Source organism: Brevundimonas huaxiensis (assembly GCF_014218725.1).
Classification (GTDB): Bacteria; Pseudomonadota; Alphaproteobacteria; order Caulobacterales; family Caulobacteraceae; genus Brevundimonas; species Brevundimonas huaxiensis.
This window is the reverse complement of record NZ_JABBJE010000003.1, coordinates 224,424-279,089: the sequence shown is the minus strand read 5'-3', so window position 1 is coordinate 279,089 and position 54,666 is coordinate 224,424. Positions and strand designations below refer to the sequence as shown.

57 protein-coding genes and 2 tRNA genes (2 of these 59 running past the window's edge) are annotated in these 54,666 nt (G+C 66.8%); 31 read left to right on the top strand and 28 right to left on the bottom strand.

The features are described from left to right. Positions 1-1,831: the 5' portion of a TonB-dependent receptor plug domain-containing protein gene (locus HF680_RS08710; protein WP_185224770.1), read on the bottom strand. It extends 1,043 nt beyond the left edge of the window; the window shows 1,831 of its 2,874 coding nt (coding positions 1-1,831); its start codon is at positions 1,829-1,831; the stop codon falls past the left edge of the window. 257 nt (positions 1,832-2,088) lie between these two features. Next, positions 2,089-2,235, bottom strand: coding sequence for a hypothetical protein (locus HF680_RS08705; RefSeq protein ID WP_185224769.1), 147 nt, complete (start codon positions 2,233-2,235; stop codon positions 2,089-2,091). Between the two features lie 65 nt (positions 2,236-2,300). Here HF680_RS08705 and HF680_RS08700 point away from each other — a divergent pair, with 65 nt between their 5' ends. Continuing rightward, positions 2,301-3,203: an MBL fold metallo-hydrolase gene (locus tag HF680_RS08700; protein WP_185224835.1), complete on the top strand. Its 903-nt coding sequence runs from the start codon at positions 2,301-2,303 to the stop codon at positions 3,201-3,203. Here the strand turns inward: HF680_RS08700 and HF680_RS08695 are convergent. After that, entirely contained in the window at positions 3,200-3,868 is a 669-nt protein-coding gene (locus HF680_RS08695) for a DUF1499 domain-containing protein (protein ID WP_185224768.1), read from the bottom strand. The genes HF680_RS08700 and HF680_RS08695 overlap by 4 nt on opposite strands. A gap of 31 nt (positions 3,869-3,899) precedes the next feature. Then, positions 3,900-5,528, bottom strand: coding sequence for a long-chain-fatty-acid--CoA ligase (locus HF680_RS08690; protein ID WP_185224767.1), 1,629 nt, complete (start codon positions 5,526-5,528; stop codon positions 3,900-3,902). A 170-nt stretch (positions 5,529-5,698) separates the two neighbouring features. On the opposite strand from HF680_RS08690, the gene udk reads away from it, so the two are divergent. After that, entirely contained in the window at positions 5,699-6,346 is a 648-nt protein-coding gene (udk, locus tag HF680_RS08685) for a uridine kinase (protein ID WP_039247924.1), read from the top strand. A 129-nt stretch (positions 6,347-6,475) separates the two neighbouring features. On the opposite strand, the gene HF680_RS08680 is transcribed toward udk, so the two are convergent. Beyond that, positions 6,476-7,258, bottom strand: a complete 783-nt coding sequence (locus HF680_RS08680; RefSeq protein ID WP_039247919.1) for a HisA/HisF-related TIM barrel protein — start codon at positions 7,256-7,258, stop codon at positions 6,476-6,478. 115 nt (positions 7,259-7,373) lie between these two features. On the opposite strand from HF680_RS08680, the gene HF680_RS08675 reads away from it, so the two are divergent. Continuing rightward, entirely contained in the window at positions 7,374-7,646 is a 273-nt protein-coding gene (locus HF680_RS08675; RefSeq protein ID WP_045811426.1) for a type II toxin-antitoxin system Phd/YefM family antitoxin, read from the top strand. Beyond that, positions 7,643-8,029 carry a type II toxin-antitoxin system VapC family toxin gene (locus HF680_RS08670; RefSeq protein ID WP_039247916.1) on the top strand — a complete coding sequence of 129 codons (387 nt, stop codon included), beginning with the start codon at positions 7,643-7,645 and terminating at the stop codon, positions 8,027-8,029. Before HF680_RS08675 ends, HF680_RS08670 begins: the two co-directional genes overlap by 4 nt. Here HF680_RS08670 and thiS read toward each other — a convergent pair whose 3' ends face one another. Next, a complete protein-coding gene (gene thiS, locus HF680_RS08665) occupies positions 8,030-8,236 on the bottom strand; it encodes a sulfur carrier protein ThiS (RefSeq protein ID WP_045811425.1) in 207 nt (68 codons plus the stop codon). It lies immediately after the preceding gene. A gap of 329 nt (positions 8,237-8,565) precedes the next feature. Between thiS and aroQ the strand changes: the two genes are divergently transcribed. The 5 genes from aroQ to lepB all read left to right on the top strand — a co-directional run bounded on the left by aroQ (position 8,566) and on the right by lepB (position 12,432). Further along, entirely contained in the window at positions 8,566-9,012 is a 447-nt protein-coding gene (gene aroQ, locus HF680_RS08660; protein ID WP_185224766.1) for a type II 3-dehydroquinate dehydratase, read from the top strand. 47 nt (positions 9,013-9,059) lie between these two features. Further along, positions 9,060-9,551 carry an acetyl-CoA carboxylase biotin carboxyl carrier protein gene (accB, locus tag HF680_RS08655; protein ID WP_185224765.1) on the top strand — a complete coding sequence of 164 codons (492 nt, stop codon included), beginning with the start codon at positions 9,060-9,062 and terminating at the stop codon, positions 9,549-9,551. Positions 9,552-9,560: 9 nt separating this feature from the next. Beyond that, a complete protein-coding gene (accC, locus tag HF680_RS08650; RefSeq protein ID WP_039247910.1) occupies positions 9,561-10,913 on the top strand; it encodes an acetyl-CoA carboxylase biotin carboxylase subunit in 1,353 nt (450 codons plus the stop codon). Beyond that, positions 10,883-11,590 (top strand): leucyl/phenylalanyl-tRNA--protein transferase, encoded by a 708-nt coding sequence (gene aat, locus HF680_RS08645; protein ID WP_205196156.1) that lies wholly within the window; start codon positions 10,883-10,885, stop codon positions 11,588-11,590. Before accC ends, aat begins: the two co-directional genes overlap by 31 nt. 77 nt (positions 11,591-11,667) lie before the next feature. Further along, positions 11,668-12,432 carry a signal peptidase I gene (gene lepB / locus HF680_RS08640; RefSeq protein WP_185224764.1) on the top strand — a complete coding sequence of 255 codons (765 nt, stop codon included), beginning with the start codon at positions 11,668-11,670 and terminating at the stop codon, positions 12,430-12,432. On the opposite strand, the gene HF680_RS08635 is transcribed toward lepB, so the two are convergent. The 3 genes from HF680_RS08635 to HF680_RS08625 are packed head-to-tail and all read right to left on the bottom strand — an operon-like array spanning position 12,429 to position 13,836. Beyond that, positions 12,429-12,767, bottom strand: a complete 339-nt coding sequence (locus HF680_RS08635; protein ID WP_185224763.1) for an EF-hand domain-containing protein — start codon at positions 12,765-12,767, stop codon at positions 12,429-12,431. The two genes, lepB and HF680_RS08635, sit on opposite strands and share 4 nt — an antisense overlap. Positions 12,768-12,793: 26 nt before the next feature. Then, positions 12,794-13,447, bottom strand: a complete 654-nt coding sequence (locus HF680_RS08630) for a DUF2155 domain-containing protein (protein WP_039247906.1) — start codon at positions 13,445-13,447, stop codon at positions 12,794-12,796. Next, positions 13,444-13,836 (bottom strand): NADH:ubiquinone oxidoreductase subunit NDUFA12, encoded by a 393-nt coding sequence (locus HF680_RS08625; RefSeq protein ID WP_039247905.1) that lies wholly within the window; start codon positions 13,834-13,836, stop codon positions 13,444-13,446. Before HF680_RS08625 ends, HF680_RS08630 begins: the two co-directional genes overlap by 4 nt. Positions 13,837-14,042: 206 nt before the next feature. On the opposite strand from HF680_RS08625, the gene HF680_RS08620 reads away from it, so the two are divergent. The 3 genes from HF680_RS08620 to HF680_RS08610 all read left to right on the top strand — a co-directional run bounded on the left by HF680_RS08620 (position 14,043) and on the right by HF680_RS08610 (position 18,107). Next, positions 14,043-16,589, top strand: coding sequence for a TSCPD domain-containing protein (locus HF680_RS08620; protein WP_185224762.1), 2,547 nt, complete (start codon positions 14,043-14,045; stop codon positions 16,587-16,589). A 57-nt stretch (positions 16,590-16,646) separates the two neighbouring features. Continuing rightward, complete coding sequence (locus HF680_RS08615; RefSeq protein ID WP_185224761.1) at positions 16,647-17,138, top strand: pentapeptide repeat-containing protein; 492 nt, start codon at positions 16,647-16,649, stop codon at positions 17,136-17,138. Between the two features lie 81 nt (positions 17,139-17,219). Continuing rightward, the gene (locus HF680_RS08610; RefSeq protein ID WP_185224760.1) at positions 17,220-18,107 is read left to right on the top strand and encodes a pentapeptide repeat-containing protein; all 888 of its coding nucleotides are present in this window, start codon (positions 17,220-17,222) and stop codon (positions 18,105-18,107) included. A gap of 262 nt (positions 18,108-18,369) precedes the next feature. On the opposite strand, the gene tuf is transcribed toward HF680_RS08610, so the two are convergent. From tuf to HF680_RS08595, 3 genes are all read right to left on the bottom strand, one after another. Beyond that, the gene (tuf, locus tag HF680_RS08605; RefSeq protein WP_017506879.1) at positions 18,370-19,560 is read right to left on the bottom strand and encodes an elongation factor Tu; all 1,191 of its coding nucleotides are present in this window, start codon (positions 19,558-19,560) and stop codon (positions 18,370-18,372) included. 65 nt (positions 19,561-19,625) lie between these two features. Next, positions 19,626-19,699 (bottom strand) — tRNA-Gly (locus tag HF680_RS08600). 81 nt (positions 19,700-19,780) lie between these two features. Then, positions 19,781-19,864 (bottom strand) — tRNA-Tyr (locus HF680_RS08595). A 149-nt stretch (positions 19,865-20,013) separates the two neighbouring features. Between HF680_RS08595 and rlmB the strand changes: the two genes are divergently transcribed. Genes rlmB through HF680_RS08580 form a run of 3 tightly spaced genes read left to right on the top strand, consistent with a single transcriptional unit; the run spans position 20,014 to position 22,071 of the window. After that, positions 20,014-20,898: a 23S rRNA (guanosine(2251)-2'-O)-methyltransferase RlmB gene (rlmB, locus tag HF680_RS08590; protein WP_185224759.1), complete on the top strand. Its 885-nt coding sequence runs from the start codon at positions 20,014-20,016 to the stop codon at positions 20,896-20,898. A 31-nt stretch (positions 20,899-20,929) separates the two neighbouring features. Further along, the gene (locus HF680_RS08585; RefSeq protein WP_039247631.1) at positions 20,930-21,736 is read left to right on the top strand and encodes a TerC family protein; all 807 of its coding nucleotides are present in this window, start codon (positions 20,930-20,932) and stop codon (positions 21,734-21,736) included. Further along, a complete protein-coding gene (locus HF680_RS08580; protein ID WP_185224758.1) occupies positions 21,733-22,071 on the top strand; it encodes a rhodanese-like domain-containing protein in 339 nt (112 codons plus the stop codon). The genes HF680_RS08585 and HF680_RS08580 overlap by 4 nt, the downstream gene beginning before the upstream one ends. On the opposite strand, the gene HF680_RS08575 is transcribed toward HF680_RS08580, so the two are convergent. The 4 genes from HF680_RS08575 to HF680_RS08560 form a co-directional block, all read right to left on the bottom strand. Beyond that, positions 22,072-22,785 carry a 2OG-Fe(II) oxygenase gene (locus tag HF680_RS08575; RefSeq protein ID WP_185224757.1) on the bottom strand — a complete coding sequence of 238 codons (714 nt, stop codon included), beginning with the start codon at positions 22,783-22,785 and terminating at the stop codon, positions 22,072-22,074. It lies immediately after the preceding gene. Between the two features lie 18 nt (positions 22,786-22,803). Next, positions 22,804-24,507 (bottom strand): methionine--tRNA ligase, encoded by a 1,704-nt coding sequence (gene metG / locus HF680_RS08570; protein WP_185224756.1) that lies wholly within the window; start codon positions 24,505-24,507, stop codon positions 22,804-22,806. A 54-nt stretch (positions 24,508-24,561) separates the two neighbouring features. Then, a complete protein-coding gene (locus tag HF680_RS08565; RefSeq protein ID WP_185224755.1) occupies positions 24,562-25,908 on the bottom strand; it encodes an MATE family efflux transporter in 1,347 nt (448 codons plus the stop codon). Positions 25,909-25,971: 63 nt separating this feature from the next. Continuing rightward, the gene (locus tag HF680_RS08560) at positions 25,972-26,370 is read right to left on the bottom strand and encodes a DUF1489 family protein (protein ID WP_185224754.1); all 399 of its coding nucleotides are present in this window, start codon (positions 26,368-26,370) and stop codon (positions 25,972-25,974) included. Positions 26,371-26,474: 104 nt separating this feature from the next. Here HF680_RS08560 and HF680_RS08555 point away from each other — a divergent pair, with 104 nt between their 5' ends. Next, a complete protein-coding gene (locus HF680_RS08555; protein WP_185224753.1) occupies positions 26,475-26,765 on the top strand; it encodes a putative quinol monooxygenase in 291 nt (96 codons plus the stop codon). On the opposite strand, the gene HF680_RS08550 is transcribed toward HF680_RS08555, so the two are convergent. Continuing rightward, the gene (locus tag HF680_RS08550) at positions 26,762-28,723 is read right to left on the bottom strand and encodes an acetyl/propionyl/methylcrotonyl-CoA carboxylase subunit alpha (RefSeq protein ID WP_185224752.1); all 1,962 of its coding nucleotides are present in this window, start codon (positions 28,721-28,723) and stop codon (positions 26,762-26,764) included. The two genes, HF680_RS08555 and HF680_RS08550, sit on opposite strands and share 4 nt — an antisense overlap. Positions 28,724-28,810: 87 nt before the next feature. On the opposite strand from HF680_RS08550, the gene HF680_RS08545 reads away from it, so the two are divergent. After that, positions 28,811-29,422, top strand: coding sequence for a TIGR02466 family protein (locus HF680_RS08545; RefSeq protein ID WP_185224751.1), 612 nt, complete (start codon positions 28,811-28,813; stop codon positions 29,420-29,422). A gap of 34 nt (positions 29,423-29,456) precedes the next feature. Here the strand turns inward: HF680_RS08545 and HF680_RS08540 are convergent, their stop codons facing one another. Then, positions 29,457-30,356, bottom strand: a complete 900-nt coding sequence (locus HF680_RS08540) for an enoyl-CoA hydratase-related protein (protein WP_112862220.1) — start codon at positions 30,354-30,356, stop codon at positions 29,457-29,459. A 143-nt stretch (positions 30,357-30,499) separates the two neighbouring features. Then, positions 30,500-32,092, bottom strand: coding sequence for a carboxyl transferase domain-containing protein (locus HF680_RS08535; RefSeq protein WP_045810549.1), 1,593 nt, complete (start codon positions 32,090-32,092; stop codon positions 30,500-30,502). A gap of 219 nt (positions 32,093-32,311) precedes the next feature. On the opposite strand from HF680_RS08535, the gene rpsF reads away from it, so the two are divergent. From rpsF to alr, 8 genes are all read left to right on the top strand, one after another. After that, complete coding sequence (gene rpsF / locus HF680_RS08530; protein ID WP_026108635.1) at positions 32,312-32,698, top strand: 30S ribosomal protein S6; 387 nt, start codon at positions 32,312-32,314, stop codon at positions 32,696-32,698. Positions 32,699-32,710: 12 nt separating this feature from the next. Further along, the gene (gene rpsR / locus HF680_RS08525) at positions 32,711-32,989 is read left to right on the top strand and encodes a 30S ribosomal protein S18 (protein WP_008259463.1); all 279 of its coding nucleotides are present in this window, start codon (positions 32,711-32,713) and stop codon (positions 32,987-32,989) included. Between the two features lies 1 nt (position 32,990). Further along, positions 32,991-33,575: a 50S ribosomal protein L9 gene (gene rplI / locus HF680_RS08520; RefSeq protein WP_017506581.1), complete on the top strand. Its 585-nt coding sequence runs from the start codon at positions 32,991-32,993 to the stop codon at positions 33,573-33,575. A gap of 332 nt (positions 33,576-33,907) precedes the next feature. Next, positions 33,908-36,364, top strand: coding sequence for a TonB-dependent receptor plug domain-containing protein (locus tag HF680_RS08515; RefSeq protein WP_185224750.1), 2,457 nt, complete (start codon positions 33,908-33,910; stop codon positions 36,362-36,364). Between the two features lie 341 nt (positions 36,365-36,705). Continuing rightward, positions 36,706-39,129, top strand: a complete 2,424-nt coding sequence (locus tag HF680_RS08510) for a TonB-dependent receptor plug domain-containing protein (protein WP_185224749.1) — start codon at positions 36,706-36,708, stop codon at positions 39,127-39,129. Between the two features lie 160 nt (positions 39,130-39,289). Further along, positions 39,290-39,655, top strand: a complete 366-nt coding sequence (locus HF680_RS08505) for a hypothetical protein (RefSeq protein ID WP_185224748.1) — start codon at positions 39,290-39,292, stop codon at positions 39,653-39,655. A gap of 111 nt (positions 39,656-39,766) precedes the next feature. Beyond that, a complete protein-coding gene (locus HF680_RS08500; protein WP_055754947.1) occupies positions 39,767-41,257 on the top strand; it encodes a replicative DNA helicase in 1,491 nt (496 codons plus the stop codon). A 38-nt stretch (positions 41,258-41,295) separates the two neighbouring features. Beyond that, the gene (alr, locus tag HF680_RS08495) at positions 41,296-42,342 is read left to right on the top strand and encodes an alanine racemase (RefSeq protein ID WP_185224747.1); all 1,047 of its coding nucleotides are present in this window, start codon (positions 41,296-41,298) and stop codon (positions 42,340-42,342) included. Here the strand turns inward: alr and HF680_RS08490 are convergent. After that, positions 42,336-42,983 carry a Yip1 family protein gene (locus tag HF680_RS08490; RefSeq protein ID WP_185224746.1) on the bottom strand — a complete coding sequence of 216 codons (648 nt, stop codon included), beginning with the start codon at positions 42,981-42,983 and terminating at the stop codon, positions 42,336-42,338. The genes alr and HF680_RS08490 overlap by 7 nt on opposite strands. Before the next feature lie 172 nt (positions 42,984-43,155). Between HF680_RS08490 and radA the strand changes: the two genes are divergently transcribed. The 4 genes from radA to HF680_RS08470 are packed head-to-tail and all read left to right on the top strand — an operon-like array spanning position 43,156 to position 47,498. Beyond that, positions 43,156-44,526, top strand: a complete 1,371-nt coding sequence (radA, locus tag HF680_RS08485) for a DNA repair protein RadA (protein ID WP_185224745.1) — start codon at positions 43,156-43,158, stop codon at positions 44,524-44,526. A 31-nt stretch (positions 44,527-44,557) separates the two neighbouring features. Next, complete coding sequence (locus HF680_RS08480) at positions 44,558-45,154, top strand: CvpA family protein (protein ID WP_185224744.1); 597 nt, start codon at positions 44,558-44,560, stop codon at positions 45,152-45,154. Positions 45,155-45,181: 27 nt separating this feature from the next. Further along, positions 45,182-46,687 carry an amidophosphoribosyltransferase gene (gene purF, locus HF680_RS08475; protein ID WP_185224743.1) on the top strand — a complete coding sequence of 502 codons (1,506 nt, stop codon included), beginning with the start codon at positions 45,182-45,184 and terminating at the stop codon, positions 46,685-46,687. 58 nt (positions 46,688-46,745) lie between these two features. Beyond that, positions 46,746-47,498 carry an SDR family NAD(P)-dependent oxidoreductase gene (locus HF680_RS08470; RefSeq protein WP_185224742.1) on the top strand — a complete coding sequence of 251 codons (753 nt, stop codon included), beginning with the start codon at positions 46,746-46,748 and terminating at the stop codon, positions 47,496-47,498. On the opposite strand, the gene HF680_RS08465 is transcribed toward HF680_RS08470, so the two are convergent. The 8 genes from HF680_RS08465 to HF680_RS08430 all read right to left on the bottom strand — a co-directional run bounded on the left by HF680_RS08465 (position 47,495) and on the right by HF680_RS08430 (position 54,229). Continuing rightward, a complete protein-coding gene (locus HF680_RS08465; RefSeq protein WP_185224741.1) occupies positions 47,495-47,980 on the bottom strand; it encodes an NUDIX hydrolase in 486 nt (161 codons plus the stop codon). The two genes, HF680_RS08470 and HF680_RS08465, sit on opposite strands and share 4 nt — an antisense overlap. A gap of 4 nt (positions 47,981-47,984) precedes the next feature. Further along, positions 47,985-49,604 carry a ribosome biogenesis GTPase Der gene (gene der / locus HF680_RS08460; protein WP_185224740.1) on the bottom strand — a complete coding sequence of 540 codons (1,620 nt, stop codon included), beginning with the start codon at positions 49,602-49,604 and terminating at the stop codon, positions 47,985-47,987. Between the two features lie 31 nt (positions 49,605-49,635). Beyond that, positions 49,636-51,018 carry a PQQ-binding-like beta-propeller repeat protein gene (locus HF680_RS08455; protein ID WP_185224739.1) on the bottom strand — a complete coding sequence of 461 codons (1,383 nt, stop codon included), beginning with the start codon at positions 51,016-51,018 and terminating at the stop codon, positions 49,636-49,638. A gap of 26 nt (positions 51,019-51,044) precedes the next feature. Beyond that, entirely contained in the window at positions 51,045-51,812 is a 768-nt protein-coding gene (locus HF680_RS08450; protein WP_205196155.1) for a tetratricopeptide repeat protein, read from the bottom strand. Between the two features lie 127 nt (positions 51,813-51,939). Next, entirely contained in the window at positions 51,940-52,776 is an 837-nt protein-coding gene (panB, locus tag HF680_RS08445) for a 3-methyl-2-oxobutanoate hydroxymethyltransferase (RefSeq protein ID WP_185224737.1), read from the bottom strand. A gap of 69 nt (positions 52,777-52,845) precedes the next feature. Beyond that, positions 52,846-53,262 (bottom strand): hypothetical protein, encoded by a 417-nt coding sequence (locus HF680_RS08440; protein WP_185224736.1) that lies wholly within the window; start codon positions 53,260-53,262, stop codon positions 52,846-52,848. Continuing rightward, the gene (locus HF680_RS08435; RefSeq protein ID WP_039245240.1) at positions 53,252-53,809 is read right to left on the bottom strand and encodes an RNA polymerase sigma factor; all 558 of its coding nucleotides are present in this window, start codon (positions 53,807-53,809) and stop codon (positions 53,252-53,254) included. Before HF680_RS08435 ends, HF680_RS08440 begins: the two co-directional genes overlap by 11 nt. A gap of 24 nt (positions 53,810-53,833) precedes the next feature. Then, complete coding sequence (locus HF680_RS08430) at positions 53,834-54,229, bottom strand: DUF6249 domain-containing protein (protein ID WP_039245241.1); 396 nt, start codon at positions 54,227-54,229, stop codon at positions 53,834-53,836. A 175-nt stretch (positions 54,230-54,404) separates the two neighbouring features. Between HF680_RS08430 and HF680_RS08425 the strand changes: the two genes are divergently transcribed. Both HF680_RS08425 and HF680_RS08420 read left to right on the top strand, forming a co-directional pair. Next, entirely contained in the window at positions 54,405-54,644 is a 240-nt protein-coding gene (locus HF680_RS08425) for a DUF2188 domain-containing protein (protein WP_017506104.1), read from the top strand. 7 nt (positions 54,645-54,651) lie between these two features. Further along, a protein-coding gene (locus HF680_RS08420; RefSeq protein WP_185224735.1) for an endonuclease/exonuclease/phosphatase family protein crosses the window boundary here: on the top strand, positions 54,652-54,666 show its 5' portion. It continues 795 nt past the right edge of the window; the window shows 15 of its 810 coding nt (coding positions 1-15); it begins with the start codon at positions 54,652-54,654; its stop codon lies off the right edge, out of view.

Sequence of the window (54,666 nt, the reverse complement as noted above, 5' to 3'; positions counted from 1 at the left end):
AGATGCCGCGGAAGCGCAGGCTATCGACGGGCTCCCACGAGCCGCCAGCCTTATAGGCGTAGATCTTGCCGACCGTGTCGTAGTCGGCCATGCGGGCGCCGACTTCCAGCTCCAGCGACTTGATGAACGGCACGTCGCGAACCAGCGGGATCACAGCTTCCGCATAGAGCTCTTTCGATTCCGTACGACCCGCGACAGGGCGCTCGGCGTTGAAGCCGAAGATGTCGCCCGAAGCCTTGGCGGCGTCCGGCGTGAAGCTCAGCTTGTCTTCACGATATTCGGCGCCGAAAGCGACAGACAGCGGACCGGCGGGCAGTTCGAAGGCGGTGCCGGTCACGTTGAAGGTCAGGTTCTGACGTTCAAAGATGCTGGTGTCGGCGAAGTTCAGGCGAATGAAGTTTGCGGCCTGCGGGGTGATGGTGCCGGCGCCGAACAGATTGACCGGAACACAGCCCGGGAAGAGTTGCAGCGAGGACGCGGCGCAGCTCGTCGCCGTACCGCCGGCGGCCAGCGCGGCGGCCAGTCGCGAACGAGACACATCATTTTCAATCGAGGTGCGCAGTTCGGTGCGGCCGTAGGCGTAAATGCCTTCAGCCTTCCAGTCGCCTCCCAGGTTGGCGCGAAGTCCGCCATTGAACTGAAGGACGTTGGTGTCGTGGCTTTCGACGCGGGCGCCGACTTCAGCCATACGGCGATCGAAGTTCAGCGGAGCCGTCGGATTGGGGCGCGAATTGGCGTAGGCCAGCAGCGCGGGGTAGTTTTGAACGAAGTAGTTGCCGTACGGGATGTTGATCCCGGTCGCCGGCGTCGGCGCCAGCTGAATGTTGTTGCGGGTGTTGGTGTAGAAGACTTCGGTGAACGCCGTGAAGGTGTCGTTGATGTCGTAATGACCCAACAGAACCGCATTGTAGCGTTCCGACGGCGACTGCAGCAGGTTGACCGGTGCGAAATCGTAACGATCGCTGGAAGCGCCCAGGCCAAAGTCGTTGTTGAACTGTCCGGGGACGCCAGCAGTACGGAACGAGCGGCGGCAAGGGGTCGGCGCCGTCGAGCAGCCGACGGCCGTGTAGTTGTTGGTGCCGAGGTTGTTCAGACCGCCGTAGATGCCGGTGCCGGAACCGCCTGCGTTGCTGCTGAGCGCCCAGGGACGATCCTCGTTCGGCAGGAAGCCGTCACGGTCGGCATAGCCCACGAAGCCGGTCACATTGCCGCGACCGTCAGCGATATTGGCGCCGAACAAGGCCGAGGCGTTGAACTGCTCGCCGTCGCCGAAGCCGGAGACGCCGTATTGAGTGTTGACCGCCAGACCTTCGAAGTTGTCCTTGAAGATGAAGTTGACGACGCCGGCCAGAGCGTCGGAGCCGTAGGTCGCCGAGGCGCCGCCACTGACGACTTCCACGCGCTCGATCAGCGCGGCAGGAATGCTGTTCAGGTCGACGGCGTTGGATTTGTCGTAGGGAACGAAGCGACGACCGTTCACCAGCACAAGGGTGCGGCTCGGGCCAAGGCCGCGCAGATCGACGGTCGCCGAACCGTTGGCCGGGTTGTTGGAGTTGGCCGACAGACCAGGCACGACCTGCGGAAGCTGGTTGAGGATTTGTTCAACGTTCACATCGCCCCGCGCCTGAATCTGCTCGGCGCTGACGGTGGCCACGGGGCTGTTTGCGACATAGTCCTGGCGCACGATCCGCGAGCCGGTCACGACGATTTCACCGACCTCGGTGGTGCCGTCCTGCGACTGAGCGAATGAAGGGCTAGCCGCCATAGCCAGTGCGACGCCGCCAATCATGGTGGTGGCCAGCAAGCTGCGGCGATATTTGACGTTATTCAAGGATAGCTCTCCCATGATCGATGTAGAGCCGCGACTGCAGCCCACCGAATCCATATCCGTGTGCCAGCCGAATAGCTGGTTGCGCGAGAGAGCATACCAACGCCTGAAGTAAGTCCAGCGCGAAGACGCATTCACGCCACAAGTGAGACGGACCTGTCACAGAGACGACACACCCGCTCTAGCAGGCACGAAAACGACCGAAGATGCGCTTCTCGCGCCTGCTTCGTTGTCGGCCTCTCCTAAGTGTCAGTATATATTCAACGTTGGATCATCACTCGCACCGCATAGGGTGCGGGCTCCGGCGTGCAGGAGGCGGCGATCAGTTGCACCGCAGCGAGACACAGGATCGCCACCGCGACGAACGGAAGCCGATTTGATACAGCGTTGGCGATCGAACGGGCCATTGGGGCGCTCCAGGCATGATTACCGAGACGTTAACGCAAGCTCTGCGCCAAACGCGGCCGTGACGATGATCCCTTTCGTAAGGGCGTTCGACTTCGCCTATGGGCGGCGCGATCAGGTGTCGCCATTGATCCAGCGGGTGATCGCCGACAATCCGGGGCCGTTCACCTTCACCGGGACGGGGACCTATATCGTCGGCCGATCGGATCCAGTGGCCGAGGTCGCGGTGATTGATCCGGGGCCGCTGGATCAGTCGCATCTGGCGGCGCTGATGGCGGCGGTCGAGGGGCGGCGCGTCAGCCATGTGCTGGTGACGCATACGCATCGGGATCATGCGCCGCTGGCCCGGCCGTTCGCCGACGCGACCGGAGCACGGATTTGGGCGGCCCGGCCTCCGGTGCGGGAAACGCATGCGTCGGGTGCGCTCGATGAAGATGACGATGCCGACTTCGCGCCCGACGTGGTGCTAACGGGCGGCGAGATGATCGAGGGCGACGGCTGGAGGATCGAGGCGATGTTCACGCCCGGCCATGCGTCGAATCACATGGCTTTCGCCTTGCGCGAAGAGAACGCGCTGTTTTGCGGCGATCATGTCATGGGCTGGTCGACGACGGTCGTGGCGCCGCCCGATGGGAACATGCGCCAGTATATGGCCAGTCTGGACGCGGTGATCGCACGCGACTTCGACGTGCTGTGGCCGACGCACGGGGCGCCGGTGACGCAGGTGCGGCCGTTTCTGGAGGCCTATCGCGCGCACCGGCTGGAGCGGGAGGCGCAAGTGCTTCAGCGGCTTGCGGCGGGGGATCGCACGATCGCCGAGATGGTCCCGGTTCTTTACGCCGCCGTCGATCAGCGGCTGTGGCCGGCGGCGTCGCTGTCGGTCCTGGCCCATCTGATCAAGCTGATCGAGGACGGCGCGGCGATCAGCGATGGCGCGCCCGACTTGTCGGCGCGGTTCCGTCTGGCTTAGCGTGCCGCTGCCAGGTTTTGGATGATCTTCGCGGCGAGGCGGCAGGTGGCGCCGCCGTCGGGACGGCTGCCGCGTGCGGCGACGCGGATGTCGGTGCGGCCGGGGCGGATCCGAACGACCGCGTCGGTGGCGAAGCCGAACCAGGCGCCGGCGTGCACGGCTTCAACCTGGAAGGTTTTGGCCCGGGTGACGATGAAGCCGGCGTCGACCAGCGCCGAGGTCGCCTGCTGGGCCAGAACCTGGGTCGGGATGGCGTCCACACCGTCACAGGTCTGCGGCGCGCCGCTGCGCACGCCGGCGGCGCGCGGCAGGCCGGGGGGCTCATTTAGATTGGTGCTGACGTCACGCGGGTGGGGCGTCGCATCCTGGCCCTGACGCAGCACGAAGCCGGCGACGGTCCCGCCCGCCAGGACCAGCGCCGCCAACGCATAGATCCCCCTGCCCTTCAGATCGCGCAGCGCCAGCACCGCCGCCGTCAGACCCGCCGCCAGGCCGACCCAGGCCAGGAGGCGCGCCACGGTCCAGGTCAGCAGGTCGTAGCCGATCGCCAGATCAAGCCCGCCGAACCGCGTCGCCGTAACGGCCGCCACGACCAGCACGAAGGGCGCCGCCGCAAGCGCCGTCAGCCAGGGCAGAATGGCGGGAACGGGCTTTCTGGTCGGCATTCAGGCTCCGGTTCTAGGGTCAGGCGCCAGATCAGGCAGCGGTCGGCAGACGATAGTCCTTCATCCGGTCGCGCAGAAGCTTCTTGTCGATCTTGCCGGTCGCGCCCAGCGGAATGTCGTCCACGGCGACCACATCGTCGGGCATCCACCATTTGGCGATCTTGCCGGTCAGGAAGTCCAGATGCTCCTGCTTGTCCAGCATCTCGTCGGGTTTCAGCTTCAGGATCAGCACGGGCCGTTCGTCCCATTTGGGGTGGGCCGCGCCGATGACGGCGGCGATCTCGACCTTGGGGTGACCCACGGCGATGTTCTCGATCTCGATGGAGCTGATCCACTCGCCGCCCGACTTGATCACGTCCTTGGCGCGGTCGGTGATCTGCATGAAGCCCAGGTCATCGACCGTGGCCACATCGCCGGTGTCGAAGAAGCCTTCGTCGTCCAGGATCGAGCCGTCTTCCTTGAAGTAGGCGCGGCTGATCGTCGGCCCCTTGACCATCAGACGACCGAAGGTGGCGCCGTCGTGAGGCAGTTCGGCGCCCGCCTCGTCCTTCAGCTTCAGCTCGACGCCCAGCGGCGGCACGCCCTGCTTCAGGCGGTATTTCATCTGCTCGTCATACGAGAGCTTCAGGATTTCGGGCGGCAGGTTGGCGATGGTGCCGATGGGCGAGGTCTCGGTCATGCCCCAGGCATGGGTGACCTCGACGCCGAAATCGTCCTGGAAGCCGCGGATCAGGCTTTCGGGGCAGGCCGAGCCGCCGATCAGTACGCGTTTCAGCGTCGAGAAGCCCAGACCGTTCTGTTTCATGTGGGCGAACAGCCCCTGCCAGACGGTCGGCACGGCGGCCGAGAAGGTGACGCCCTCCTGTTCGATCAGCTCATAGATCGACTGACCGTCCATCTTGGCGCCCGGCATCACCAGCTTGGTGCCGGCGGCGGGGCCTGCGAAGGCGATGCCCCAGGCGTTGGCGTGGAACATCGGCACGACCGGCAGGATCACCTCCTTGGGCGTGGCGCCCATCACCGTGGCCTGAAGGCCCATGAAGGTGTGCAGGAAGTTGGAGCGGTGCGAATACAGCACCCCCTTCGGATTGCCCGTCGTGCCGGAGGTGTAGCAGAGGCCGCAGGCCGTCTGTTCGTCGAAGTCGCCCCAGACCACGTCGGTCGATTGCCCGGCGATCGCGTCCTCATAGGCGACGGCCTTGGGCAGCTTCGTCTGCGGCATATGGGCGGCGTCGGTCATGATGACGACGCGCTCGACCTTGGGGATATGCGGCAGGATGGCTTCCAGCAGCGGCACGAAGGTCAGGTCGACGAAGATGATCCGGTCTTCGGCGTGATTTATGATGTAGACGAGCTGTTCGGGGAACAGACGCGGGTTCAGGGTGTGGCACACCCCGCCGATGCCCATGATTCCGTACCAGGCCTCGATGTGGTTGGCGGTGTTCCAAGCCAGGGTGGCGACGCGGTCGCCCGGCTTGATCCCCCAATCCTTCAGGGCGCTGGACACGCGTTTGGCCCGCTCGTGGATCTGGGCGTAGGTCGTGCGGACGATGGGCCCCTCGACCGAGCGCGTCACCACTTCGCGCTCGCCATGCCAGTTTTTGGCGTGGTCGATGATCTTGTCGACCGTCAGCGGCCAGTCCTGCATCAAGCCCAGCATGTCGTATCCTTGTCCCTTGGATGCGTCTGCTTTGATGCGACGCTTGAGCGGACGCTAACATCGGTGATCGGCGATAAGCAACGTGACCCAACGTCAACTGGGGCGTCAGCCACGGCGCGGCGGATCGTCGCCGGTGGCGCTGGCGGCGCGACCGCTCTAGAAGGCCGCCCATGACCATATTGATCGCGATCACGGGGGGCTCCGGCTCCGGCAAAAGCACACTGGCGGAGGCGCTGGTTTCGGCCCTGCCCGAAGGGTCGGCCGTGCTGGTGCGCGAGGACAGCTATTACAAGGACGCGGCCTCCCTGCCCGGCTTCGACGCCGCGACCTTCGACTTCGACGATGTCACCGCGCGCGATCACGACCTGATGATCGCGGACCTGAAGGCATTGAAGGCCGGGCGCGCGGTGACGGCGCCGGTCTATTCCTTCATCCACCACGGCCGCGAGCCGGGCGGCGAGCCGATCCCGGCGGCCGAGGTGGTGATCGTCGAGGGCACGCATGTTCTGTGCACCCCCGACCTGACCGCCCTGTTCGACATCCGGGTCTTCGTGGACACGCCGGCCGACATCCGCTTCATCCGCCGCCTGCTGCGCGACCAGGCCGAGCGGGGCCGATCGGCGGATTCGGTCGTGGCGCAATATCTGGCGACGGTGCGTCCGGGCCACGAACGCCTGACCGAACCGTCGCGCACCCACGCCGACTTCATTGTCGCCGATGCGACGGCGGCGGTGCGTCTGGAAGATCCCCAGGCCGTGGTGCGTCTGGCGGCTCCGGTCCTGGCCCATCCGCTGCTGCAGGCGCTGCTGGACGATTAGGATTACAGGTCTCAGATGCGGTCTGGCCTATCTGTCCGCCGCGTGATCGTGAGGATGAAACTGCGCCCTTAGCAGCCCCCTCAACCGTCGTTACGCCAGCCCACTTCTCCTGTGTGTAGTGAGGACCGCTTAGATCAGTCCCGCCAGCGGCGACGACGGGTCGGCATACATCCGCTTGGCCATTCGGCCGGCCAGATAGGCGTCGCGGCCGGCGATGACGGCGTGCTTCATGGCGCGGGCCATGCGGATTGGGTCCTTGGCCCCGGCGATGGCGGTATTCATCAGGACGGCGTCGCAGCCCAGCTCCATCGCGCGCGTCGCGTCCGAAGCCGTGCCGACGCCCGCATCGACCAGCACCGGCACCTTGGCCTGTTCGACGATGAGGCGAACATTGACCTCGTTCTGGATGCCGAGCCCTGAGCCGATAGGGGCGGCGGCGGGCATGATGGCGGCGGCGCCGGCGTCTTCCAGCCGCTTGGCCATCACCACGTCGTCGGTGCAATAGACCATGACGTCGAAGCCGTCCTTGATCAGCAGATCCAGCGCCCGCAGCGTCTCGATCATGTCGGGATACAGGTGGGCGGTGTTGGACAGCACCTCCAGCTTGACCAGGCTCCACCCGCCGGCCTCGCGCGCCAGGCGCAGGGTCCGCACCGCATCCTCGCCGGTGAAACAGCCGGCGGTGTTGGGCAGGAAGGTGAAGCGGTCCGGCTTCACATAATCGACCAGCATCGGCTGGGTCGGGTCGGACAGGTTCACACGCCGCACGGCGACGGTCACGATCTCGGCCCCGGCCGCCTCGGCGGCGGCGGCGTTCTGGGCGTAGTCGGCGTATTTGCCGGTGCCCACGATCAGACGGGAATTGAAAGTGCGGCCGGCGACGGACCAGGTTTCGTTGGCTGTATCGGTCATGAGTGCTGACCTACGCGCCCAGGCCGCCGAGCGAAAGGTCGCAAGCATCACACCGCGTTGCGAGAGACCATCGAATAGACTAAACTAAGTGGACTAAGTTCAATGGAGACATGTCATGGAGACGGTCAACATCCATCAGGCCAAGACGCATCTGTCCCGCCTGATCGAAAAGGCGGCGAAGGGCGAACCCTTCATAATCGCCAAGGCCGGCAAGCCGATGGTGAAGGTAACGGCCATTGAGCATGACGCGCCGGTAGACACCTCGCGCCGATTTGGATTCATGAAGGGTGAAATCCAGGTGCCTGACGATTTCGACACCATGGGACAGGCCGAGATCGAGGCGATGTTCTACGGCGATGGCGTCCATGAGGACGGCTCCGGCCGATGAAGTTACTGATCGATACGCATCTTCTACTTTGGGCGTCTGAGGATCGTGCGCGCCTTCCCGTTCAGGCCGCCGATCTGATGGCCGATCCTGACAACGATCTGATCTTCAGCGCCGTCAACATCTGGGAGATCGTCGTCAAGCGCGGGCTTAATCGCGCCGACTTCGGTGTCGATCCCCTCGCCTTTCGCCGACGGCTTCTAGCGGCCGGTTACGAAGAAATCCCGGTGACAAGCCTGCATACTTTGGAACTGAGCGGACTACCGTTGATCCACCGTGACCCGTTTGATCGTCTGCTGATCGCGCAGGCTATAGCCGAGAGCGCGCAACTGGTGACTGCAGACGGTCAGATCGCCTTCTATCCCGGCCCCATCCTCAAGGTCTGATTATCCGCCGCCGACGAACTGAACCAGCTCGATACGGTCGCCTGCGGCCACCGGCGTGACGGCGTGCAGGGACTTCGGTACGATCTCGAGATTGCGTTCGACGGCGACCTTGCGCGGGTCCAGCGACAGTTCCTCGACCAGGGCCAGGATGTTGTCGGCCTGCACCTGGCGCGGTTCGCCGTTGAGATGGATCTGGTACACGCGCATTCTCCCTGGGCCTTCGCGCGTCAGATAAAGCCTGACGGGCCGCTTCGCCAGACTGTGCGCTCAGCCCGCCTCGAACAGGAAGGCGCCGATCGCGACGGCCAGGGCCGCGAAGGTCGCCACCACGGTTCTCAGGATCAGTTTGCCGTCCTGGCGCATCCTCGGCGCTCCCTAGGCTGTCCCGACCAGGGACGATGGCGGGCGGCGCTGCGAAATCCACGCCATCGCACATAACGTCGGGGAAGGTTCGACGCCGCCAGCGTTTGACCCACGCCCTGCGTCCGCTAAAAGGCCCCTCTTGCGCCGCGCGGCGCCGGATCGATTCTGGAACCATGGCCGAAACGCCCGTCATTCATGTGCTGAACGGCCCCAATCTGAACCTGCTCGGGGTTCGGGAGCCGGACATCTATGGCCGCGACACTTTGGCGGACATCGAGCAGCGCTGCGTCAGGGCGGCCGGCGAGGCGCAGATCGTGTTTCGCCAGACCAACCATGAAGGCATGCTGGTGGACTGGATCCAGGAGGCACGCGAGGGCGCCGACGCTCTGATCCTCAATCCGGCGGCCTATGGGCATACGTCGGTGGCGCTGCACGATGCGTTGAAGACGCTGTCGATCCCGGTGATCGAGCTGCATCTGTCCAATCCGGCGGCGCGCGAGGCGTTTCGCCATCACTCCTATGTGTCCTCCGCGGCGACCGGCGTCATCGCCGGCTTCGGCGCGGCGGGCTATGAACTGGCCGTCCAGGCGGCCCTCACCCAGGTTCGGGAACGCGGCTGAGCCCCGTCCCGTTTATCGAAGACCACGAAAGACAAGGCGCAACTCCAATGGCCGATGACAAGAAACACGCCGAAATCGACGCCGCCCTGGTTCGCCAGCTGGCCGAAATCCTGAACGAGACCGATCTGACGGAAGTCGAGGTCGAGCGCGGCGAACTGCGCATCCGCGTGGCGCGCGAAGTCACCGTCAACGCCGCCCCGGTCCAGTACGCCGCCGCCCCCGCTCCGGTCGCCGCTGCGCCCGCCGCCGCTGCTGCGCCGGCCGCCATGCCGTCGGATTCCGCCACCATCGTCGCCCGCGCCGGCGAAGAGGTGAAGTCGCCGATGGTCGGCACCGCCTATCTGCAGGCCTCGCCGGAGGCCCCGGCCTTCGTCCAGCCCGGCGACAGGGTCAAGAAGGGCCAGACCCTGCTGATCGTCGAAGCCATGAAGACGATGAACCCGATCCAGGCGCCGCGCGACGGCGTGGTGGCCGAAATCCTGGTCGGCGACGCCCAGCCGGTCGAGTTCGGCGAACCCCTCGTCCTGCTGGAAGCCTAAGGCGCCGCGATGTTCACCAAGGTCCTGATCGCCAACCGCGGCGAGATCGCGCTGCGCATCCACCGGGCGTGCAAGGAGATGGGCATCTCCACCGTCGCCGTGCACTCCGAAGCCGACCGCGGCGCCATGTGGGTGCGGCTGGCCGACGAGAGCGTCTGCATCGGCCCCGCCTCGGCCGCCAAGTCGTATCTGAACATCCCCTCGATCATCGCTGCGGCCGAGATCACCGGCGCCCAGGCGATCCACCCCGGCTATGGCTTCCTGTCCGAGAACGCCCGCTTCGCCGAGATCGTCGAGGCCCACGGCATGACTTTCATCGGTCCCAAGCCCGAGCATATCCGGGTCATGGGCGACAAGATCAGCGCCAAACAGACGGTCAAGGACGCCGGCATCCCCGTCGTTCCCGGCTCGGATGGCGAGGTCGAAACTGTCGAGGCCGCGATCGAGGCGTCCAAGTCCATCGGCTTCCCTTTGATCGTCAAGGCGGCGGCGGGCGGCGGCGGACGCGGCATGAAGGTCGCCCTGACGCCTGACGATCTGGTCGAGGCGGTCCAGACCGCCCAGTCGGAAGCTTTGGCCGCCTTCGGCAACGGCGCCGTCTATATGGAGCGCTACCTCCAGAAGCCGCGCCACATCGAAATTCAGGTCATCGCCGACAGCCACGGCAATGTCGTGCACCTGGGCGAGCGCGACTGCTCGCTGCAACGCCGTCACCAGAAGGTGCTGGAAGAGGCCCCCTCGCCCGCCCTGTCGGCGGAGGGTCGCAAGAAGATCGGCGAGACGGTCAACAAGGCCATCGCCGCCATCGGCTATCTGGGCGTCGGGACGATCGAGTTCCTGTGGGAGGACGGCGAGTTCTTCTTCATCGAGATGAACACCCGCCTGCAGGTCGAACACCCGGTCACGGAAATGATCACCGGCGTCGATCTGGTGCGTGAACAGGTGCGCATCGCCGCCGGTCTGCCGCTGTCGTTCACGCAAGAGGACATCGAGTTCCAGGGCCACGCCATCGAGGTGCGGATCAACGCCGAGAACCCGGAAACCTTCACCCCCTCGCCGGGCAAGATCACGGACTTCCACGCACCGGGCGGCCTGGGCGTGCGTCTGGATAGCGCGATCTACGCCGGCTATTCGATCCCGCCCTATTACGACAGCCTGATCGGCAAGCTGATCGTCCACGGCCGCGACCGCGAAGAGGCCATCGCGCGCCTGAAGCGTTCGCTGAACGAGGTCGTCATCGGCGGCGTCGACACGACCATTCCCCTGTTCCAGAAGCTGCTGGCCGAGCCGGACATCCTGTCGGGCGACTACGACATCCACTGGCTGGAGAAATGGGCGGCCCGTCAGAAGGGCGACGCCTGACCGACCCCGATTTCAGCGCCAGCGGGCCTTTCGGCGGTTTCGGCCCCGAGGACCTGCTGGCCTGTTACGCCCGGGGCGTGTTTCCGATGGCCGAGGCGCGCGACGATCCGCGCGTCTTCATCATCGAGCCGGAACAGCGCGGGGTCATCCCGCTGGACGCCTTCCACATTCCCAGCCGCCTGCGTCGCACCGTGCGGGGCGAACCGTTCGAGGTGCGGGTCGATACCGCCTTCGAAGCGGTGCTGGACGGCTGTGCGGCGGCGCAAGGGCCGGATCGCGAAGACACCTGGATCAACGGCCCGATCCGGCGGCTGTACGCCGCTCTGTTCGCCATGGGCTTCGTCCATTCCATCGAGTGCTGGCGTGAAGAGCGGCTGGTCGGCGGGCTTTACGGCGTGTCGCTGGGCGGGGCCTTCTTCGGCGAGAGCATGTTCAGCCGCGAGCGGGACGCGTCCAAGGTCGCTCTGGTCCATCTGGTGGCACGGTTGCGCAAAGGCGGCTGGACCTTGCTGGACGCCCAGTTCCTGACCGACCATCTCAGCCAGTTCGGTGCGGTAGAGACCCCACAGGCGGCCTATCTAGAGCGGCTTCAGCCGGCTCTGTCGGTCAGGCCAAACCAGGAGGCGTTGCGCGCGCCCCTGACCGGCGCAGAAGCGGTCGCCCTGGCCAGCGCCTAGTCTGTCCGGACACGATTTGAGACCTGTCCCGACAGGTTCGGATTGGCGTCTTCGGCCGGCCTGACGTCAATGGCGGCATGACCCAGACCCCGCCCAAAGCCCCGCCCCGCCCGTCCTTTCTTCGCGAGGTGCGAGAGATCGCCCTGACGCTGGTCTTCGCCATCATCCTGGCGCTCGCGATCCGCATCGTCCTGTTCCAGCCCTTCACCATCCCCTCGTCGTCGATGGAGCCGGGGCTGGTCACCGGCGACTATATCGTCGTATCGAAATATCCCTACGGCTGGAGCAAGGCGTCTCTGCCGTTCAACCCGCCGATGTCGCCGGGACGGCTGCTGGGGCGCGAACCGAGACGCGGCGACGTGGTGGTGTTCCGCCTGCCGCGCGACCCCAGCGAGGCCTGGATCAAGCGCGTCGTCGGCCTGCCGGGCGACACGGTTCAGGTGCGAGGCGGCGTCGTCTTCGTCAATGGCGAGCCGGTGCGCCAGACCCGGCTGGATGTCGTCGCCGATCACGATGCGCCGCAGCGACGGGTCCAGGAAGTGCGCGAGACCCTGGCCGACGGACGATCCTACGTCACCTACGACGGCGGACCGGGCCTGCCGGGCGACGACACGCCTGTGCGGCGTGTGCCGGCGGGCTGCTATCTGATGATGGGCGACAATCGCGACAACTCGCTGGACAGTCGCTGGCCGCCCGAGATCGGCGTCGGCCTGCTGCCGGCCGAAAACATCATCGGCCGGGCCGAGGTGGTGCTGGCCTCATGGAAGCCGGGCGCCAGCCTGTTCAAGCCCTGGACGTGGCTGAACCTTCAGTGGGATCGGTTCCTGGTCCGCATCCGCTAACGCGCGCGGTACTCATCGAAGCTGACGACGCCGTCGTGATTGCGGTCCAGCCGGTCGAAATCGGCGCGGGTGGGCGAGGACTGTGCCAGAGAGGGCGCGGCGACGGCGCCCAGCGCCAGGCCCGCGACAGCGGCGGCCAGCAGGGGTCGCCAGCTCAGGCGGGGTTGAGGACGCGCGGATGAAGTCGCGTTCAACTCGGCGTCAATGAACCGGCGAATGGCGTCGCTGGCCGTCCGGCCCTCGTCACGGCACCGGGCCATGAAGGCTGTCTTGGTCGCGTGCGGCAGTCGGATTTCGACCGTTTCGGTCTTCTTGGGCGGCTTGTTGCGATTCATGGCGCGCCTCCTTGCGACGTCAGAGCTCAGTTCTTACAGCCGACGACCCAGGCGTCGTAGTAGGGGTTCTGGATGCCGCTGACGGCGGGCGACGAGGCGAACATCCAGCCGCGGAAGATCTGGCGGCCTTCCTGCCGGCCGCGCGCCTGAAGCGACACGTCCATATAGGCGATGGCGTCTTCGGTCAGTTCGTCGGGCGTCGTCACCTCGCAGGCGCGGGCCGCGAAGATCAGATTCTGGTTGAAGCGCACGGGGCGACCGCCGACCTCGACCTCGAACTTCATCGTCTCGGCGGTGACCTTGTCGATGGCCTGGATGATCGCGAATTTGCGACGCTGGCGGCGCGCGGGCGTGGCGGGCTGGTCGATGGCCTTGGTCGCGACGGGCTTCTCGGCCGCGACTTCCGCCTCGGCCTTTTCCTCGACGGCGGCGTCCTCGGCGATGACGACGTTGGGCGGCGGGGCCACGGCGACCGGAGAGCGCGGAGCCGGCGCGCCCGCAGGCGGCGTCTCGGTCGGGACCGAGGGCTGGGCCGGGGTGGTGCGAAGAATGTCGCCGATCGGATCCTGAATCGGACGTGCATCGCGCGGCGCGTCCTGAAGCACGCTGGCGGTCACCGCGCCGGCGCTCAGCACGGCCGCGACGGACGCCGCGCTCAACAGGATGCGGCGGATTTTCACTCGGGCGTCCAGGCCTGATAGTCGCCGGTCGCGGCCGGGCGCTTGGCGTCGCCGGCCAGCGAACCGGGCGGACGCCAGGCCAGAGGCGTGCCGGTCAGATTGGGCAGATGCTCCTTCTCCCAGGCGCGACGCGGCAGCGGCTGCTCGGTTGGCGGCTGGTCGAAGGTGTAGTGCAGCCAGCCGTGCCAGTCGGGCGTCACCTTGGACGCCTCGGCATAGCCGTCATAGATGACCCAGCGACGCTTGCGGCCGTCGTAGCTGACGTTGTCGCGGCTCTCGTAATAGCGATTGCCGTTCTCGTCCTGGCCGACGAAGCGACCGCGCTTGGCGATGGTGAACCGGGTGCCGATCGTGGCGCCCTCCCACCAGCCGAAAATCTTGCTCAACACGTCGTGGAATCCAACCGTAAGGGGTCGCCGGAAAGGGAGGCGGCGTCTGGTGCGGATCATAGAAACCCGCGCCGTCTTCGTCTAGCGTTCAAGCGCCTTGCAGTGAATCGATATCTTGTGGGCAAACCCGCCCTGCGACACCAGATGTATTGGCTAAGACGCGTGCGCATCCTAGGCTTGCCCCAACCTTTCGGAGAGACGCCGCCATGCGCTTTCAATCCGGCTTCGCCGCTCGCGTCGAACGAGTCGCGATGGAGACCCGCGCCATCGAGCGCCCATCCGGCGTGCAACAGGTCCTGGCCCCCGCCGGCTGGTCCGACGTCCGGATCGAGGCCTGGCTGGACTGGGTCGAGGCGGAGGGGTTCGCAACGCCCCTGTCGGGCGACTGGCTGAACGGCGGCGTCGACTCCTGGGCCGAACGGCTGGCGGCGACGGGTGTTACAGAGGGCGTGTTCGACCGGGCTGAGGCCGCCGCGTTCGTCGAGGAGCTGTCGGGCGCCTTCAGGCTGGGCCTGGCGGCGCCGGCCGCGTCCGGACCTGCGGCCGTCGGCGTCGTCGATCTGAACGACCCCGGCGCAGCCGCCCGGTTGAAGGCGCACGCCGGACGGCGCGCGGCCGCGCGTCTGGGGGCCCAGGCGGCCGATGCCTTGGCCGAGGCGCTGGCGGGCGTGGCCGATGCGGTGGATCGCTGCGAAGGTCCGCGCGGCGACTGCGGCGACCCTTCGCGCAATCCCGCCCTGGGCCGTGCGGCGGCGCTGGCGCGGCGGTGCGGCGCCAGCGACGCCGATATTCTGAGAGCCGTCGACGGCGAACGGCCCACCATGGCCCTGGAACCGGTGGTCGAAGGCGCGCCTCTGGTCGCCCTGGCGGACCGGACCCAGATCGCAGCGGGCGCGCCCGAAGCCTTGCTGGCGGCCGAGGCGGCGCTGGACGGCGGCCTGATCGTCGCCTTCGACCCCCGCGATGCGGAAACCGCGACGACGCACACCGCGCGGGCCTTGATCGACCTAGGCGCCGTGCTGGCGCTCGACGGAGACATGACGACCAATCTGGCGGATCTGACCCGCCTGCTGACGGTGGCGCTGGACCTACAGTCCACGCAGCCCGGTCCCATCGCGTTGGGACTGGACGGGTTGCTGGAGGCCCTCGCGGCTGACGACGACCGCACGTCTCAGGCGCGGACGTTAGCGGAGCTGGTTGCGGCGACGGCGGCGCAGACCTCGGCTGAACTGGCGTCCCTGCGCGGTCCCTGCCCCGACTGGGAAGACCAAAAGAAGCCACTTCGCCATTCGGCCATCGGCCTGTTCGTCGACGATGCGGAGGCGCGGCTGCGGCTGGGCCTGGGCCGCGTCGCCGCGGTCGACGTGTTCCAGACGGCCGACGGCGAGATCGGTCGCCGGCTGCACCCCGCGCTTGCCTCGGCCATCACGGCGGCGGGCGGCGATGTCGAGGCGGCGGAGCGGTGGACCTTCGGTCGTCGCACCCTGGTCGAGGCGCCAGGCATCGACCACACAACCCTGCGCGCGCTGGGCTTCACGGACATCGAACTGGCCGCCATCGAGACCGCCCTGGGCTGGGCCGAGGATTTCGACACGGTCTTCGCCGCCCCCGTCCTGGACCCCGGCTTCATCCGCGACGTGCTGGGCGTGGAAGACGGCGATGGTCTGCTGCTGACCCTGCTGGGCGTGTCGGAAGAGGCGGAGACGGCGGCGGCGCGCTGGGCCTTCGGTCATGGCGATCTGCGCGACTGGCCCGAGGCGCCGGGCGGCGTCGCCGCTCTGCTGGCCGATCCGGCGGCGGCGGCGGCTGAGTTGCGGCGCGCCGTCGAACCGTTCAGCGACATGCCGGATCTCGCGGTCGAACCGATGGACTGGCGCACGACCTCGACCCAGGCCGCGCGACTGCTGAGTCAGGGCGCGCTGGACGGTCGTCGCGCCCTTCGCCTGTCGCGCGCCGCGCCGCCCGGCGGCCCGCTGCTGTCCTTGCCAAACATCGACGCCGCCCGCCCCGAGCTTGGCCGTCCTGAACCTGTCCGCGAAGCCCCTCGCCCGGCTCCGACGGAACGGGTCGTCGAACGCGTGGTCGAGCGCGAACGCGCGCGCCGCAAACTGCCCGACCGGCGCAAGGGCTATATCCAGAAGGCCGCCGTCGGGGGCCACAAGGTCTATATCCACACCGGCGAATACGAAGACGGCGAACTGGGCGAGATCTTCATCGACATGCACAAGGAAGGCGCCGCCTTCCGCAGCCTGATGAACAACTTCGCCATCGCCATCTCCATCGGCCTGCAATACGGCGTGCCGCTGGACGAATTCGTTGACGCCTTCGTCTTCACCCGGTTCGAGCCGGCCGGCCGCGTCACCGGCAACGATTCCATCAAGTCGGCGACCTCGATTCTGGACTACATCTTCCGCGAACTGGGCGTCTCCTATCTGGACCGCGTCGAGCTGGCCAATGCCGGGACCGACGATCTGAACGCGGATGGACTGGGGGACGGCAAACCCGACGCCAACGCGGCCGTGCCCGCCGCCCGCTTCATCTCTAAAGGGTTCGCGCGCGGTTCCGCGCCCGACAACCTGGTCGTCCTGCCCTTCGGCAAGAAGGGGGAGCCGGAAGCCCGCGCCGCCGCCGCTAACAGCGAGGCCGTCGCCTGCCCCGCCTGCGGCGATTTCAGCCTGCAGCAACGCGGCGCGGCCTGGGTGTGCGACACCTGCGGGGCGGTCCCCGCGCTTCAGGGCGGCGATCAGGGCTAGGTTAAGGGTTATGGCCTAGGGTTTGCTGACAGACGATCGAACGTCGGAGCCCGGTCCATGAAACGCACACTTTCCCTCGGCCTGATCGCCGCCCTGCTGGCCGTCGCCGCGCCCGCCCTGGCCCAGAACGCGGGTCAGATCGCCAGTGTGCGGCGCGGCACCTCCTGCGCCGGTTGCAATCTTTTTCAGGGTGACTTTTCGGGGCTGGAGGCGCGGGGCCTGAACCTGGCCGGCTCACGCCTGCGTCAGGCGGACCTGAGCCTGTCGGTGATGAACCGCACGCGCTTCTCCAACACCGACATGCGCGACGTCGAGGCCTATGGCGGCGTCTTCTCCGGCTCCAACTTCTCGCGCGCCAACCTGACCAACGCCAGCTTCGTCGGCGCCTATCTGGAGGGCGCTAGCTTCGCCGGCGCGACCCTCTCGGGGACCAATCTGTCGGGCGCCCAGCTGGCGCGGGCCACAGGCCTGACCCAGGCCCAACTGAACCGGGCCTGCGGCGACGCCTCCACCGTCCTGCCTCGGGGCTTGCGCATTCCGGCCTGCTGAGCGGCGCCGACCTTGCCTCGATTTCATGAAGTTACCTCGATTTAAGTAGGTGTCGCCGGGCTTTCGAGGCATTCAGAGTGCGTGAAACAGATCGCTGAACATATCCGGGTCCGCCCGACATTGGCCCTGCTGACGCTGGGACTGGCGCTCGCCGCCTCGCCCGCCTTCGCCGGGGTCGAGATGTCGATGCAGGACCGCGACGTGGCGCGTTCGGTGTCGTTGGGCGGATCGTGCAACCGCTGCGAACTGTCCGGCCGCAATCTTTCGGGCGCGACCTTCACCGGCGCCAGCTTCATGAACGCCACCCTGGTCGGCGCCAATCTGCGCGGCGCCGAGATGATGGGCTCCAACTTCACCGGCAGCGATTTCAGTCGCGCCAACATGGGCGGCGTCGAGATCGTCGGCGCCAACTTCACCCTGGCCAACTTCACCGGGGCGCAGATCAATGGCGCCGAGGCGCAAGGGTCGTCCTTCATTCGCGCCAACCTGACCCGTGCCAATCTGTCCGGCAGCGAGATGCACGGGGTCAACTTCACCGGCGCCACCCTGTCTGGAGCCAACTTCTCCAACTCGGAACTGTTCGGCGCCACCCTGGCCAATGTCCGCGCGTCCGGCGCCAACTTCTCCAATGCCGAAGTCACGGCCTCGAACCTTTCGGGCGGCGATTTCTCCAGCGCGGACTTCTCGAACGCCAGCCTGGATGGGGCGCGTCTGACCGGCGGCAGCTTCTCGCGCGCCGACTTTTCCAACGCCTCGCTGCGTCGCACGGACATTCGCGGCGCCGACCTGTCGGGCGCGCGCGGCCTGACCCAAGACCAGATCAGCGAAGCGTGCGGCGACGGCTCGACCCGCCTGCCCGGCCGCCTGACGCCCCAGGCCTGCCGCAGCAGCTCGATCCGCGTGATCCGCACGGCGCCCACGCCGCCGGTCCCGCCCCGCGTGCGCAACTTCGTCAACGCGCAGAACTAGCGCGCCCAGGCGCTCCTCGCCTCAGGGCGGGACCCACTCACAAAATTCTTCAGCGATCCCGAAGCCGGATCGGCCCAAGCCCAACCGGATCGCAGCAAGACGCGGCCCAATGCCGTCCTGGCGGCCGCCGTAGCTCATTCAGTCTACCGATTACCTAGACAGCAAAACGGCCCCCGGATGGCTCCGGGGGCCGTTCTGTTACGCGACTTTGTCTTTGGCCTATGCGCGCCTCGCGGAGGCGGGCGGCTTGAGGCCGTTTCGCTTAGGCGATGATCTTGGCCACGACGCCGGCGCCGACGGTGCGGCCGCCTTCACGGATGGCGAAGCGCAGGCCCTGGTCCATCGCGATCGGGGTGATCAGCTCGACGTTCAGCTCGGCGTTGTCGCCCGGCATGATCATCTCGACGCCTTCCTTCAGCTGAACGATGCCGGTCACGTCCGTCGTGCGGAAGTAGAACTGCGGGCGATAGTTCGTGAAGAACGGGGTGTGACGACCGCCCTCTTCCTTGGTCAGGATGTAGGCTTCGGCAAGGAACTTGGTGTGCGGGGTGATGGAGCCCGGCTTGCACAGCACCTGGCCGCGCTCGACGTCTTCACGCTTGGTGCCGCGCAGCAGCACGCCGACGTTGTCGCCCGCTTGGCCCTGGTCCAGCAGCTTGCGGAACATTTCCACGCCCGTGCAGGTCGTCTTCTGGACCGGACGGATGCCGACGATCTCGACTTCTTCGCCGACCTTGATGATGCCCTTCTCGACGCGGCCCGTGACCACGGTGCCGCGGCCCGAGATCGAGAACACGTCTTCGACCGGCATCAGGAACGGCAGGTCGACCGGACGCTCCGGCTGCGGGATGTAGGCGTCGACGGTTTCCATCAGGGCCAGAACGCGCTGTTCGCCGATTTCCGGGTTCACGCCGTCGGTCGCGGCCTTGGCCGAACCCTTGGTGATCGGAATGTCGTCGCCGGGGAACTGGTACGACGAAAGCAGCTCGCGCACTTCCATCTCGACCAGCTCGAGCAGCTCTTCGTCGTCGACCAGGTCGACCTTGTTCATGAAGACCACCAGGGCCGGCACGCCGACCTGACGGGCCAGCAGGATGTGCTCGCGCGTCTGCGGCATCGGGCCGTCAGCGGCCGACACCACCAGGATCGCGCCGTCCATCTGCGCCGCGCCGGTGATCATGTTCTTCACATAGTCGGCGTGGCCGGGGCAGTCGACGTGGGCGTAGTGACGGTTGGCCGTCTCATATTCCACGTGCGCGGTGTTGATCGTGATGCCGCGCGCCTTCTCTTCCGGCGCAGCGTCGATGTCGGCGTAGTTCATCGCCTTCGCGCCGCCGGCCTTCGCCAGCGTCATCGTGATCGCAGCCGTCAACGTCGTCTTGCCGTGGTCAACGTGACCAATCGTGCCGATGTTGCAGTGCGGCTTCGTCCGTTCGAACTTTTCCTTGGCCATGGCCAAACTCCTGATGGCCCGGGTCCGTCAGCGGAGGGGCGCGATGCTGATCTTTTTTAAAAACCTGGAGCGGGTAGACGGGATCGAACCGACATCCTCAGCTTGGAAGGCTGCTGCACTACCATTGTGCTATACCCGCGCGGAGACTGCGGAAGTTCTTTCGGAACGCCGCAGCCGGTTCCTCTCCGTCGTCCTGATCCGTCGTATCCGTCAAGGCGCGTGGTGGGGGAAGAAGGACTCGAACCTTCGAAGCTTACGCAGGGGATTTACAGTCCCCCCCCTTTGCCGCTCGGGACATTCCCCCAGCGCGCCTTGTCGAACCGTCGGACCCCTCGTTTCCGCCCATAAAGAAGCGGGACGAAACAAAAGCCTTCGGCTTGTCGCCTCCTCTAGGATAGAGGGGGCGCCCAGACCCGAAAGCCCTTGGGGCTCCAAATCGGAGGGCGTCTTATAGTGTCGTCGAAATCAGAACGCAACGACCGTAAAAGCGGTAAAAAATCGGTCTTCGGAAACCGTCCCGACGGCCCCCGCGACAAGGGTCAAAAGCCCGCTGCGCAAGGGTTTGGCCGGCGCGAGGAAACCCCTCGTCAGCCCCGTTCGCCCGATCGGGGCAAGTCGGACGCCGATAATTTTCTGTGGGGGCGCCACCCGGTTTTGGCCGCTCTGGCGAATCCCGCCCGTCGCGGCATGGGTCGTCTGCTGGCCACGGCCGAGCGCGCCGCCGAAATCGAGAACAATGCTCTCGCAAACGGCCACAGGATCGAGGTGGTCGATATCCAGACCCTGACCCGGATGCTGCCCCCCGGCGCCGTGCATCAGGGACTGGCCTTCAAGGTCCAGCCGCTGGAAGGCGTATCGCTGGAAGAGCTGGCCGAGCCGGCTGAGGGCGTCATCGTCATGCTGGATCAGCTGACCGACCCTCAGAACGTCGGCGCCATCTTCCGATCGGCCCTGGCGTTCGGCGCGCGGGGAATCATCGTTCAGGACCGTCACGCTCCGGCCCTCGCCGGCGCCCTGGCCAAGGCGGCCGTCGGCGCCACCGAACGCCTGCCCCATGCGCGCGTCACGAATCTGTCCCGTGCGCTGGAGCGGCTGGCTGATCTGGGCTGGCGCGCCGTCGGCCTGGATGGAACGGGCGAACAGACGCTGGAAGAGGCGCTGGATCATCAGCCGACCGTTCTGGTCATGGGGTCCGAAGGCGACGGCATCCGTCGCCTGGTCGCCGAACATTGCGACGTTCTGGCCAAGATCCCCATGCCGGGCGGATTCGAGAGCCTGAACGTGTCCAATGCGGCGGCGATCGCGCTTTATGAGGCGGCGCGCGCGCAACGCGGCTGACAGAACGCCGCCCCGAGGCTAAGGAGCGGAAATGGAATTCCTCTCGTCTCCCGAACTCGCCAGCCAGGCCACGGCCCTCGGCCAGGTCCTGCTGATGGATCTTGTCCTGGCCGGCGACAACGCCGTCGCCGTGGGCCTGGCCGCCGCCGCCCTGCCACAGGACCAGCGCAAGAAGGCAATTCTGATCGGCTTGGCCGCCGCCGTCGTCATGCGAATCGGCTTTGCGCTGATCACCGTGCAGCTTCTGGCCCTGGTTGGCCTGCTGCTGGCCGGCGGACTGCTGCTGCTGTGGGTGTGCTGGAAGATGTGGCGCGAACTGCGCGAGCAGGCGACCCACGACCAGGCCGAGGCCGAAAAGGAACTCGAACTGGCCATGAGCATCGAGCACGGCTCTGGTCCGTCGCCCGAGGAACTGGGCATCAAGCGCAAGAGCTTCGGCGCCGCCCTGATTCAGATCATGGTCGCCGATATCACCATGTCGCTGGACAATGTGCTGGCCGTCGCCGGCGCCGCGCACGAACACCCCTGGATTATGGTCTTCGGCCTGATGCTGTCGATCGCCCTGATGGGCGTCGCCGCCACCTATATCGCCAAGCTGCTGCACCGCTTCAGCTGGATCGGCTATATCGGCCTGGTCGTGGTCCTGTATGTCGCCCTGCACATGATCTGGGACGGCGCCCGTCAGGTGGTGGTCCGCACCGGCCATATGGACGAGTTCAACGCCTCGGCCCCGGCCTTCCTTGAGATCGGTCCCGAGGAAGCGGCCAAACACCTGGGCCAGAAGCGCACCGAGGACAGCCCGACGCCGGCGCCCGCCGAACCGACGGTCGCGCCATGACCGTCGCCGCCGTCACCGTCGAAGAGGCCGCCGCCTGGCTTCAGGCCGGCGAAGCGGTGTTGATCGATGTGCGCGAGCCGGACGAGTTCGCCGCCGCCCGCATCGACGGCGCGATCCTGGCCCCGCTCAGCCAGATGCCCGCCGCCTGGGAGGCGCTGGACCTTCCGGCCGACAAGAAGATCATCGTCCAATGCCTGAAGGGCGGCCGCAGCCACCAGGTCTGCGCCTTCGTCGGCCCGACCGGCCCCGACGGCCAGCCGTTGTTCAACCTGACCGGCGGCATCCAGGCCTGGAACGCGGCGGGGCTTCCCGTCGTGTTCGCCGAACAGGACTGATCAGCGACCGCGCAGCCAGCCGGTGACCGAAATCCGGTCCGCCGCCGCCGACAGTGCGACCTGCGTCACCGAATGGGGCGTCGGCACCTTCAGCAGATTCAGGGTGTTGAAGCGCGGCGTGAAGGCCTCCGCCACATTGCCGTCGGCGCCATGGAAGGCCAGCAGGCCGCCCCACTCGATTCGCCAGGCCGGCGTCAGGCTCAGCACATAGGCGAAGAAGCGATTCTTGCCCTCGGCGTGATCGTCATGCTCGGTCAGGAAATGACCGGCGCGATAGCGGGTCAGTTGCGCATCGGCCAAGGCGAGCCGCGGCTCGCCCGTCACGTCCCGCATCAGGCCCAGAAAGGCCTCGCCGTTCAGAAAGGCCAACAGATCGGCCCATATCGGCGCCGCCTGCCCCGCCTGGACCAGATCGTAGATCGGGTGATTGTCGTACAAATACTGGAAGTCGGCCTGGGCCGACACCTGCACCGCCTGACCCAACGCCTGCTTCTGATCCGGCGTCAGGGAAGCCAGCCAGGCGGCGGGCAGATCGACATGACCCGTCCCGCGTCGCGTCACGACATTGTAGTCGACGCGCGTCGCCACGTCGTAGAGCGCCTGCGCGTCCGTGGGAGCCAGGACGCCGTCGATCTGCGCCCGCCCCGTGCGCGCCAGCCGCTCGCGAATGGCGGCACGCGCTGCCTCGGTCAGGGGCGTCAGGGTCGGCGTCATCGCTTATCCCCTTTCGGATCAGGCGTCCGCGCCGCCGAAGCGTTCGGACCATTCCGCGACCTGGGCATCCTCGATCTTGGCGAAAAGCACGCCCTGAGCTTCCACCTTGCCGCCCACAGGCAGACGGTTCAGCAGATCCTCGTCGGCGCCAGGCCAGCTCAGATCCTCCACCCCAACCGACGCCGCGATCCTGGGCGCGGTGAAGGGCAGGATCGGCGCGGCCAGACGCGCGAACAGGGCCACCAGGTTCAGACCCGTGCGCACCCCGACCGCCGCGCGGTCGCGATCGGTCTTCAGCGCCGTCCAAGGCGCCGCGACCTGCAGATACTCGTTGCCCAGCACCCAGGCGGCGCGAATGGCGACGGCGGCCTTTCTGAACTCCATCGCCTCCAGCTGTTCGGTCGCCTCGGCGACGGCGGCCTTGATGTCGGCCTCCAGCTGGATTTCGACCGGTCCGGCCTCGCCGCCTTCGGGCACCACGCCGTCGAACTTGGATTCCGCGAACTTGACGATGCGGTTGACGAAGTTACCCAGCACATCGGCCAGGTCCTTGTTGGTCGAGGCCTGGAAGTCCTCCCAGGTGAAGGCCGAATCCGCGTGCTCGGGCCCATAGGCCGTCAGGCGCCAGCGCCAGTAGTCGGCCGGCAGCAGCTCCAGCGCCTGATCCATGAAGACGCCGCGCTTTTGGCTGGTGGAGAACTTGCCGCCGTACCAGTTCAGCCAGTTGAAGGCCTTCAGCTGGTCCACCGTCTTCCATGGCTCGCCCGAGCCGATGATGGTCGCGGGGAAGCTGACGGTGTGGAAGGCGACGTTGTCCTTGCCCATGAACTGGACGTAGCGAACGTCCTCAGCGCCCTCATCCAGACGCCACCAGTCACGCCATGCCCCGCCGGTAGCCTCGGCCCACTCCTCGGTCGCGGCGATATATTCGATGGGGGCGTCGAACCAGACGTAGAAGACCTTGTCCTCCATGCCCGGACGGGGGAAGCCGTCTTTCGTCACCGGCACGCCCCAAGCCAGGTCGCGGGTGATGCCCCGGTCGATCAGCCCCTCGTCCAGGTGTTTGTAGGCGATGGACTTGGCCAGCTGTTGCCAGCCGGTCTTGCCATCGACCCAGGCGCGGATTTCCGGCTCGATCTTGGTCTGGAGCAGATAGAGGTGACGCGTGTCGCGCACCTCCAGGTTCTTGGAGCCCGACACCGACGAATAGGGATCGATCAGGTCGGTCGGGTCCAGCAGGCGTCCGCAGTTGTCGCACTGATCGCCACGCGCGCCGACATGGCCGCAGTGGGGGCAGGTTCCCTCGACATAGCGGTCGGGCAGGAAGCGGGCGTCGTCGATCGAATAGATCATCCGATCCACCCGCTCCTCGATCAGACCGTTCTTCTCCAGCGCCTCGGCGAAATGCTGGGTCAACCGATGGTTCTGCGGGTTCGACGACCGGCCGAACCAGTCGTAGCTGAGTCCGAAGGCCTGACCGGCGGCCTTCTGGATCTCGTGCTGCTCGTCGCAATAGGTCCGCACGTCCTGGCCGGCGGCGGCGGCGGCCAGCTCGGCTGGGGTGCCGTGTTCGTCGGTGGCGCAGATATAGAGGACCTCATGCCCTTGGGCCCGCTTGAACCGGGCCCAGACGTCGGCCGGCAACATCGAGCCCGCCAGATTCCCCAGGTGCTTGATGCCGTTGATGTAGGGCAGCGCCGAGGTGATGAGGATGCGGGCCATGATCGTCCAGGTGTTCGGGGAAGCGCAGGGATATAGAGTGGCGGCGCAATTTCCTCAAACGCCTTGCGGCAGACGGCGCGCAATACGTATGAAACGCCCGGTCAGCAGGGTCGAGGACGCCAGACTGGCGATCACCACCGCCCAGACCAGGCCATTGACGCCCATCTGATGCGCCAGCACCCAGCCCAGCGGCATCATCACCGCCCCATAGGCGGCGAAATGCATGATGGTGGGCCACCAGACGTCGCCCGCCGCCCGGTTGGCCTGGGCCGCCACGACCTGAATGCCGTCCGCCACAAAGAACAGCGTCGCCAGCACCAGGGCCGGCGCGGCGATGGCCAGCAGAGCCGGATCGCGATTATAGGCGCCGACGATCAGATGGGCGCTGGGCCAGACCAGCAGGGCGACCACCAGCGTCAAAGCCGTGACGACGCCCAGCCCGACCAGACCGGCACGCAACACCCCTCGCCCGTCGCCGGCGCCATAGCTGCGGCCCACCAGCACCGCCGTCGCCGACGACAGCCCCATCGGCAGCATGAAGACGATCGCCGAGACGTTCAGCACCACCGCCCAGGCCGCTGTCTCCGCCGTGCCGATTTGACCGGCGAAGAAGGTGAAACCGGAAAAGGCGCCGACCTCGATGAAATAGGAGGCCCCGGCGCCCAGGCCGACCTTGACCTGCTCGCGCGCGGCCTTGGGATCGCGCTCGGGCTTGTCGAAGATGCCCAGCGCCCGCGCCTCGGGCAGACGCAAGATGTAGATCACCAGAAAGATCGCCAGCGCCGCCCGCGCGCCGAACGTCGCCCAGGCCGAGGCGAAGGCGCCGTCGAAGCCGAAGCCGAGCAGGTCCGGCACCAGCACGATGTTCAGCACCAGATTGACCCCGTTCGCCACCCACATGGCGACCATGCCGGGCTTGGGCCGGCCCAGAGCCTCCAAGAAGAACTGGCCCGTCACCGAGATCAGATAGAAGGGCATGGACAGGGCGAAGACGATCAGGGCAGGCCCGGCGCCCTCCGCCAGACCGTCCTCCAGCCCCAGCTTGCCCAGCCCCCACGGGCCGATGGCGATCAGGGCGATCATCGACACAACGCCGATCTGCAACGAATAGGTCAGGCCGCGACGCAGCACCGAGCCGACCGCGTGCCGACGCCCCTCGCCCAGCATCCTCGCCGTCATCACCTGCACGCCCAGCATCAGCCCGACCGCCGTCGTCACAACGATGGACGTCGGCGCCCAGGCCAACGAATGGAACGCCAGTTCCCGGCTGGAATAGTTGCCCACCACGATGGCGTCGGTCAGCCCCATCGTCATGATGCCGATACGCGCCAGGATCACCGGCCATGCCAGGTTCAGCAGGTCGCGGAAGGCGGTACGGGTCTGGGGGCTAAGCGCGATCATCGGACGCGGCACAGGCCACGCCGACCCGCCGGGGTCAACTCCCAAAAACTTTGAGGGCTTGGCCTACCAGGCGCCCAGTTCGCGAAGCTGACGCACCAGTTCCTCAGGCGCCTCGCCGGCGTCGAGGTCGGTCAGATCGACCGGCGCATCCTTGGCCTCGAAATAGCGCCAGCCCTGGAAGGGGCGCCGGGCCATGGGCGCGGTGCGGATGACCTTGGGTTCGAGCGTGATCTCGCATCGGCTCTGCTTGCCCTCGCCCAAGGTGGCGATGTCCAGCACCGGTTGGCGACAGACGATCGTCCCCTTCACCACCCAGTAGAGCGAGCCGCCGTCCTCGATCTCGGTCGCCCGTTTCGGCGTCATGCGTGTGTGGACGATAAGCGCCCCGCCCCGGGCGGCGCGGGCCTCCAGCCATTCGACGTCCGGCACCCCGACGCCCAGCTTGATCATGTGAAGCGGCATGGCGCCCACGTAGTGCCCCTTAGGCGCATTGGCCAGATTCTTAATCTAAAGGGGCTAGCCATGATCGCGCGCCGCTCAGTTCGCCCAGCGCGTTTAGGACCAGTATGTACGGATTGATTACCCGCCTGACGGCCCATCCCGGCCGCCGCGACGAACTGGGCCTCTGCCTGTTGGACCCCAATGTGAAGCGACCGGGCTGCCACAGCTACGTCGTGGCGCACGACGTGAATGACGCCGACGCCCTGCTCGTCACAGAAGTCTGGATGAGCAAGGCCTTGCACGACGCCTGGTTCGACACGATCCGCGAATCCAGAGTTATGCGTCCGGCGCTCGGCCTGATCGCGCTATGGGGCGATACGGTCGTGACACGCCCGATCGGCGGCGTGGGGCTTTAGTCCGCCTTCACCACCGCCAGCACGGCCGCCTCGACGACCTGATCGCCAAGAGACGCGACGCTTTCCACCACGCCGTCGAACGGCGCGGTCAGGGCGTGTTCCATCTTCATGGCTTCCAGCACCACAACCGGCTGGCCCTTCGTCACCGCATCGCCGGCCTTGACCGGCGTAGCCACGATCTTGCCCGGCATGGGCGCGCGCAGGGAGCCGTCCGACACCGCGCCCGCGCCCGACCCCACAGCGGCGCGATAGGGCGTGACGCGACGCGCCTCGCCATCCACGAACAGGACGAAACCGTCGTCGACGGCCTGATAGCCGAACAGGCGATCCCCGGCCTGAACCTGGTCGAAGCCAACGTGGGCAAGTTCGCCCTGCGAACCGCGCCAGCCCGTTTCGACCGGCGTCACCGCAGCGGACACGCCCTGACCGTCGACATGGGCCCAGACGGTCGTCTGCGCCGGCGCATTCAGGCGCACGCCATAGGACAGACCCGGCTGCCCGCCCCAGGGACTGAAACGGTCCGAACGCGCCTCGACCGCATCCGCCGCCGCTTCCGCAATCAGGGTCAGGGCCGCCAGCGTTGCTTCGTCGGACGGCTGCGGCTGCAACGCCGCCTCCTCCGCCGCGATAAAGCCCGTGTCCACATCGCCGGCGACGAAGCGTGGGTGCTCCAGACACCGTTTCAGGAAGCCGGCGTTGGCCTTGACTGGCCAGACCTCGACCTCGCCGGCCGCCTCGGCCAGCCGCGCCGCCGCCGCCTCGCGCGTGTCCTCGTGCACGATCAGCTTGGCGATCATCGGATCGTAGAACTGGCTGACCTCGCCGCCCTGCTCCACGCCGGTGTCGACGCGGATGCCGTCCGGCATGACGAAATGCTCCAACTTGCCGATGGAGGGCAGGAAGCCGTTGGCCGGATCCTCGGCATACAGCCGCGCCTCCATGGCCCAGCCGTTCAGCTGGATCTGATCCTGCTTCAGCGGCAGCGGCTCGCCCGCCGCGATGCGGAACTGCCATTCGACCAGGTCGACGCCCGTCACGCTCTCGGTCACGGGATGCTCGACCTGCAGCCGGGTGTTCATCTCCATGAACCAGACGCCGTCCGCCTTCAGCCCGTCCGAGGCGTCGGCGATGAACTCGATCGTGCCGGCCCCGACATAGTTGACCGCCCGCGCCGCCTTGATCGCAGCCCCGGTCACGGCGGCGCGCACGTCATCGCTCATGCCCGGCGCCGGGGCCTCTTCGATCACCTTCTGGTGGCGGCGTTGCAGCGAACAGTCGCGTTCGTACAGGTGGACGACCTCGCCGTGCTTGTCGCCAAACACCTGCACCTCGATGTGGCGTGGGCGGGTGATGTAGCGTTCGATCAGCACCCGGTCGTCGCCGAAGGCCGCAGCCCCTTCCCGCTTGGCGCTGGCCAGACCGGCGGTGAAATCGGCCGGATCATCGACGCGCTTCATCCCCTTGCCGCCGCCGCCCGCGACCGCCTTGATCAGCACCGGATAACCGATCCGCGCCGCCTCGGCCGTCAGGGTTTCCTCCGACTGGTCCGCGCCTTGATAGCCCGGCGTCACCGGCACCCCGGCCTGGATCATCAGCGCCTTGGCCGCGTCCTTCAGACCCATGGCGCGGATCGAGGACGGGTCCGGCCCGATCCAGACCAGGCCCGCCGCCGCGACGGCCTCGGCGAAGCCGGCGTTCTCGCTCAGGAAGCCGTATCCGGGATGGATCGCCTCTGCGCCGGTCGCCTTGGCCGCCGCCAGCACCTTGGCGCCGTCCAGATAGCTTTCGCGCGCCGCCGCCGGACCGATCAGCACCGCCTCGTCGGCTTCGCGCACATGCAGGGCGTTGGCGTCCGCCTCGGAATAGACGGCGATGGTGCGAATCCCCATCCGCTTGGCGGTGCGGAAGACACGGCAGGCGATTTCGCCGCGATTGGCGACAAGGACGGACTTGAACATGAAGCGGTCTTAGCCGGATCGTGCGCATCAGGCGAGAGGCAGAGCACGACCCTTCTCACGCGACGCGGCAGGCGTTAAGCCCCTCCCATGTCCCTGCGCCCCCTCTTCGTCACCCAGGTCTATGAAGCCTCCCTCGCCGCCGGCCGCGGCTGGCCCGACTTCAACGACCAGCTGATCGACGTCATCCGGATGATGGCCGAGGAGGACGAAGCCGGCCGCCGGTGGTGCAAGGCCAACGCCTATCGCGGCTACACCTCCTACGGATCGCTGAACGACCTGCCTCAACGCTTCCCGGAGTTCGCCGAGCTGAAGCGCCATCTGGATCGCCACGCCGTCGCCTACGCCAAGGCGCTGAACTTCGACCTGGCGCGCAAACCCCGCCTCGACAATCTATGGGTCAACATCCTGAAGCCCGGCGGCGGCCATACTGGCCACATCCATCCGCACGCCTTCCTGTCGGGCACGGTCTATGTCGACGTGCCAGACGGCGCCTCATCGCTGAAGCTGGAAGACCCCCGCCTGCCCTTCATGATGGCCCGCCCGTCGGTGACCGACGACGCGAGCGAGGCCGAGCGGCCGTTCGTCTATCTGCAGCCTCAGGCCGGCACGGTTCTGATGTGGGAAAGCTGGCTGCGCCACGAGGTGCCGACCAACCTGGCCAAGGCCGACCGGATTTCGATCAGCTTCAACTACGCCTGAAGTCGGCCGCCGTTTCCGGCGACCGATCAGCGCATCAGACCGTCCAGCTGGCCTTGCGCTTTTCCAGGAAGGCGGCGACGCCCTCGCGGCCCTCGTCCGACACGCGGGCGCGGGCGATGCGTTTGGCGGTCTCGTCCATCAGACCGTTGTCGATCTTATGGTGCGCGATGTCATTGACCAGCCGCTTGGCCTCGCCCATCGCACCCGGCGCATTGTTGGTCAGGCTGTCGCTCAGCATCGAGATGAACTCGTCCACCGATCCTTCGGGCAGGACCAGGTCGATCAGGCCGGCATGGGCGGCGTAGTCAGCGTCGAAGGCGTTGGCGGTCAGGAACAGCTGACGGGCGCGGCGCGCGCCGACGGCCTCGATCACATAGGGGGCGATGGTCGCCGGGATCAGACCCAGCTTGACTTCGGAGAAGGCAAAACGCGCTCCCTCGACCGCCACGGCCATGTCGCAGGCGGCGACGATGCCCGCTCCGCCGCCCATGGCGTTGCCCTCGACCACCGCCACCGTCAGGGCGGGAATGTCGTGCAGGGCCTTCAGCATTTTCGCCAGGCCCATGGCGTCGTCGCGGTTGTCGCTCTCGGACCAACCGGCGGCGTCGCGCATCCAGTTCAGATCGGCCCCGGCGCTGAAGGTGCCGCCCGCCCCCCGAATGAAGACGGCCCGCACCCGGTCCGCGCCATGCAGCGTTTCGAACGCCTCATGCAGGGCCGCGATGGTCGCGGCGTCGAAGGCGTTCTTCTTGGCCGGCCGATTGATGGTGACGAAGACGACGCCATCGGTGGTCGAATCGATCTGCACCAGATCATCGTCGGCGTCCGGCGCCGCATCGGGCACCAGCGGCTGGGCGATGCTGTTGATCTCGGCCGCCTCGGCGTCGGTGACGTCCAGGGCGTTGAGGTCGGCTTCGGTCGGTTTGTCGGTCATGGGGGACTCCTTCAAAGGATCAACGCGCGACGGGGCGAACGGCGCCGCTTCAGTGAAAAGTGCAAGTGAGCGAGGGGTGAGCGGCTGTCCGGCTGGGCGACAAGCTCACTCCTTGCTCACTGACACCACACGCTCACCCCAAATCACATCCGGAACAGGCCGAACGTCGTCTCCGGGACGGGGGCGTTCAGGCTGGCGCTGATGGCCAGGCCCAGCACATCGCGGGTCTGGGCCGGGTCGATGACGCCGTCGTCCCACAGGCGGGCGGTGGCGTAATAGGGATTGCCCTCGTCCTCATACTTCTGGCGGATCGGCGCCTTGAAGGCCTCGGCGTCGTCTGCGCTCCAGGTGTCGGCGTCGCGGTGCACGGTAGCCAGGACGCTGGCGGCCTGCTCGCCGCCCATGACCCCGATCCGGCTGTTAGGCCAGGTGAACAGGAAGCGCGGCGAATAGGCCCGGCCGCACATGCCGTAGTTTCCAGCCCCGAAACTGCCGCCGATCAGGACAGTGAACTTGGGCACTTCGGCCGAGGCCACGGCCGTCACCAGCTTGGCGCCGTCCTTGGCGATGCCGCCTGCCTCATATTTGCCGCCGACCATGAAGCCGCTGATGTTCTGCAGGAACAGCAGCGGAATCTTGCGCTTGCAGGCCAGTTCGATGAAGTGCGCGCCCTTCTGGGCGCTTTCGGAAAAGATGACGCCGTTGTTGGCCAGGATGGCGACCGGATAGCCCCAGATGCGCGCGAACCCGCACACCAGGGTCGAGCCGTACAGGCTCTTGAACTCGTCGAACTCCGACCCGTCCACCAGTCGGGCGATGACCTCGCGCACATCATAAGGGGCGCGCACGTCGTCGGGGATCAGGCCGTAGAGCTCTTCGGCGTCGAACGCCGGCGCGCGCGGTTCGCGCACATCCATCTCGACGGCCTTGGTCGTGTTTAGATTGGCGACGATGGAGCGCACGATTTCCAGCGCATGCTCATCGTTCTCGGCGACATGATCCACCACGCCCGAGCGACGGCCGTGGGTTTCGGCCCCGCCCAGTTCCTCCGCCGAGATGACCTCGCCGGTCGCCGCCTTCACCAGCGGCGGGCCGGCCAGGAAGATGGCGCCCTGGTTCCTGACGATGACCGTCTCGTCCGACATGGCCGGCACATAGGCGCCGCCGGCGGTGGACAGGCCCATGACGCAGGCGATCTGGGCGATGCCCTTGGCGCTCATCCGGGCCTGGTTGAAGAAGATGCGGCCGAAGTGGTCGCGGTCGGGAAACACCTCGGCCTGGTGCGGCAGATTGGCCCCGCCGCTGTCGACCAGATAGACGCACGGCAGGCGGTTCTGCTCGGCGATTTCCTGGGCGCGCAGGTGCTTCTTCACCGTCATGGGGAAATAGGCGCCGCCCTTCACCGTCGGATCGTTGCAGACGATCATGACCTCGCGGCCGGACACCCGACCGATCCCGGCGATGACGCCCGCCGCCGGGGCCTCGCCGTCATACATGTCGTGCGCGGCCAGTTGCCCGATCTCCAGGAAGGGCGAGCCGGGGTCCAGCAGCCGCTCGACCCGGTCGCGCGGCAACAGCTTGCCGCGAGCGACGTGACGCTCGCGCGACTTGTCGGACCCGCCGCGCGCGGCCTTGGCCACATGGTCGCGCAACTCGGCGACCAGGGCGCTGTTGTGCGCGTGCAGGGACTTGTACTTTTGGCTTTGCGGATCGACCGCGGACGTCAGCTTCGGCATGGGGCTGGTTTAGGCGGGGTCGCGGGGCGCCACAAGCGTCTGCCGCCATCCTTGCCTCCTCGCCCCTTTTCCCCTATACGCGCCCGCTTTCCAGGGCTTCGGTCCTGTCGCGGAGCACCAAAGGGTTGGACGTTCGGTCCGGCCGCCGCGCCAGGAGCCATCGTGGAGACCGACTTACCCGGTCGTTTCCGCGCCGACGCCCACAAGGGAGACTACCGCATGGCTCTTTACGAGCACACGGTCATGACGCGCCAGGATATCTCGGCGCAACAGGCCGAAGCGCTGAATGACACCATCAAGGATCTGATCGTCGCCGGTGGCGGCTCGGTCGCCAAGATCGAATACTGGGGTCTGCGCAACCTGACCTACCGCGTGAAGAAGAACCGCAAGGCTCACTATTCGCTGCTGGCCGTCGACGCCCCTCCGGCCGCCATGGCCGAAGTCGAGCGTCAGCTGTCGATCAACGAAGACGTGCTGCGCTGGCTGACCGTCCGCGTCGAGGAACTCGACCTGGAACTGTCGCCGCTGCTGGCCCGCCGCGAGCGTGAACGCGAGCGTGAGCGCGAGCGCACCCCGCGCGACGACGCCGCCGCCGACGCCGAATAAGGAACCCGGAACATGACCGATACCACCGCCCCGACCCCGGGCGCACCGGCGGGCTCCGGCGCCGCCGGCCGCCGCCCCTTCTATCGTCGCCGCAAGGTCTGCCCGTTCTCGGGCGCCAATGCGCCGAAGATCGACTATAAGGACGTCAAGCTGCTGCAGCGTTACGTCTCCGAACGCGGCAAGATCGTGCCTTCGCGCATCACCGCCGTCTCCCAGAAGAAGCAGCGTGAACTGGCCAAGGCCATCAAGCGCGCTCGCTATCTGGCCCTCCTGCCTTACGTGGTGAAGTGAGATGAAGGTCGTTCTGCTGGAACGCGTCGATAACCTCGGCGCCATCGGCGACGTCGTCACTGTCAAGGACGGCTTCGCTCGCAACTTCCTTCTGCCGCGCGACAAGGCCCGCCGGGCCACCGCCGCCAACCTGAAGGCGTTCGAACTCGACCGCGCCGCCATCGAGCAGCGCAACGAGAAGAACAAGGCCGACGCTCAGAAGGTCGCCGACAAGATCGACGGCCAGACCTACGTCATGATCCGTCAGGCCGGTGAAACCGGTCATCTGTACGGTTCGGTCGCCGGTCGCGACGTCGCCGAGGCCATCCAGGCCGAAGGCGGCAAGGTCGAGCGCTCTCAGGTCGTCCTGAACACGGCGATCAAGAGCCTGGGCGTCCACGAAGTGCCGGTTCGCCTGCACGCCGAGGTCCGCGCCACGGTCAAGATCAACATCGCCCGCTCGATGGACGAGGCCGAGCGCCAAGCCAAGGGCGAGGATGTGATCCGCAGCCAGTTCGACGATGAGCGCCAGGCTGCCGAGCAATCGGCCCAGGAACTGATCGAAGGCGGCGCCGGTCAACAAGAAGGCTTCGGCGACGAAGCCTGATCCGACCGGATCCTGAAAGACATCAAGGGCGCGTCTCGCAAGGGACGCGCCCTTTTTGCTGCGCGGCAGACGGTCGCCAACCGAACGGCCGATCGTCACCCTGACCTATGACAAGATTACAACAAACCCAGATCATTGATCTTCGAAACAGGCATCTAGACATTAAGCTTGCTTGACGCCGTCACATTGCGGTCACAGCCTGCAATCGCGGCTCGCGTTTCGATTGTATGCGCAAGATTATTGCGCCTTTCGAGACGCCAGCCGCGGGCGACGGCATGGCGGCCTGCCGAGCGCCGACACAAAGGGCTGTCGTGCATCGTCGGGGACTATCAATGAAACTCGGATACGGTCGTCAGGCCCTGTTGGCCTTCGCCTCCACCAGCGCGCTCTTCATCGCCTCATCGGCGTTCGCCCAGACCACCCCTTCGCCAAGCGAGGCCACCGATGTCGATGAGATCGTCGTCACCGGCACGCGCACCGTTGGGCGCAGCAGGCTCGACAGCGTCGCGCCGGTCGATGTCATCACCGGCGAAACTTTGGCGAAACAGGGCACCGGCACAGAGCTGGCCGCCGCCCTCGCCGCCACCGCCCCGTCCATCAACTTCCCTCGTCCCGCCATTTCCGACGGCTCGGATCACGTTCGTCCAGCAACCCTGCGCGGTCTGGCTCCTGACCAGACCCTGGTCCTGATCAACGGTCAGCGCGGCCATGTCGGCGCCTTGGTCAATGTCAACGGCGCGCTTGGCCGTGGCTCCACCGCCTTCGACCTGAATACGATTCCGTCAATCAGCCTCGGCTCGGTCGAAGTCCTGCGTGACGGCGCTTCGGCGCAGTACGGCGCCGACGCCATCGCCGGCGTCATCAATCTGCGTCTGCGCCAGGCGTCGAGCGGCGGCGGCATCACCGCCAACTACGGCATCTACGATACCGACTTCACGACCGCGCGCGGCGAGCACAGCCGCCGCGACGGCGAACAGACCTCGCTCGCTGGCTGGATCGGCCTGCCCCTGTTCGGCGACGGTTTCCTGACCCTTTCGGGCGAAGTCCAGAAACGCCAGCCCACCAATCGCTCCGACTACGCCGCGACCACCGCCGTCAACGGAGGCAGTGCGACCACCGTCATCGGTCGCTTCGGCGATCCCTATACCGAAGCCTACACCGGCTATTTCAACGCCGGCAAACCGCTTGGCGGCGAATGGGAAGCCTACGCCTTCGGCGGCTATCAGAAGCGCAAGTCCGAGGCTGCGGCGACTGCCCGCGCCTTCAACAACTCCAACAACGTCACCGCCATCTATCCCAATGGCTTCCTGCCGATCATCGCCGCCGACATCGACGACTACAATATATATGGCGGCCTGAAAGGCCCCGCCGCCGGCTTCGACTGGGACATCTCGGTCGGCTATGGGCGTAATGAGCTGGATTATCGCGTCCTGAACTCACTGAACGCCTCCTATGGCGCCGCGTCTCAGACCCAGTTCGACGCCGGCGGCCTCAGCTACGGTCAACTGACCATCGGCGTGGATGCGGTCAAACAGATCGAAGCGAACCTGTACGAACCGCTCAACGTCGCCTTCGGCGTCGAATACCGACGCGAGGACTTCAACGTCACCGCAGGCGAACCGACATCCTACAACAAGGGCCCCGTCACGGCCGGCGGCGCCGGATCGCAGGGCTTCCCCGGCTTTGCGCCATCCAATGCGGTCGATGTCGATCGCAACAACATCAGCGCCTACATCGATCTGGAGGGCAAGTTCTCCGAACAGTTCAGTGTCGGTCTGGCCGGGCGCTACGAGGACTATTCCGACTTCGGCGATCAGTTCACGGGCAAGATTTCGGGACGCTACGACTTCACCGAGGCCTTCGCCCTGCGTGGCGCCATTTCGACGGGCTTCAAATCGCCAGCCCTTCAGCAACAGTACTTCAGCTACATCGCCACCAACCTTGTCGCCACAGCGGGCGGCGTGGTGCTGCAGCAGAACGGCTCGTACCGGGTCGACGATCCCATCGCGATCGCCCTGGGCTCAAAGCCGCTGGAACCCGAGACCTCGACCAACTACTCGCTCGGCGCGGTCTTCCGACATGAAGGCTTTGAACTGACGGTGGACACCTACCGCATCGATGTCGCTGACCGGATCATCTATTCCGAGACGCTGGGCGTTGCGCGGCCCAGCCAGACGGCGCAGTCCACGGCTGCCATTCAGGCGCTGCTCGCTCCGTTCGGCGTCACCGGCGCGCGGTTTTTCCTGAACGGTGTCGACACCTCGACCAGCGGCGTCGATGTCGTGGCGCGCTATCGGACACAGCAGGATTTCGGGCGGTTCGATTTCACACTGGCGGGCAACTTCAACTCCACCGAAGTGACAAAGACGCCTGCCGTTCCCAGCAACCTGGCCATTGCCCCGTCCGACGCCTTCCTGTTCGACCGCTCTTCCAAACTGTCGTTTGAGCAGGGCACGCCGGAACAGAAGATCGTCGCGAGCGTGGACTGGTCGCTGGGCGATTTCGGGGCGACCTTGAAAGGCACCAGCTACGACAGCGTTCTGGTCGCCAACAACAACGCCACCCTGGACTACGAAACGGGCGACGCGCTGCTGGTGGATCTGGAGGGCCGCTACACCCTGCCGTTCGGCGTCTCGCTCGCTGTCGGCGTGAACAACCTGACCGACGAATATCCAACCGCCACGCCGACCAACATCAACGGCGCGACCGGTTCGGTGGGCTATCCAAGCTACTCGCCCTACGGCTTCAACGGCCGCTTCTTCTACGGCCGTCTGAGCTACAATTTCTAAGCCAAGCGATAGCACAGCCGCATGGGGCGCTCTTCGGAGCGCCCCATTTGCGTAACGATAGATTTGCTACTGCCTGCTGCAACAAAACATGGTCGCCTGCGTCGATTGACCCGCCGCACCTTCGCCCTGATATGGCCATGACCGCCGGGACCTCCCCGACCTTGCGGTTGGAGAGGCCATGAAGATCACCCCCCGTTCTACGACGACGCCGCCCGCCATCGCGCGATGTTGCGACTAAGAACGCACGCCATACCCAATCCACGCCGAACATAAAAAAGCCCGTTGCGGTCAGCGGCGGCGATGCGCGCTCGCGCCAAAAACAGACTTTAGGAAATCTCTCAATGCGCTCTCTTTCTCGTCGGGCCGCCGCACCGGCCCTGCTTGCCACCGTCTCGACCTTCGCCCTGCTGAGCGCCGCCCCGGCCTTTGCTCAAAGCGCCGAACCCGTCGCGGATGAGGCGGCGCAGGTGGACGACATCGTCGTGACCGGCACGCGGGTCCAGAACCGGTCGCGCCTCGACACCCTGGCGCCCGTCGATGTCGTGACGTCCGAGGCGTTGCAGACGCGGGGCACGACCGAGTTCGCCACCGCCTTGGCCCAGGCCGTGCCCTCGCTGACCTTCCAGCGGCCGTCCGCCAACGATGGCTCGGACTCGATCCGCCCGATCACCCTGCGCGGCCTGTCGCCGGACCAGACGTTGGTGCTGGTCAACGGCACGCGTCGCCATGCGTCTGCCCTGGTCAACGTCAACGGCGTGGTGGGGCGCGGGTCGGCCGCCGTCGATCTGAACACCATTCCGACCGGCGCTCTGGACCGGGTGGAGGTGCTGCGCGACGGTGCCTCGGCCCAATACGGCTCGGACGCTATCGCCGGCGTGGTGAACCTGCGCCTGAAGGAGGCCTCCAGCGGCGGCGGCGCCAGCCTGACCTACGGCCAGTATTTCACCACGGTGAAAACCGCGCGCGGCGAACGTGACGAAAACGACGGCGGCACCGTCACGGCCTCGGCATGGCAAGGGTTCTCGCTGGGCGACGACGGTTTTCTGACCCTGTCGGCCGAGTATCTGAATCGCGAATCGACCAACCGCTCGGACTATGACCCCCGCGCGGCGGCGAACGGCGCGATCACCGCCCGCTTCGGCGACCCGGACGTTGAGCAGTGGACCGTCTTCGCCAACGCCGGCAAGGGTCTGGGCAACGGCTGGGAGGCCTATGGCTGGGCCGGCTATCAGGACCGCGACAGCGAAGGCGCCGCCTTCCCTCGCCTGTCCGACAACGTCAACAATGTCGCCTCGATCTACCCGAACGGCTTCCTGCCGAAGGTCGCCATCAACTCCAAGGACGCCTCGTTGGCCGGCGGCCTGCGCGGCGAATTGGCGGGCTGGAATACGGACATCAGCCTGACCTATGGCCGCAACGCCCTGGACTTCCGCACCGAGGATTCGGTGAACTCCACATATGGCGCGACTTCGCCTACCAGCTTCGATTCCGGCAGCCTGATCTATGACCAACTGGTGCTGGGCGCCGACTTCAGCCGTGAGTTCGAGGTCGGTCTGTCCGGCGGCCCGCTGAACTTCGCCTGGGGCCTGGAGCAGCGCTGGGAAAACTACAAGATCGAGGCCGGCCAGCCCGAGAGCTATAACCGCGGCCCGTTGGGCGCCAACACGGCCCTGACCGGCGGCGCCCAGGGCTTCGTCGGCTTCCAGCCCTCGAACGCCGTGGATGTCGATCGCGACAACTTCGCCGCCTACGCCGACGTCGAAATTCCCCTGACCGACAAGCTGCGCGTCGAAGGCGCCGTGCGGTTCGAGGACTATTCCGACTTCGGCGACACCCAGACGGGCAAGCTGTCGGCCCGCTATGACTTCACCCCCAGCTTCGCCCTGCGCGGTTCGGTCTCGACCGCCTTCCGCGCGCCGTCGTTGCAGCAGTCGTATTTCACTTCCACCGCCTCGGTGATCCAGAACGGCGCCGTGGTCGAGACCGGCACCTTCCCGGCCACCAGCACCGTCGCAGCGGCCCTTGGCGCGCGTCCGCTGAAGGCCGAGACCTCGACCAACTATTCGCTGGGGGCCGTGGTGCGGTTGGGACGGTTCGACCTGACCGTCGACGCCTACAAGATCGACATCGACGATCAGATCGTTCTGTCCGAACTGATCAACCGGACGTTCTCGGGTCAGGTCGCCGGCCTGCTGGATCCGCAAGGCGTCCAGGCCGCGCGCTTCTTCCTGAACGGCGTCTCTACCTCGACTGAAGGCGTGGATGTCGTCGGACGGTATCGCCTGCCGACCGACACGCTCGGCGATTTCGACTTCACTGTCGCGGCCAACTTCAACGATGTGTCGGTCAACCGCGTGCCGACGTCCTCCTCGGTGCTGAACCCGGTGCCGACCCTGTTCGCCCGCCAGCGCATCCTGACCATCGAAGACGGCACGCCCGACACCAAGGTCTCGGCGTCGGCGGACTGGAGCCGGGACAAGTGGGGCGCCACGGTTCGCGCCACCTACTATGGCGACGTGCTGCAACCCGGATCGACGGCGGCGAACGACTACAGCACCGGGGCCAAGACGGTCGTGGATCTGGAAGGTCGGTTCCAGCTGACCGAACGTGTGGGCGTGGCGATCGGCGTGGATAATGTGTTCGACGAATATCCGGACTTCGTGCCGGCGTCGCTGAACTCCAACGGCGTTCTGGGCTTCCCCTATTATTCGCCCTTCGGTTTCAACGGCCGCTACGGCTATGCGCGCCTCAGCCTGAAATGGTGAGGTCGAGCTGAACGCCTACCGGCAAAGGGCGCTCTGCGGAGCGCCCTTTTCCTTGTTCGCATTACGAAATCTTCAGCTTGACCGTTCCGCTTCGCCCCAGTTGCGACACATATCGGCGTTCAATCTGCGCCCTGCCAGAGGGGGCTTTGGAGGGGATCAGATGAAGACCAGATCGATTGCAGCCGGCGTTTTGGCGCTGACGCTTTTCGCCGGCGCGGCCAACGCCATGACGGTTCAGGAGTTCTTGACCACCGCCAATGCCATTCCTCAGAATCCCACCGCCCTGCTGCGCTCGGACACCCGTCGCCTGATGGCCGAGTTCCGAACCGCCGTTCGCACCGTCCGCGCCGAACAGACCCAGGCCAAGGCGGCCGGTCGTCAGCCCGCAACCTGCATGCCGGACAAGGTCGGCTTTTCGCCCAACGCCATCCTGGGCCGTTTCAACGCCGTCCCGCAAAGCCGCCGCAACATCAGCGTGACCCAGGCCGTGCGCGAATGGATGGCGCACGACTATCCGTGCGCCTGACGCGCGCCGATTGAGGAATTTCGGTTCGTCCCCAAGGCGGCGCGATCTGTCCACGGTCCAGGCGGCGTCCGCGTCTGACGCAGGGCCGTGAGAGGGCTAAAGCGTTAATCGATGAACGCCTTCGCCCCCATGCCCTTTTCGTCGTCTCCGCTGGACTCCGGCGGCGTCAGTTCGATGCCGCACAATCTGGAGGCCGAGCAGGCGCTGCTGGGCTCGCTGATGTTCGACAACGCCGTCTTCGAGCGGTTGAACGACCGGCTGCGCGGCTCGCACTTCTACGAACCCTTCCACCAGCGGCTGTTCGACGCGATCGAGGACCATATCCGCCAGGGGCTGCTGGCCGAGCCCACCATTCTGATGGAGCGGTTCAAGCAGGACCCGGCGTTCCAGGAGTTCGGCGGCCTGCGCTACCTCGCCGATCTGGTCGACCGCGCGCCGCCCGCCGCCAACGCGCCCGACTACGCCCGCGTTGTCTATGACCTGGCGCTGCGCCGCGACCTGATCCGCATCGGCGGCGACATGATCAAGGAGGCGCCCAATCCGGAGACGCCCGCCGACGAGCAGATCGAACAGGCCGAACAGACCCTGTATTCCCTGGCCGAGACGGGCAAGCCCTCGTCCGGTTTCGTCAGCTTCTCCAACGCCTTGTCCGGCGCCGTTCAGATGGCGGCCGAAGCGTATCAGCGCGAGGGCAAGCTGGCCGGCCTTGCCACCGGCCTGAACGATCTGGATCGCAAACTGGGCGGTCTGCACCCCTCCGACCTGCTGATCCTCGCCGGCCGTCCGTCGATGGGTAAGACGGCGTTGGCGACCAACATGGCCTTCAACGTAGCGCGCGCCTATCAGTGGGAGCCGACGCCAGAGGGCCGCAAGACGGTCAACGGCGGCGTCGTCGCTTTCTATTCGCTGGAAATGAGCGCCGAACAGCTGGCGATGCGTATTCTGGCCGACGCGTCCGGCGTGTCCTCGGACAAGCTGCGCAAGGGCGAGATCGACGCTACCGACTTTGGCAAGTTGCGCGACGCCGCGGTCGAGATTGGCGAAAGCCCCCTCTACATCGACGCCACCGGCGGCCTGTCCATCTCCAAGCTCGCGGCCCGCGCGCGCCGCCTGAAGCGTATGGAGCATGGGCTGGACCTGATCATCGTCGACTATCTGCAGCTGGTTACGACCGGCAACAGCGGGGGTCAGAAGAACCGCGTGCAGGAGGTGTCCGAAATCACCGGCGGTCTGAAGGCCTTGGCCAAGGAGCTGTCGGTGCCGATCATCGCCCTGTCGCAGCTGTCGCGTCAGGTTGAGCAGCGCGACGACAAACGCCCGCAACTGTCGGACCTTCGTGAATCCGGCTCGATCGAGCAGGACGCCGACTGCGTGATGTTCGTCTATCGCGAGAGCTACTACCTGGGCCGCGCCGAGCCGCGCGAGGGGACCGAAGAACACCTGCAATGGCAGCAGGACATGGACCGCCTGCAAGGCCAGGCCGAGGTCGTCATCGGCAAGCAGCGCCACGGCCCGATCGGCATCGTCAAACTGGCCTTCGACGCCGACACCGTCCGCTTCGGCAACCTGGCGCACGGCTATGAAGAGGTCAGCTACGAGTAGCCTCTTCCATCGGCGCGGTGTTGGCGCATAAGGACGCCATGACCGCATCGCCCCTCGCCGTCCTCTCCGTCGATCTGAACGCCTTGGCGCGCAACTATCACACGCTGGAGGCCGTCAGCGGCCAGCCGGTGCATCCGGTGGTCAAGGCGGACGGCTATGGACTGGGCGCGCAGGCCGTGGCGACGCGGCTGATGGCCGAAGGGGCGCGGACCTTCTTCGTGGCGCGGGCGGCGGAGGGCGTGCGACTGCGCGCGGCCTTGGGCGCTGACGGTCCGGTGATCTATGTGCTCGACGGCTGTCACGGCGACGATGCGGCGATGCTGAAGGCGTCGGACCTGCGGCCCGTGCTGAACCATCCCGCACAGATTCAGGCTTGGCAGGCGGCGGGCGGCGGAACCTGCGGCCTGCAGATCGACACCGGCATGAATCGGTTGGGCATTCGACCCGAGGACGCGCCCGAGGCTTTCGAAGGCCTGGCCCTGGTCCTGACCCACCTCGCCTGCGCCGACGAACCGGCCAATCCGATGAACCGGCGCCAGCGCGACGCCTTCGCGGGCGTGCTGGATCGCTACCCGGGCGTGATCCGCTCGTTCGCCAACTCCAGCGGCTGTTTCCTGGGCCCGGACTTCGCCTTCGACACCGTGCGCCCGGGCATCTGTCTATACGGCGGCGGACCGGAGGGGCGGCCCGATCCCCGCATCGCACCCGTGGCGACCCTGACGGCCGAGGTGCTTCAGGTCCGCGACGTGCCGGCGGGCGAGAGCGTCGGCTATTCGCGCGGCTATATCGCCGAACGCTCGATCAAGGTTGCGACCGTGGCCGCCGGCTATGCGGATGGATTGCTGCGATCCTATTCGCCCAAGGGCGCGGTCTGGATCGCCAACGAGACGCGGCCGCTGCTGGGTCGAGTCTCGATGGATGTCTGTGCGGTGGACATCACCGGCCTGGACGTCGCGGTCGGCGATCCGGTCGAACTGTTCGGCCCGAACCGCCTGTTGGACGACGCCGCGGCCGCGGCCGGGACCATCAGCTATGAGCTGCTGACCTCGATCACCCCCCGCGTGCCGCGCGTCTATTCTCAGTAGCCGGCGCCCATTCCCGCCAGGCCGGCCATGCCGACCGACGCGGCGACGAAGCTCATCGAAATGGCTCCGACGATCGCCGAGATGATGAAATACATCACGACGCCGGCGATCACCGTCACGATGAAATAGCCGACCTTCTTGTCCTCCGGCACCTTCATCAGGATCGGCAGGCCGACGAACAGCAGATAGAAGCTGTACAGGCCCAGGATTGCCAGGATGCCCAGCATCGGGATCAGGCCGAACACGCCCGCCAGCCAGGCGGCGGTCCAGGAATAGACGGCCAGCTTCATGGCCTGGACCTTATTGGCCGTCCCGCCGAAGTTCGGCGCCAGCGCATTGATGATCAGGCCCACCAAGAAGACCCCCAGCAAGGACATGCCGTAGCTGACGAGCGCCACGACGATCGCGCCGACGATCGACAGCTTCATGCCCATGATCGGCATCAACTGACCGCCGAGCAGCGAACAGACCGGGCCGATCGCCGCCAGGATCATCGCATAGCGGGTGAACAGGCTTTTGGTCGTGGCGAACTCGCCGTCGATCTTCAGCCATTCGGACTTGGGTTGCAGCAGTATGCCCTTGACCCGCGCGACCAGGGCCGGATCGACAGCGGGTTGGGAGTGGGTCGTCGGATCGGTCATGACAGGCCTCGGCGAGAGAAGATGGGCGGATGTTGACGTTGCGTCGCTTCAAGAAGCAAGGGTGTGCGACACATTCTCAATCCCTCAATATGGCAAAGGTTGCGCCTGCGACCGAAACTGTCGTGAGCCGACGCCATGTCCGGCGCGACCGTTCGATCTGCTAAGGAAGCCCATGGCTCGCGATTCCGCCGTCTATGTCTGTCAGTCCTGCGGCTCGGTCCACAGCAAGTGGTCGGGCCAGTGCGGCTCCTGCGGCCAGTGGAACACCTTGAGCGAAGAAAGCCGCTCGGCTCCGCCGGGCGCGATCAAGCCGTCGGCGGCAGCTTCGGCCCGTACGCGTGGCGTCCAGTTCGAAACGCTTCAGTCCGACACGCCAGAGCCGCCGCGCATCACGACGGGCGTGGCCGAGTTCGACCGGGTCTGCGGGGGCGGCGTGGTGCCCGGCTCGGCCATCCTGCTCAGCGGCGATCCGGGCGTCGGCAAGTCGACCCTGTTGCTGGAGGTCGCGGCCAAGGCGGCGCTTCGCGGTTCGCGCGTGGCCTATATCTCGGGCGAGGAAGCCGTCGAGCAGATCCGCGCTCGCGCCAAGCGGATGGGCTTGGCCGATGCCCCGGTCAATCTGGCGGCGGCGACGGCGTTGCGCGACATCCTGGGCACGCTGAAGCGCGAGAAGTTCGACATCGTCATCATCGATTCGGTTCAGACCCTCTGGTCCGACGTGCATGACAGCGGCCCCGGCTCGATCACACAAGTCAGGGCTTGCGCGGGCGAACTGGTGCGTCTGGCCAAGAGCGACGGCCCCGCCATCGTTCTGGTCGGCCACGTCACCAAGGACGGCCAGGTCGCCGGCCCCCGCGTCGTCGAACACCTGGTCGATGCGGTCATGACCTTCGAGGGCGAGCGCGGCTATCCGTTCCGCATCCTGCGCGCCGGCAAGAACCGCTTCGGCGCCACAGACGAGATCGGCGTGTTCGAAATGGGCGACGCCGGCCTGCGCGAGGTCGCCAACCCCTCCGCCCTCTTCCTCGGCGAGGGCAAGGAGCGCGCACCGGGCGCCGCCGTCTTCGCCGGGATCGAAGGCTCGCGGCCGGTGCTGGTCGAGATGCAGGCTCTGGTGTCCAAGTCCGCCTATGGCACCCCGCGTCGCGCCGTCATCGGCTGGGAGACGGGGCGTCTGGCCATGGTTCTGGCCGTGCTGGAGGCGCGCTGCGGCTTCGGCTTCGGCGATCAGGACGTCTATCTGAATGTCGCCGGGGGCCTGCGCATCAACGAACCGGCGGCCGACCTCGCGGCGGCGGCGGCCCTGATCAGTTCGGCGACCGGCGTGTCCCTGCCCCAGGGCTGCGTCGTCTTTGGCGAAATCGGCCTGTCGGGCGAGGTCCGCAGCGTCGGCCGCGCCGAGGCCCGCCTGCGCGAAGCGCAGAAACTGGGCTTCGATCAGGTGCTCGGCCCGACTTTGACCGCCAAGACCAAGAGGGTGAAGGTGACGTCCGTGACGCGTCTGACGGATGTGGTCGAACGAATCTCGCAGAACCGCTATTAGACCCTGGTAGCAACCGCAGGATCCCGCACACGTGACCGGATACGACGTTTTCGCCATCGTGGTGATCCTGTTTTCCGTCGCCGCCGGCTGGGTGCGCGGCGGGGTGCGCGAGGTCATCACCCTGCTCAGCGCGACCCTGGCGGCGCTGGTCGCCCTGATCGCCCTGCCCTGGACCGCCGGCGTCACGCGCGCCTTCGTCGATCCCGAATGGGCCGGGTCGATCCTCGCCGCCGTCCTGACCTTCTTTGTCGTCTATTTCGGCCTGCGCCTGGTCGGTTCGATGATGTCCAAGAGCGCCAAGGACCATCCGCACCTCGGCGTCATCGACCGCATCTTCGGCGTGTTCATCGGCGGCGTCCGCGCGCTGGTCCTGATCGGCGCGGTGCATCTGGTCATCGTCGCAGCCCTGCCGGGCGAGCGCACGCCGCTTTGGCTCGCAAATGCAGCCCTCTATCCGGTCAGCGCCATGGGCGCGCGGATGATCCAGATCGTCCTGCCCAGCATCGGGCGCGGCGCCGACGCCATCACGCCCGTCGTGGATTCGTCCGTACGCCGGGGCTTTTCGGACGACGAAGCCTTGCCCCCGACGCAATCACAGCCTAACTCGCCGCGCGAAGCCGCCCGTTAAGTTCCCCCCGGTCATCGGAGCCCCACGATGCGCCACCATATCGCCGATCCCGTCGTTCACCGCGAGCACTGGCGCGAGCCGGAGGATGACCAGCTCCGTCTGGAATGCGGCGTCTGCGGCGTCTGGGGCGCCGACGAGGACGAAGGCTCTTCCGTCGTCGCGCTGGGTCTTCACGCCCTTCAGCATCGCGGCCAGGAAGCCTGCGGCATCGCCAGCGTCAAGAACGAGCGCTTCTATACCGAACGCCACCAAGGCCTGGTGGGCGAGGCCTTCGGCGGCGCCGACCTGATGACCCGGATGCCCGGCCGCGCGGCCGTGGGCCACACCCGCTACTCCACCGCCGGCGGCAGCTTCCTGCGCAACATCCAGCCGATGTTCGCCGATCTGGACCAGGGCGGCATCGCCATCGCCCACAACGGCAACCTGACCAACTTCAAATTCCTGCACGCCCAACTGGTCAGCGAGGGCGCCATCTTCCAGTCGACCTCGGATTCCGAAGTCATCCTCCACCTGATTGCGCGCAGCCGCAAAGCCAAGATCGTCGATCGCTTCACCGACGCCCTGGCCCGGATCGAGGGCGGCTACGCCCTGGTGGCTCAGACGCGCACCAAGATGATCGGCGCGCGCGACCCGCTGGGCATCCGCCCGCTGGTCCTGGGCCAGTTGGGCGACGGCTGGGTTCTGGCGTCCGAGACCTGCGCCTTGGACATGATGGGCGCCTCCTTCGTGCGTGACGTCGAACACGGCGAGATCGTCGTCATCGACGACAGCGGCCTGCGCTCGATCAAGCCCTTCCCCGCCCGCGCGGCGCGTCCGTGCCTGTTCGAATACGTCTATTTCTCGCGCCCGGATTCGGTCGTGAACGGTCGCTCCGTCTATGAGGTCCGCAAGGAAATGGGTCGCGGCCTTGCCCGCGAACTGGGCGTCGAGGCCGACATCGTTGTGCCCGTGCCCGATTCCGGCGTTCCCGCCGCCCTCGGCTACGCCCAGGAAAGCGGCATCCCCTACGAAATGGGTATCATCCGCAGTCACTACCTGGGCCGCACCTTCATCCAGCCCAGCCAGGGCGCCCGTCAAAAGGGCGTGCGCATGAAGCACAGCCCCAACAAGTCGGCCCTGGCCGGCAAGCGCGTCGTGCTGATCGACGATTCCATCGTGCGCGGCACCACCTCGCTGAAGCTGGTTCGCGCCGTCCGAGCTGCCGGCGCCACCGAGGTCCACCTGCGCTCGGCCAGCCCGCAGATCCTGTTCCCCGACTTCTACGGCATCGACATGCCCGAGCGCGCCCAGCTGCTGGCCGCAAACAAGACGCTGGAAGAGATGCGCGACATGCTGGAGGTCGATTCGCTCGGCTTCCTGTCCATCGACGGCCTGTATCGCGCGATGGGAGAGAGCGGCCGCAACGCCGCCGCCCCGCAGTTCACCGACCACTATTTCACCGGCGACTACCCCACCCGCCTCTTGGATCGCGAGATCGAGGAAGGCGGCCGCGAGTTCGGCGCCAAACAGCTGTCCTTGCTGGTCAGCGCCTAGGGCGAAACCTGAGCGCGCGGGCCTTGGCTTGAGGGTCAAGGCCGCGCTATCAGCGGCCATGTCCGAACTCCCCCTGAAAGACCGCATCGCCCTCGTCGTCGGCGCCTCGCGCGGCATCGGTTATGAGAGCGCCCTGGCTCTGGCCAAGGCTGGCGCCCACGTCATCGCGACGGCGCGCACGCAAGGCGGTCTGGAAGAGCTGGACGACGCCATCTTCGCCGCCACCGGCCGCCATGCGACCTTGATTCCGTTCGATCTGGTGGACGGCGGGGCCATCGACCGGCTGGGCGGCGCCATCTTCGAACGGTTCAAGAAACTGGACATCTGGGTCCACTGCGCCGCCACCATGGGCGCCTCGGGCCTGACGCCGGTGTCGCACGCCGACCCGCGCGAGTTCGCCAAGGTCGAAAAGACCAACTTCACCGCGGTCTATCGCCTGATCCGCTCGCTGGAGCCGCTGCTGCGCGCCTCCGACGCCGGCCGCGCCATCCATTTCACCACCAGCGTCGCCAGCGCGCCCAAGGCCTTCTGGGGCATGTACGCCGCGACCAAGGCCGGCGCCGAGGCATTGGTGAAGGCCTGGGCCGACGAGATCGAAAGCACGCCCGTGCGCGTCAGCATCGTCGATCCCGGCCGCATGCGCACCGCCATGCGCGCCCAGGCCTATCCGGGCGAAGATCCGTCCGTCCTGCCCCACCCCTCCGAGATCGGCCCGCTGGTCGTCGAACTGTCGAAGGCCGCCGCCACGCCCCCGCTGACCATCAAGTTCCGCGACTGGGCCTCCGGCCCCTCGGTCGACGCCTTGATCTAACGATCGCCGATCAGCGGCAGGCGGAGCGAAGTCAGAATTTCCGCCAACTCAGCCGGCCAGATCGTCTCCTTGGATTGGCGGATGTCGTCGAGGCTCCACCAGCGGTGTTCGGTCAGAACCCTCTGCTCCTCGTCCGTCCAACCCTTGGGCGACAGGACGAAGTCGTCGGTGCGCAGCAGGAAGAACCTCTGATCCACATCCGCCATTCGACCGTCAGGCAGGCGGAAGCTGACGCGGACCTGGGCGACCTGCGGGCCGGGGTCTTCGACGACCAGGCCCGTCTCTTCGAACAGTTCGCGGCGCGCGGCGTCCTCAAAGGTTTCGCCGGCCTCGCACCCGCCGCCGGGCGTCGCCCAGAAGGCCGTGCCGGCAAGCGGTCCTTCGGAAAAGACGAAGTGGAACAGCAGCACCCGCCCCTGCCCGTCCAGGATCAGCCAACGCGAGGTGGGCCGGGCGGGAAGCGCGCTCTCGGCCTCGCTCACGCCGTCACTTCTTGGCGCCGCCCTTTTGGCCCGTGCGGATGCGGCCAGAGCGCGAGACCTGGCGAGCGCCGCCGCGCGCGCCCTTCTGGACCGCCACGGACGAACCGGCCTTTTTCGACGCGCTGGACTTCAGCCCGCCCAGAATCTTGGGCTGGGCCTTGCGGGTCTTCTTCTGCTCCAGCGCCTTGCCCGGCAGTTTGGACAGGGCCTCTTCCTTCTCGGCCTTCTTGACGCGGCGCGGCGCGGTCTTGGCGTCGCCCTTGTAGCGTTCCGGCCCGGACTTGGCGCCGCCTTCGGCATAGGGGTTCACGCCGCTGGACTTGACGTTCAGACGGATCGGCGTGCCCGGCAGGTCGAAGCTCTCGCGGATCGAGTTGACCAGATAGCGCTTGTAATGCTCCGGCATCGACTCGGCGCGGTTGGCCATCAGCACGAAGGTCGGCGGGCGGGCCTTGGTCTGGGCGATGTATTTCGGCTTGATCCGCTTGCCGTCCACGGCGGGGGGCGGGTGACGCTGGGTCGCCATGGACAGCCAGGTGTTCAGGTCCTTGGTCTTCACCTTGACCGACCAGGTGTCATAGGCCTGAAGCACCGCCGGCATCAGTCGCTCGACGCCGCGCCCGCTGTGCGACGACAGGGCCACGAACGGCGACCCCTTCAGTTGCGGGAGCTTGTCCTCGGCCATGCTCTTCAGCTTGGCCATGCGGGACTGGGGCTCGTCCTCCAGGTCCCACTTCGACGCGACATAGACCAGGGCGCGACCCTCGCGCTCGACCAGATCGGCCAGCTGCAGGTCCTGGGTGTCGAAGGCGTCGTCCTTGTCCATCATCAGGATGACGACTTCGGCGAAGGTGATGGCCCGGATGGTGTCGGCGACCGACAGCTTCTCCAGCTTCTCCTGCACCCGCGCCTTGCGACGCATCCCGGCCGTATCGACCAGGCGGATGTTCTTGCCCTCGAACTGCCAGTCGACCGAGATGGAGTCGCGGGTGATGCCCGCTTCCGGCCCGGTCAGCAGCCGGTCGTCGCCGATCAGGCGGTTGATCAGCGTGGACTTGCCCGCATTGGGCCGGCCGATGACGGCGATGCGGATCGGCTTGTCCGGCTCGTCGATCTCCTCGACGAAGATGTCCTGCGAGGCCGCGACGATGGCGGCATACAGATCGGCCATCCCCTCGCCGTGCTCGGCCGAGATGGCGACGGGCTCGCCAAAGCCCAGGGCGTGCGCCTCGCCGACGCCGCCGCCGCTCTCGCGGCTCTCGGACTTGTTAGCCAACAGGATGACCGGCTTGTGCACCCGGCGCAGGCGCTCGGCGAAGATCCGGTCCAGCGACGTCACGCCCTCGCGGGCGTCCATCATGAACATGACCAGTTCGGCGTCGTCCAGCGCGGCCTCGGTCTGCTCGCGCATCCGGGCTTCCAGGCTGTCGTCGGTGACGTCCTCGTATCCCGCCGTGTCAATCAGCGTCAGATCCAAGTCGCCGATGTTGCCGTCGGCGTATCGCCGGTCGCGGGTCACGCCGGGACGATCGTCGACGAGCGCCAGGCGCTTGCCGACGAGGCGGTTGAACAGTGTCGATTTGCCCACATTGGGGCGGCCGACGATGGCGACCTTCAGAGCCATGTCGGCCTTCTAGCTTAGTTTGGGCTGAAAATCAGCGGATGCAGATCAGTTGGCCGTTGTCGGTCAGCACATACAGCGCGCCGTTATAGGCGGCCGGCGCGATATAGGCCGGCGCGCCCAGCTTCAGCGTCGTCTGCGCCACGCCGGTCTTCGGATCGAAGGCGACGGCCTCGCCGAACGAATTGACCATCACCAGTCGGTTGGAGGCCAGCAGCGGTCCCGACCATTGCGGGCGGATGGTGCGACGGCCGAAGGTCAGGAAGCCGCCCTCGCGGCGCTCGCGGCCCTCGTTCAGTTCGCGCGTCCAGTAGATCTGGCCCGTGTCGCGGTTGGCCGTGATCAGCTGACCCGACTTGGACACCACGAAGACGGCGTCTCCCACCGGCAGGGGCGCGTTCACGCCCGTCACCGGCAGTTGCCACTTGGGCTGGCCCGAACGCAGGTCCAGCGCCGACATCACGCCCGAATGGCTGACGCCATAGACCATGCCGCGGCTGATGACCGGACGGCCCGCCACGTCGCGAACTTCCGACAGGGCGCTGGTGCGGCTGGTGCGCGACAAAGTCTCTTCCCACACGGCCTGGCCGTTCAGGGCGCTCAGCGCGACCAGCTGGCCCGAGGCGAACGGGGCGACGACGGTCGTGCCGCTGACGGCGGGGCTGGAGGCGCGCATGACGCGCGCCGGCTCGGCGATGCCGCGATAGGTCCAGTCCTGGGCGCCGGTGTTGGCGTCGAAGGCGAACAGCTGGCTGTCCACGTCCACGACGAAGACCCGGTTGCCCGAAACGGTCGGGGCGCCGTGGATCGGGGCGTCCACCTGCTGGGTCCAGACCACCGCGCCGGTGTTGACGTCCAGCGCCGTCATCGAGCGATAGCCGGACGAGACGAAGACCTTGCCGCCGCCGACGGCGACGCCGCCGCCGAAGCCGCCGTTGCGGTCACGATCGGCGTTCTTGACGTTGGCCTTCCACAGGATCGCGCCGGTGTCGGCCGAAACCGCCGAAACGGTCGATTCGCCGTCCAACACGAAGATCTTGCCGTCGGCGGCCACGATCGGCGCCATGACGTTGCCGACGTGGGCCGATCCCGAGCCGACGCCCCGCTTCCAGGCGATCTGGAAGTTCGGCGCCGCGATGACGTGCTCGACCAGGTTCTCGGACGTGCCGCCCGGCTGCGTCCAGGCCGTCACGGCCTGCGGACCCGGCAGGAAGAAGTCGCGGCCCGACAGGGCGGCCGACGGCGACAGGCTCTGTTCGAACTCCAGCACCGAGATGCGCTGGCCGGCCGAGGCGGTCGCGCCGGCGTCTTCCTTGCCGCCGCCCAGACCGAACGGCAGATTGCGGCGCACGGTGCCGCAGGACGCCATCGTTGCGGCGACGCCGCAGATCAGCGCGACTTTCAGAACTCGGTTCATCGGGGGCGTCCTGTAAGGGGTCGTCACTATTGGGCGGCCGGCGCGGCGGCGGGCGCCGCCTGAGCGGGTGCGGCCTGGGCCGGAGCAGCCTGAGCCGGTGCAGCCTGGGCGGCCGAAGGCGTCATCGCGTTCGCAGCGCCGGCGGCGGGCGGCGTCGCCTTGGCGGCGGCGTCGATGATGGGCTTGATGGCGGCGGCGGTGCCGGCGTCGATGGATTCCACGGCGATCTGGGCGCGCTGACGGATCGAGTCCGGCACGTCCTGACCCAGTTGCAGCAGCACGAAGGCCTCACGCGCTTCCTTGGTCTTGCCGTGTTGCAGGCGCGCCAGGGCCAGGGCTTCCTGGGCGAAGGCGTGCAGCGGGCGCTTGTCTTCGGCCAGCGGCGTCAGGCGCTTTTCGATCTCGGCCAGCGGCGCGGTGTCCATGATCAGGAAGGCGGCCTTCAGGGCGGGCGGGTCCGACAGGATCGGATCGCTGGACGCCTTGGCGGCTTCGTCGAACAGGCGGACAGCCTCGGGGAACTTGTTGGCGCTGACGGCCAGGCCGGCCTGCTGCTGCAGGGCCAGGACCTTGTAGGCGCCGTTGCCTTCCTTGATCGCTTCCTCGAAGGCGGTGCGGGCGTCCATCGGCTTGTCGGCTCGCAGGGCCTCCATGCCGCGATCATAGGCTTCGGCGGCCTTGGCGGCCTTGTTGGAGTTCAGGCTGTCCCAGCCCCACCAGCCCAGGGCGCCGATCAGGGCGACGACCAGCACCACGCCGAAAACGGGCAGCCAGGTCTTGGCCAGGCGCTTCATTTTGTCGGAGCGAAGCTCCTCCTCGACCTGCTCGAAGACATCAACCACTGAAACGTCGCCCCAAAATCGCGAAATGCAAACCGGCGCGGACCCTAGAAGGTCGGCTCCCCGCCCGCAACGTCGTCCGTTACTGCGAAGCCGGCTTTTTCGAGAAGTAGGTCTCGACTTCGGCAGGAAAACGGCGGGTTTTCACATCGCTGGCGAAAGCGGCCGCCGCGCGGTCGATCTCCGTGCGCAGATCGGCGTATTTGCGCACGAACCTCGGGGTCCAGTCGAACATGCCCAGCATGTCGTTGACCACCAGCACCTGACCGTCGCAGGCGGCCGAGGCGCCGATGCCGATGGTGGGAACGTCGATCGTCTCGGTGATCTCGCGCGCCAGCGATTCGGCGACGCCCTCGATGACGATGCAGAAGGCGCCGGCCTCCGCGACGGCCTTGGCCTCGGCCAGCACCCGGTCGCGCTCGCTGTCGGTCCGGCCCTTTGCCTTGAAGCCGCCCTCGGCCAGGATCGCTTGGGGTCGCAGACCGACATGGCCCATGACCGGAATGCCGCGCTTGACCAGGAAGGCGACGATCTCTGCCATTTCGATGCTGGTTTCCAGCTTCACCGCCTGGGCGCCCGTCTCCTTCATCACCCGCACGCAGTTGGCGTAGGCGACTTCCTTGCCGCCTTCATAGGAGCCGAACGGCATATCCACGACCACCATCGCCCGTTTGGCGCCGCGCATGACGGCCTGCCCGTGCAGGATCATCATCTCCAGCGTGACGCCCACGGTATTGGGCAGGCCGTGAACCGCCATCCCCAGGCTGTCGCCGACCAGCAGCACATCGCAGTGCGGATCCAGCAGGGCCGCCATCGGCGCGTCATAGGCCGTCAGGCAGACGATCGGCTCGCCGCCCTTGCGCCCTGCGATATCGGGCACGGTGATGCGTTTGACGCTCTCTTGGGTGTGGACGGACATCGCCGGGCCTCCTGACGTGAAGGGGTCAGATAGGCCCCTGCCCCGCCGGTGTCACCCTCGCAGCCGCGCTCACACGTCTTGCGACAGCTTCGCCACGCCCGCCGCCATCAGGGCGACCAGGGCGCCGGCGACGATCCAGAAGGCCATCATGCCCGAACCGTTCATCAGGTCCAGCGACCCGACGCCCAGACCTTGCAGGCCCAATCCGTCCAGGCCCGATTGCGCTGCGCCCTGCGCCGTGGCGGCCGCGGCTCGAAGGCCTTGCGCCAGGGTCGTATCGCCGTCGGCGGTGAAGTTGATGTTCACCCCCTCGCGCACCGCCAGCACGCCGCCGATCAGACCGGCCGCCGTCAGGGTCAGGGCGCGCCAGCGCGACCGCGTCTCCATGCGCGACTTGACCGTCGCCAGGAAGAGGGCCTCGTCCGGCAGGCTCGGCGCCTGGGCGAACAGCCTTTCGATCATCGGATCGAATTCGTCAGCCGACATGGACCGACCTCCCGCCTGAGCCGTGCGCCGGTTGAAGCCGCGCACGGAGTTTATCCAGACCACGTTTGACATGCGATTTCACCGTGCCAAGCGGCAAATTCATGGCTGCCGCGATTTCCGGATGCGACATCCCCGCGCCGTGGCACAGGGAGACGCAGACACGCTCGGTCTCGCTGAGCGTCTTCAACGCCTCGTCCAGGTCCATCAGACCGCCGCGGTCGACGACCACATCCGCTTGATCGGCCTCGATCTCGGCGACGTAGCGCGCTTCCTTGGCCACCCGCTTCAGATAGAGCCGCGCGGCGATCTTCTTGATCCAGCCCGCAAACGTTCCCTGCCCGCGAAACTCCGCGCACCGCTGGAACCCTTGCAGAAAGGCGTCCTGCGCCACGTCGTCGGACAGGGACGGCGTCGCCCCCATCCGGCGCAGCAGCCCCCGCACCGCCGACCCGTGCCGACGCACCAGTTCGCCATACTCCCGCCGACCGCCGGCCGCCGCCTGGGCGGCCAGCTCCACATCGTGGAAGTCGCGTAGAGACTTGCTCATCAGAGCTTCCCCCGCCCGCCGTGGTCAGTCCGCGCCCTTGTTGAAGAAGCTCAGGACGATGAAGGCCAGGCCGATCGTGACGGGAATGCAGGAGATGCCCAGCAGACCGCTGTCCAGATTGCCGTTGAAGTTCCCGCCCAGTTCGCTGACGACCGAGAAGGCGGCGATGCCGATGCCGGACGCCAGCCAGATGACGCCGCGCCGGATGTCCTTGGTGCGCGACGGCAGGCTCTTCTGCACGTCCTTGGTCATGACGTCGATCAGTTCGGGCGGCAGTTGCTGGCCCTTGTCCACCGCATGGCGGATGGTTTCCTGCATGTCGCGCTTTTCGCGATATTTCAGAACCTGCGGGCCGAAGACGATGGCGGTGATCGAACCGAAGACGGCGAACATCGCGAAGATCGGAACAAAGCCTTCCATGATGAGTATCCCTTTATCCGTTGCAGCAGCCTGATGCGGCGGCCTTCTGATCACAAGAGGCTGACCGACGCCTCAACGGATGCGCGGCGCTACGTGAAATCTTCGTAAGGTCGCCGTTTCGGCCGCCGCCTGTTCGGTCTAGGGTCCGGTTTCATCAATCTCAGGAGCGCGTCCCATGGCCCACGTCACCTATCGCATCGTCGAACATGACGGCGGCTGGGCCTACAAGTCCGGCGACACCTATTCCGAGACCTTCGCCAGCCACGACGACGCCAAGGCCGCCGCTGTCCGCGCCGCACGCGAGCAGCGCGTGCCGGACCAGACCGCCGCGATCGAATACGAGACCGCCGCCGGCGAATGGGTCACCGAAAGCGCCGACGGCCACGACCGCCCCTCGACCGACGTCGAGGGCTGAGGCCGAGATGATCCCCCGTCGC

What these genes read in the sequence shown, in the direction of transcription:
- lepB (WP_185224764.1), top strand. Translation starts at nt 11,668, where the DNA reads ATGACCCAGACCCCGCCCAAAGCCCCGCCCCGCCCGTCCTTTCTTCGC.
- accC (WP_039247910.1), top strand. Translation starts at nt 9,561, where the DNA reads ATGTTCACCAAGGTCCTGATCGCCAACCGCGGCGAGATCGCGCTGCGC.
- HF680_RS08585 (WP_039247631.1), top strand. Translation starts at nt 20,930, where the DNA reads ATGGAATTCCTCTCGTCTCCCGAACTCGCCAGCCAGGCCACGGCCCTC.
- HF680_RS08670 (WP_039247916.1), top strand. Translation starts at nt 7,643, where the DNA reads ATGAAGTTACTGATCGATACGCATCTTCTACTTTGGGCGTCTGAGGAT.
- HF680_RS08575 (WP_185224757.1), bottom strand. Translation starts at nt 22,785, where the DNA reads ATGACGCCGACCCTGACGCCCCTGACCGAGGCAGCGCGTGCCGCCATT.
- HF680_RS08515 (WP_185224750.1), top strand. Translation starts at nt 33,908, where the DNA reads ATGAAACTCGGATACGGTCGTCAGGCCCTGTTGGCCTTCGCCTCCACC.
- HF680_RS08560 (WP_185224754.1), bottom strand. Translation starts at nt 26,370, where the DNA reads ATGCCGCTTCACATGATCAAGCTGGGCGTCGGGGTGCCGGACGTCGAA.
- HF680_RS08635 (WP_185224763.1), bottom strand. Translation starts at nt 12,767, where the DNA reads ATGAATCGCAACAAGCCGCCCAAGAAGACCGAAACGGTCGAAATCCGA.
- HF680_RS08700 (WP_185224835.1), top strand. Translation starts at nt 2,301, where the DNA reads ATGATCCCTTTCGTAAGGGCGTTCGACTTCGCCTATGGGCGGCGCGAT.
- HF680_RS08440 (WP_185224736.1), bottom strand. Translation starts at nt 53,262, where the DNA reads ATGTCGGCTGACGAATTCGATCCGATGATCGAAAGGCTGTTCGCCCAG.
- HF680_RS08500 (WP_055754947.1), top strand. Translation starts at nt 39,767, where the DNA reads ATGAACGCCTTCGCCCCCATGCCCTTTTCGTCGTCTCCGCTGGACTCC.
- der (WP_185224740.1), bottom strand. Translation starts at nt 49,604, where the DNA reads ATGGCTCTGAAGGTCGCCATCGTCGGCCGCCCCAATGTGGGCAAATCG.
- purF (WP_185224743.1), top strand. Translation starts at nt 45,182, where the DNA reads ATGCGCCACCATATCGCCGATCCCGTCGTTCACCGCGAGCACTGGCGC.
- HF680_RS08705 (WP_185224769.1), bottom strand. Translation starts at nt 2,235, where the DNA reads ATGGCCCGTTCGATCGCCAACGCTGTATCAAATCGGCTTCCGTTCGTC.
- HF680_RS08680 (WP_039247919.1), bottom strand. Translation starts at nt 7,258, where the DNA reads ATGACCGATACAGCCAACGAAACCTGGTCCGTCGCCGGCCGCACTTTC.
- HF680_RS08435 (WP_039245240.1), bottom strand. Translation starts at nt 53,809, where the DNA reads ATGAGCAAGTCTCTACGCGACTTCCACGATGTGGAGCTGGCCGCCCAG.
- thiS (WP_045811425.1), bottom strand. Translation starts at nt 8,236, where the DNA reads ATGCGCGTGTACCAGATCCATCTCAACGGCGAACCGCGCCAGGTGCAG.
- radA (WP_185224745.1), top strand. Translation starts at nt 43,156, where the DNA reads ATGGCTCGCGATTCCGCCGTCTATGTCTGTCAGTCCTGCGGCTCGGTC.
- HF680_RS08490 (WP_185224746.1), bottom strand. Translation starts at nt 42,983, where the DNA reads ATGACCGATCCGACGACCCACTCCCAACCCGCTGTCGATCCGGCCCTG.
- HF680_RS08430 (WP_039245241.1), bottom strand. Translation starts at nt 54,229, where the DNA reads ATGGAAGGCTTTGTTCCGATCTTCGCGATGTTCGCCGTCTTCGGTTCG.
- HF680_RS08470 (WP_185224742.1), top strand. Translation starts at nt 46,746, where the DNA reads ATGTCCGAACTCCCCCTGAAAGACCGCATCGCCCTCGTCGTCGGCGCC.
- metG (WP_185224756.1), bottom strand. Translation starts at nt 24,507, where the DNA reads ATGGCCCGCATCCTCATCACCTCGGCGCTGCCCTACATCAACGGCATC.
- rplI (WP_017506581.1), top strand. Translation starts at nt 32,991, where the DNA reads ATGAAGGTCGTTCTGCTGGAACGCGTCGATAACCTCGGCGCCATCGGC.
- HF680_RS08505 (WP_185224748.1), top strand. Translation starts at nt 39,290, where the DNA reads ATGAAGACCAGATCGATTGCAGCCGGCGTTTTGGCGCTGACGCTTTTC.
- accB (WP_185224765.1), top strand. Translation starts at nt 9,060, where the DNA reads ATGGCCGATGACAAGAAACACGCCGAAATCGACGCCGCCCTGGTTCGC.
- HF680_RS08690 (WP_185224767.1), bottom strand. Translation starts at nt 5,528, where the DNA reads ATGCTGGGCTTGATGCAGGACTGGCCGCTGACGGTCGACAAGATCATC.
- aat (WP_205196156.1), top strand. Translation starts at nt 10,883, where the DNA reads ATGGGCGGCCCGTCAGAAGGGCGACGCCTGACCGACCCCGATTTCAGC.
- HF680_RS08675 (WP_045811426.1), top strand. Translation starts at nt 7,374, where the DNA reads ATGGAGACGGTCAACATCCATCAGGCCAAGACGCATCTGTCCCGCCTG.
- rpsF (WP_026108635.1), top strand. Translation starts at nt 32,312, where the DNA reads ATGGCTCTTTACGAGCACACGGTCATGACGCGCCAGGATATCTCGGCG.
- HF680_RS08510 (WP_185224749.1), top strand. Translation starts at nt 36,706, where the DNA reads ATGCGCTCTCTTTCTCGTCGGGCCGCCGCACCGGCCCTGCTTGCCACC.
- alr (WP_185224747.1), top strand. Translation starts at nt 41,296, where the DNA reads ATGACCGCATCGCCCCTCGCCGTCCTCTCCGTCGATCTGAACGCCTTG.
- HF680_RS08565 (WP_185224755.1), bottom strand. Translation starts at nt 25,908, where the DNA reads ATGATCGCGCTTAGCCCCCAGACCCGTACCGCCTTCCGCGACCTGCTG.
- HF680_RS08540 (WP_112862220.1), bottom strand. Translation starts at nt 30,356, where the DNA reads ATGACCGACAAACCGACCGAAGCCGACCTCAACGCCCTGGACGTCACC.
- HF680_RS08455 (WP_185224739.1), bottom strand. Translation starts at nt 51,018, where the DNA reads ATGAACCGAGTTCTGAAAGTCGCGCTGATCTGCGGCGTCGCCGCAACG.
- HF680_RS08555 (WP_185224753.1), top strand. Translation starts at nt 26,475, where the DNA reads ATGTACGGATTGATTACCCGCCTGACGGCCCATCCCGGCCGCCGCGAC.
- HF680_RS08535 (WP_045810549.1), bottom strand. Translation starts at nt 32,092, where the DNA reads ATGCCGAAGCTGACGTCCGCGGTCGATCCGCAAAGCCAAAAGTACAAG.
- HF680_RS08695 (WP_185224768.1), bottom strand. Translation starts at nt 3,868, where the DNA reads ATGCCGACCAGAAAGCCCGTTCCCGCCATTCTGCCCTGGCTGACGGCG.
- aroQ (WP_185224766.1), top strand. Translation starts at nt 8,566, where the DNA reads ATGGCCGAAACGCCCGTCATTCATGTGCTGAACGGCCCCAATCTGAAC.
- HF680_RS08425 (WP_017506104.1), top strand. Translation starts at nt 54,405, where the DNA reads ATGGCCCACGTCACCTATCGCATCGTCGAACATGACGGCGGCTGGGCC.
- HF680_RS08580 (WP_185224758.1), top strand. Translation starts at nt 21,733, where the DNA reads ATGACCGTCGCCGCCGTCACCGTCGAAGAGGCCGCCGCCTGGCTTCAG.
- tuf (WP_017506879.1), bottom strand. Translation starts at nt 19,560, where the DNA reads ATGGCCAAGGAAAAGTTCGAACGGACGAAGCCGCACTGCAACATCGGC.
- HF680_RS08545 (WP_185224751.1), top strand. Translation starts at nt 28,811, where the DNA reads ATGTCCCTGCGCCCCCTCTTCGTCACCCAGGTCTATGAAGCCTCCCTC.
- panB (WP_185224737.1), bottom strand. Translation starts at nt 52,776, where the DNA reads ATGTCCGTCCACACCCAAGAGAGCGTCAAACGCATCACCGTGCCCGAT.
- HF680_RS08550 (WP_185224752.1), bottom strand. Translation starts at nt 28,723, where the DNA reads ATGTTCAAGTCCGTCCTTGTCGCCAATCGCGGCGAAATCGCCTGCCGT.
- HF680_RS08450 (WP_205196155.1), bottom strand. Translation starts at nt 51,812, where the DNA reads ATGAAGCGCCTGGCCAAGACCTGGCTGCCCGTTTTCGGCGTGGTGCTG.
- rpsR (WP_008259463.1), top strand. Translation starts at nt 32,711, where the DNA reads ATGACCGATACCACCGCCCCGACCCCGGGCGCACCGGCGGGCTCCGGC.
- HF680_RS08620 (WP_185224762.1), top strand. Translation starts at nt 14,043, where the DNA reads ATGCGCTTTCAATCCGGCTTCGCCGCTCGCGTCGAACGAGTCGCGATG.
- udk (WP_039247924.1), top strand. Translation starts at nt 5,699, where the DNA reads ATGACCATATTGATCGCGATCACGGGGGGCTCCGGCTCCGGCAAAAGC.
- HF680_RS08615 (WP_185224761.1), top strand. Translation starts at nt 16,647, where the DNA reads ATGAAACGCACACTTTCCCTCGGCCTGATCGCCGCCCTGCTGGCCGTC.